Annotated in this window: 46 protein-coding genes (2 of these 46 running past the window's edge); 44 read left to right on the top strand and 2 right to left on the bottom strand. The window is 42.4% G+C overall.

Going from position 1 to position 57,671, the window contains the following annotated elements; translation table 11 throughout:
- Positions 1-570: the 3' portion of a DUF368 domain-containing protein gene (locus C0979_RS08380; RefSeq protein ID WP_101695532.1), read on the top strand. 279 nt of this gene lie to the left of the window's left edge; only the last 570 of its 849 coding nucleotides appear in the window; the start codon falls outside the window, past its left edge; the stop codon is at positions 568-570.
- Between the two features lie 124 nt (positions 571-694).
- On the opposite strand, the gene C0979_RS08375 is transcribed toward C0979_RS08380, so the two are convergent.
- Positions 695-1,825 (bottom strand): uroporphyrinogen decarboxylase family protein, encoded by a 1,131-nt coding sequence (locus tag C0979_RS08375; protein ID WP_101695531.1) that lies wholly within the window; start codon positions 1,823-1,825, stop codon positions 695-697.
- 207 nt (positions 1,826-2,032) lie between these two features.
- On the opposite strand from C0979_RS08375, the gene C0979_RS08365 reads away from it, so the two are divergent.
- Entirely contained in the window at positions 2,033-2,416 is a 384-nt protein-coding gene (locus C0979_RS08365; RefSeq protein WP_101695530.1) for a hypothetical protein, read from the top strand.
- A 79-nt stretch (positions 2,417-2,495) separates the two neighbouring features.
- Here the strand turns inward: C0979_RS08365 and C0979_RS08360 are convergent, their stop codons facing one another.
- Positions 2,496-5,027: a transglycosylase domain-containing protein gene (locus C0979_RS08360; RefSeq protein WP_101695529.1), complete on the bottom strand. Its 2,532-nt coding sequence runs from the start codon at positions 5,025-5,027 to the stop codon at positions 2,496-2,498.
- A 150-nt stretch (positions 5,028-5,177) separates the two neighbouring features.
- Here C0979_RS08360 and C0979_RS08355 point away from each other — a divergent pair, with 150 nt between their 5' ends.
- The 42 genes from C0979_RS08355 to C0979_RS08155 all read left to right on the top strand — a co-directional run.
- Complete coding sequence (locus C0979_RS08355; RefSeq protein WP_101695528.1) at positions 5,178-5,828, top strand: YigZ family protein; 651 nt, start codon at positions 5,178-5,180, stop codon at positions 5,826-5,828.
- A gap of 19 nt (positions 5,829-5,847) precedes the next feature.
- On the top strand, positions 5,848-6,462 hold the full coding sequence (locus C0979_RS08350) for a DUF4230 domain-containing protein (RefSeq protein WP_101695679.1): 615 nt from the start codon (positions 5,848-5,850) through the stop codon (positions 6,460-6,462).
- Positions 6,463-6,515: 53 nt separating this feature from the next.
- Positions 6,516-6,947, top strand: a complete 432-nt coding sequence (locus C0979_RS08345; RefSeq protein WP_101695527.1) for a GNAT family N-acetyltransferase — start codon at positions 6,516-6,518, stop codon at positions 6,945-6,947.
- A 113-nt stretch (positions 6,948-7,060) separates the two neighbouring features.
- Positions 7,061-9,040, top strand: a complete 1,980-nt coding sequence (gene uvrB / locus C0979_RS08340; RefSeq protein WP_101695526.1) for an excinuclease ABC subunit UvrB — start codon at positions 7,061-7,063, stop codon at positions 9,038-9,040.
- Between the two features lie 45 nt (positions 9,041-9,085).
- The gene (uvrA, locus tag C0979_RS08335; protein WP_101695525.1) at positions 9,086-11,929 is read left to right on the top strand and encodes an excinuclease ABC subunit UvrA; all 2,844 of its coding nucleotides are present in this window, start codon (positions 9,086-9,088) and stop codon (positions 11,927-11,929) included.
- 113 nt (positions 11,930-12,042) lie between these two features.
- Positions 12,043-13,032 (top strand): rod shape-determining protein, encoded by a 990-nt coding sequence (mreB, locus tag C0979_RS08330; RefSeq protein WP_101695524.1) that lies wholly within the window; start codon positions 12,043-12,045, stop codon positions 13,030-13,032.
- 31 nt (positions 13,033-13,063) lie between these two features.
- A complete protein-coding gene (gene recD2 / locus C0979_RS08325; protein ID WP_101695523.1) occupies positions 13,064-15,274 on the top strand; it encodes an SF1B family DNA helicase RecD2 in 2,211 nt (736 codons plus the stop codon).
- Positions 15,271-15,717: a double zinc ribbon domain-containing protein gene (locus tag C0979_RS12260; RefSeq protein ID WP_306346036.1), complete on the top strand. Its 447-nt coding sequence runs from the start codon at positions 15,271-15,273 to the stop codon at positions 15,715-15,717. Before recD2 ends, C0979_RS12260 begins: the two co-directional genes overlap by 4 nt.
- A gap of 37 nt (positions 15,718-15,754) precedes the next feature.
- A complete protein-coding gene (locus C0979_RS12255) occupies positions 15,755-16,015 on the top strand; it encodes a ComF family protein (protein ID WP_306346035.1) in 261 nt (86 codons plus the stop codon).
- A 56-nt stretch (positions 16,016-16,071) separates the two neighbouring features.
- Positions 16,072-16,467 carry a hypothetical protein gene (locus C0979_RS08315; protein WP_101695522.1) on the top strand — a complete coding sequence of 132 codons (396 nt, stop codon included), beginning with the start codon at positions 16,072-16,074 and terminating at the stop codon, positions 16,465-16,467.
- A complete protein-coding gene (locus C0979_RS08310; RefSeq protein WP_101695521.1) occupies positions 16,468-17,571 on the top strand; it encodes a hypothetical protein in 1,104 nt (367 codons plus the stop codon).
- Positions 17,572-17,618: 47 nt separating this feature from the next.
- Positions 17,619-18,503, top strand: a complete 885-nt coding sequence (gene cdaA / locus C0979_RS08305) for a diadenylate cyclase CdaA (RefSeq protein WP_101695520.1) — start codon at positions 17,619-17,621, stop codon at positions 18,501-18,503.
- Entirely contained in the window at positions 18,481-19,734 is a 1,254-nt protein-coding gene (locus C0979_RS08300; RefSeq protein WP_101695519.1) for a CdaR family protein, read from the top strand. Before cdaA ends, C0979_RS08300 begins: the two co-directional genes overlap by 23 nt.
- Positions 19,735-19,745: 11 nt before the next feature.
- Positions 19,746-20,009: an HPr family phosphocarrier protein gene (locus C0979_RS08295; RefSeq protein WP_101695518.1), complete on the top strand. Its 264-nt coding sequence runs from the start codon at positions 19,746-19,748 to the stop codon at positions 20,007-20,009.
- Between the two features lie 205 nt (positions 20,010-20,214).
- Positions 20,215-21,744 carry an amino acid adenylation domain-containing protein gene (locus C0979_RS08290; RefSeq protein ID WP_101695517.1) on the top strand — a complete coding sequence of 510 codons (1,530 nt, stop codon included), beginning with the start codon at positions 20,215-20,217 and terminating at the stop codon, positions 21,742-21,744.
- Entirely contained in the window at positions 21,731-22,930 is a 1,200-nt protein-coding gene (locus C0979_RS08285) for an alanine racemase (RefSeq protein ID WP_101695516.1), read from the top strand. Before C0979_RS08290 ends, C0979_RS08285 begins: the two co-directional genes overlap by 14 nt.
- Positions 22,931-22,932: 2 nt before the next feature.
- Entirely contained in the window at positions 22,933-23,163 is a 231-nt protein-coding gene (locus tag C0979_RS08280) for an acyl carrier protein (RefSeq protein ID WP_101695515.1), read from the top strand.
- 2 nt (positions 23,164-23,165) lie between these two features.
- A complete protein-coding gene (locus C0979_RS08275; protein WP_101695514.1) occupies positions 23,166-24,692 on the top strand; it encodes an MBOAT family O-acyltransferase in 1,527 nt (508 codons plus the stop codon).
- Positions 24,679-25,668, top strand: a complete 990-nt coding sequence (locus C0979_RS08270; protein ID WP_101695513.1) for a hypothetical protein — start codon at positions 24,679-24,681, stop codon at positions 25,666-25,668. The genes C0979_RS08275 and C0979_RS08270 overlap by 14 nt, the downstream gene beginning before the upstream one ends.
- Positions 25,669-25,787: 119 nt before the next feature.
- Complete coding sequence (locus tag C0979_RS08265) at positions 25,788-26,690, top strand: nucleotidyltransferase family protein (RefSeq protein ID WP_101695512.1); 903 nt, start codon at positions 25,788-25,790, stop codon at positions 26,688-26,690.
- Between the two features lie 25 nt (positions 26,691-26,715).
- Positions 26,716-28,548, top strand: coding sequence for a GBS Bsp-like repeat-containing protein (locus C0979_RS08260; protein WP_101695511.1), 1,833 nt, complete (start codon positions 26,716-26,718; stop codon positions 28,546-28,548).
- Positions 28,549-28,622: 74 nt separating this feature from the next.
- A complete protein-coding gene (locus C0979_RS08255; RefSeq protein ID WP_101695510.1) occupies positions 28,623-30,230 on the top strand; it encodes a CAP domain-containing protein in 1,608 nt (535 codons plus the stop codon).
- 148 nt (positions 30,231-30,378) lie between these two features.
- Positions 30,379-32,139 carry a phosphotransferase gene (locus C0979_RS08250; protein WP_101695509.1) on the top strand — a complete coding sequence of 587 codons (1,761 nt, stop codon included), beginning with the start codon at positions 30,379-30,381 and terminating at the stop codon, positions 32,137-32,139.
- On the top strand, positions 32,132-32,869 hold the full coding sequence (locus tag C0979_RS08245; RefSeq protein ID WP_101695508.1) for an NTP transferase domain-containing protein: 738 nt from the start codon (positions 32,132-32,134) through the stop codon (positions 32,867-32,869). Before C0979_RS08250 ends, C0979_RS08245 begins: the two co-directional genes overlap by 8 nt.
- On the top strand, positions 32,856-34,394 hold the full coding sequence (locus tag C0979_RS08240) for a BCCT family transporter (RefSeq protein WP_101695507.1): 1,539 nt from the start codon (positions 32,856-32,858) through the stop codon (positions 34,392-34,394). The genes C0979_RS08245 and C0979_RS08240 overlap by 14 nt, the downstream gene beginning before the upstream one ends.
- 17 nt (positions 34,395-34,411) lie before the next feature.
- Complete coding sequence (locus tag C0979_RS08235) at positions 34,412-35,491, top strand: acyltransferase (RefSeq protein ID WP_101695506.1); 1,080 nt, start codon at positions 34,412-34,414, stop codon at positions 35,489-35,491.
- 145 nt (positions 35,492-35,636) lie between these two features.
- Positions 35,637-37,133, top strand: coding sequence for an NlpC/P60 family protein (locus tag C0979_RS08230; RefSeq protein WP_101695505.1), 1,497 nt, complete (start codon positions 35,637-35,639; stop codon positions 37,131-37,133).
- A 46-nt stretch (positions 37,134-37,179) separates the two neighbouring features.
- On the top strand, positions 37,180-39,168 hold the full coding sequence (locus C0979_RS08225) for a L,D-transpeptidase family protein (protein WP_101695504.1): 1,989 nt from the start codon (positions 37,180-37,182) through the stop codon (positions 39,166-39,168).
- Positions 39,169-39,201: 33 nt separating this feature from the next.
- Entirely contained in the window at positions 39,202-41,517 is a 2,316-nt protein-coding gene (locus C0979_RS08220; protein ID WP_101695503.1) for a L,D-transpeptidase family protein, read from the top strand.
- A gap of 176 nt (positions 41,518-41,693) precedes the next feature.
- On the top strand, positions 41,694-44,093 hold the full coding sequence (locus tag C0979_RS08215) for an MBL fold metallo-hydrolase (protein WP_101695502.1): 2,400 nt from the start codon (positions 41,694-41,696) through the stop codon (positions 44,091-44,093).
- A gap of 77 nt (positions 44,094-44,170) precedes the next feature.
- Complete coding sequence (locus C0979_RS08210) at positions 44,171-45,478, top strand: lipopolysaccharide biosynthesis protein (protein ID WP_200816252.1); 1,308 nt, start codon at positions 44,171-44,173, stop codon at positions 45,476-45,478.
- On the top strand, positions 45,462-46,352 hold the full coding sequence (locus C0979_RS08205) for a LicD family protein (protein WP_101695501.1): 891 nt from the start codon (positions 45,462-45,464) through the stop codon (positions 46,350-46,352). The genes C0979_RS08210 and C0979_RS08205 overlap by 17 nt, the downstream gene beginning before the upstream one ends.
- Positions 46,342-47,496 (top strand): glycosyltransferase family 4 protein, encoded by a 1,155-nt coding sequence (locus tag C0979_RS08200; protein ID WP_101695500.1) that lies wholly within the window; start codon positions 46,342-46,344, stop codon positions 47,494-47,496. The genes C0979_RS08205 and C0979_RS08200 overlap by 11 nt, the downstream gene beginning before the upstream one ends.
- Before the next feature lie 2 nt (positions 47,497-47,498).
- On the top strand, positions 47,499-48,191 hold the full coding sequence (locus tag C0979_RS08195; RefSeq protein ID WP_101695499.1) for a glycosyltransferase family 2 protein: 693 nt from the start codon (positions 47,499-47,501) through the stop codon (positions 48,189-48,191).
- Positions 48,192-48,203: 12 nt separating this feature from the next.
- Positions 48,204-48,554 (top strand): DUF2304 domain-containing protein, encoded by a 351-nt coding sequence (locus C0979_RS08190; protein WP_101695498.1) that lies wholly within the window; start codon positions 48,204-48,206, stop codon positions 48,552-48,554.
- Positions 48,555-48,680: 126 nt separating this feature from the next.
- Positions 48,681-50,597, top strand: coding sequence for a DUF2142 domain-containing protein (locus C0979_RS08185; RefSeq protein ID WP_145995110.1), 1,917 nt, complete (start codon positions 48,681-48,683; stop codon positions 50,595-50,597).
- A gap of 24 nt (positions 50,598-50,621) precedes the next feature.
- Entirely contained in the window at positions 50,622-53,615 is a 2,994-nt protein-coding gene (locus C0979_RS08180) for a glycosyltransferase family 2 protein (protein WP_242962674.1), read from the top strand.
- 11 nt (positions 53,616-53,626) lie between these two features.
- Positions 53,627-54,403: an ABC transporter permease gene (locus C0979_RS08175; RefSeq protein WP_101695496.1), complete on the top strand. Its 777-nt coding sequence runs from the start codon at positions 53,627-53,629 to the stop codon at positions 54,401-54,403.
- Between the two features lie 8 nt (positions 54,404-54,411).
- Entirely contained in the window at positions 54,412-55,146 is a 735-nt protein-coding gene (locus C0979_RS08170; RefSeq protein WP_101695495.1) for an ABC transporter ATP-binding protein, read from the top strand.
- Between the two features lie 11 nt (positions 55,147-55,157).
- Positions 55,158-55,760, top strand: coding sequence for a hypothetical protein (locus tag C0979_RS08165; RefSeq protein ID WP_101695494.1), 603 nt, complete (start codon positions 55,158-55,160; stop codon positions 55,758-55,760).
- A gap of 8 nt (positions 55,761-55,768) precedes the next feature.
- Positions 55,769-57,568 carry a glycosyltransferase family 2 protein gene (locus C0979_RS08160; protein ID WP_101695493.1) on the top strand — a complete coding sequence of 600 codons (1,800 nt, stop codon included), beginning with the start codon at positions 55,769-55,771 and terminating at the stop codon, positions 57,566-57,568.
- Positions 57,569-57,627: 59 nt separating this feature from the next.
- Positions 57,628-57,671: the 5' end (the start) of a glycosyltransferase family 2 protein gene (locus tag C0979_RS08155; protein ID WP_101695492.1), read on the top strand. 1,462 nt of this gene lie beyond the right edge of the window; the window shows 44 of its 1,506 coding nt (coding positions 1-44); it begins with the start codon at positions 57,628-57,630; the stop codon falls past the right edge of the window.

Below are 57,671 nucleotides of genomic sequence, written 5' to 3'. Positions count from 1 at the left end.
CTTCCGTTCATATGCACACATGTGAAGGGAAAGAAAGTAAAGCCGGGAATGATTGTTGCGTTCCTCGTATTTTTTGCCATCGTTGTTGCAATGGCACTTATGGGAGAGACAGAAGGCGTAGCAGCGGACGTAAGTTTCAGCCTGATCAATGTCATTAAATTGTTCGGGGTTGGCGTGATTGCGGCAGCAACTATGGTGGTTCCGGGTGTCAGCGGTTCTATGATGCTGATGATTCTTGGATATTACAATACGATTTTAGAGTGTATCAATGATACGGTGGATGCTCTTACAGCGTTTGATATGGGAAGAATTATGGACAATATGCTAGTGTTGATTCCTTTTGGAATTGGCGTGGTAATTGGAATCTTCCTGATCGCCAAGATTATTGAGTTTATCTTTGAACGTGCAGAAACTCATGCATATTGGGCGATTGTCGGACTGATTGTAGCATCACCGATTGCGATCCTTTGGAAGACAGACTGGTCCGGATTTTCCATCGTGGCAATTCTGACAGGAGCGGTTACATTTGCAATTGGATGGATTGTGGCAGGAAAGCTTGGAAAAGAGTAGGTTAAAGATCTAGAAACCTAGAATAAACTGGTTTGATAGGCCATTTCCTGATGAGTGAATTTAATGCTCAGACGGAAATGGCCTTCTTTTTTTGTAAATGTTTGGAGATAGAGTACGACAATTATTAAACGAGTCCTTCCTCGTACAAACCGCGGCAGAGATGCCCTTTTTTTGCACCTCGTCCATACCGTCTAGCGGCGTAAATATATGCTTCCAGATTTTCGCGTGGAGTTCCAATAGGTACCTGACATCCAATGGCTAGGCTAAAGCCCATGGGATTATCACTGCCTTTTTTTAGACAGTCAATTACGGAGGCAATTACGTCGTCGATGGTTCCGTTTTTCAGTACAGAGACCGGAGGAACATTACCGGAAATTTTCATGTAATTTCCAACAGTTTCTTTCAGCTCAGAGAGGTCTTCGCAGTTATCTACACTGAAGGATGGAAAACCAAGGTCGATTAGATCGGGCCAAAGTCTTTTGGAACGACCGCAGATATGAATTCCTGGGATGGAACCGGTAATTTCCTTGATCCCCTGCAGTAGTTTATGGGTGGCAGGCTTAGAAAATTTCTGATAGAGTTTGGGGCTTAACAGATTCGTGCTTGTTGCAGGATCTGCGAGAGAAACCGCAATGGAATCAAATTGTTCTTTATTATAGCGAATCCATTTTAAGGTACAGTCTACAGAAAAATCTAACAGTCGCTTTGCATTTTCGGGATCTTTTACCAAGTCGCGCATAAAATCGTTAGCATCACGAATAGAGATTGCTGTTGTCATAGGACCGGCGCCTCCGGTAATGACCATGCCTTTTCCGCCTTGGCGGTTTAGTATTTCTTTGGCCGTTCTGATTTTTTTCTGCAGAAATGGATTGGTTTCTGGATCGAATACGAGCTGATCTAACTGGGAATAATCTTTTAAAATAAAGTCTGTCAGGTGATCAAAGTCGTTATCTGGATAGACAGCCTTTGATCCTAAAGCTTCGCCGACACCGCGTAAGTTTAGCGAAGTGGAAGCAAACATTCCGCTTCCGCAGAAGTCTTCTTTTGCACGGTTTGCCACATCAAATTGAAGATCCAGAGATTCTCGATATTCTTTTTGGGTATAGCCATAGACGCTGGCATAGCTGTCGTTTCCGGCGAGGGAAAAAGGAATACGGTCAACTTCCATGCCCGCAGCGTAAAGTTTCATCCGTTCCATGTTATTCATGGTGTCTGGATATTTTTCCATTTCTTTTTTCAGTTCTTCGTAAGTCATAGTTTCTCCTTATAGATCGTAGATATTAATAAAATAAGTATATAGCGGGAAAGATAGGAAAGTCTAATTGCTTTTTTGAATAATCGAAAGGATATATAGATAGAACGAATAAATGGAAACGTATTGATTTTTAGGATTTTCTATTGATTTTGTGGAGAATTAGGAATAAAATCGGTTGTAAAAGTGAGACAAAGAAAGGTGATGATTATGCATCAGCAGGAGGTGGAATATTTTGCGTTTTTGCTTTTTTGTGGAAAAAAGGACCGGGAACTTCTGATGGGGCAGCGCAGGATGACGTTTGGGGAGTTCGAGCGACTGGTTTATCTCACGGAGTTTTTGGGATTTGATGCGTATAGTTTCAAACTGTGGAACCAATATGCGCAGGAGTTTGAAAGAGAATTGCAAGAAGTTCAAAGTAGGGAGATGGATGGAGAGGAAAACGGCGTTTTGGTTTCGGAGTTTTTCAGGGAAAGGGAAGAAGATCGACAACAAAAATGGATAGAAGAGTTTTTCGGAAATGTACCAGACAAAAGAGGAAGGCAGCAGTTAGGGGAAATATTGGAAGAACTGCATCCGGGGATTGCCTTATAAAAATACACCCTTCCAGGCAGAAAATTATCTGTTTGGATAGGGTGTATTTTTATTGCTCAGTAAAAACTAATGATATTCGTCAGGCGCCTGGCTGTGGTTCCGGCTGAGGCTCCGGCTCCGGTTCTGGTTGAGGCTCTGTCGGAGGTGTTGGATTTGGATCTGTCGGTGGTGTAGTAGCATCACCGGTGTTCGGATCCGTAAGTGTTGTATCCTCATCGTCTGTATCGCTGTCGGTATCTTCATCCGTCTCTGTCGGATGGTTGTAACTGTAACCAGCGTGACCTGTGCAGGCTTTGTTTGTTGGAGAATCTGTTGCAAATAGTTCTGTTTTTGTCGGACATTTAGAGGTGGCCAGCATACCGGTAAGTGCACATACAGATTCTTGTTTGATCGTAGAAGGAATGGTGAAATCCTTCGGTTCCAGTCCGGCATGGATACGGCTCATAATACTTTGCCATAATCGGAAACGGAAGTTGGTATCGTAACCACATTCCTTGTTATCATCATATCCGCCCCAGACAGCACAGGTATAATATGGTGTGTAACCACAGAACCAGAGGTCAATATTGCTCGTTGTAGTACCTGTTTTTCCGGCAACGGGCATATTTGGAATTCTGCAGGCTGTACCGGTACCGGAGTTTACAACGTCCTCCATTGCGCTTGTCAGTAAATAAGCGGTACTTGCTTTGAGAGCCTGACGGGATTCTCCTGTGCCTTCCAAAAGAACATTTCCGTCGTGATCCAGGATCTTGGTATATAAAGTTGGTGTATTGTAGACTCCGCCGTTTGCAATTGCTGCAAAGGCTGCACACATTTCATAGTTATAGACACCATCTGTCAGACCACCAAGTGCAAGCGTCTGGGTCAGGTCGCTGAAGATCTGTCCATTGATGTTTTTCTCTTTTACCAAAGTGCTAATTCCCAGATTTTCGCAGTATTCCATTCCCACTTCCTGCGTAATCTCATCACTGAGTTTTACGGCGCAGGTGTTGATGGACCAGGTGATTGCTTCGCGGATAGTTCGGTTTCCCGTAAACCGTCCATTCGCGTTACGAAGCTGCTGGCCATTTTTCAAGGTGTAAGGCTCGTCCTTTATAATGGTTGCAAGTCCTTTTCCACAAGAATCAAGAGCAGGAGCATAGGATGCTAAAATCTTGAAACAGGATCCGGGCTGCCTTGGTGAACCTTTGTAAGCTCGGTTCAGACCAAGACTTGTAGACTTAACGCCTCGTCCGCCGACCATGGCTTTGATCTGGCCGGTAGCCTGATCAATAACAGTTACAGAGGCCTGTGGCTGCGGAGTAACGTTGATAACTTCATCGTAGGTATCTCCCTCCTGGGCGATGGTGCTTTTCCATTCTTCCACCATGGCACGCGCTTCTTCTTCGCTGGAGTAGAGAAGACCCTGTTCTTTTCCGTAAGCATTTTTTACATATTGTTTAATATGACCGGAGCTGTAGTTTTCTACTGTTCCATCAGCTCGACGAACGGTAATGGCACAGTCTAAGCCATATTCTTTTAATCCTGGGTAGTTTGCATCATTGTTCATTTCTTCGTCGCAGATCTGCTGCATGGAAAGATTCTGCGTAGAAATAATACTTAAACCGCCGCTGTAAACTGCATTGTATGCCTGGGTTTCTGTGTATCCAAGCTGTGTCTCAAGATCCGTAATTACCTGGTCGGATAATGCATCAACAAAATAACTATATGGAGAGTTATCTGTGGTTGCACTGTTGACAGTCTGAATTCTGGCATAGACATCATCGGCAATAGCCTCGTCATAGGCAGCCTGATCAATATATTTTTGATCCAGCATATTCCGCAGCACCTTTTCACGCCGTTTTTTGTTGGATTCCGGATTGGTAATCGGATTGTATTCGGTCGGATTCTGCGTAATTCCGGCAATGACTGCGCATTCTGAAAGGGTCAGCTCGCTGACATCTTTACCAAAGTAACGTTTTGCGGCAGCCTGACAGCCTAAGGAATTCTGTCCAAGGTTGATGGTATTCAGATAGCTTTCCAGGATTTCATCCTTGCTCATCTGTTTTTCGATTTCAAGTGCGATAAACTGTTCCTGAAGTTTTCGCTCCAGCCGATCGTAAAATGTCTTTTCTTTCGTAAAGTTCGGGAAGACATTATTCTTGATCAGCTGCTGGGTTAATGTACTGGCACCTTCGGAGAAATTACCGGAAGTAATGCCGACAATTGCAGCACGGGCGATACCTTGTAGATCAATACCGTTGTGTTTGTAAAAACGTTCGTCCTCAATGGCTACAAATGCGTGCTGCAGATCCTTTGGGATTTGGTCGATTGGTTTGTATACACGATTGGAACCAGAAGCAACGAAACGTTCAATTTCTGTGGCTCCGTCGTCTGCATAGACAAAGGTTGTAAATTCTTTTGGTTTTACATCTTCCGGGGAAACCTCGGGAGTGTTGTCCAGGATCTTTTTTGCAAAGACGCCGGCACCAACCATTCCAACAACACCAAGTACAAGGACGCAAAGTATCAGCGCTTTGAAGAGTCGGACACCGACACGTTTTCCCTGCATGGATTTTTTGGATGTTATTTTTTTCTGCTTCTGAGAAGCTTTTTTCTTACCATAATTCATGAGTTCTGGCCTCCTTCATACTAGGTTATTATAACAAAGAAACATTGTTTAATAAAGAAGAAAATGAAAACTTCATATTTCAGTATGAAATTCTTAAGAAATAGATTATAATGATCATAAAAAGCAGAGAAAAGGTGAAAGGACGATCGTATGTCAGAGGAATATAAGGCAGTATATGAAGGCGGAGAGGGAGAACTGATAGAAAAAAAGTCCCGTTTTATTGCAACGGTGATTCCAGCGGAGAGTGAAGAGGAAGCGTTGGCCTTTATTGAGGCGATGAAGAAGAAATATTGGAACGCAACCCATAACTGTTCCGCTTATGTGATTGGCGAGAAGGGACAATTGAAGCGCTGCAGTGATGATGGGGAACCAAGCGGAACGGCAGGCCGCCCGATGCTGGAAGTATTGGAAGGCGAAGGAATTCGTAATGTGGCAGTGGTGGTAACCCGGTATTTTGGAGGGACTCTTCTGGGCACTGGCGGATTGGTGCGTGCATATTCAGCGTCTGTTAAGGCAGGACTTGCTTCTTCTGTGATTATAACCAAAATTCCAGGGGTTAAACTGAAGATAGAAACGGATTATACCGGACTTGGAAAGATTCAATATCTGTTGGGTGAAATGGGAATCCGAACGTTGGACTCCCAATATACAGATCATGTAGAACTGGACGTATTGGTTCCGGAGACGATGCTTGAGCGTATGAAGGCAGAGCTGATCGAAGGGACAAATGGGCAGGCGAAGCTGGAAGAAGGGGCAAATTGTTGGTTTGCAGACGTAAATGGAGAGATGGTAATTTTATAGAATGGATGTGGGAAAGACAATGTCAGAAGAAAAGAAGAGAAAGAAATTCAGATTTTTTAGAAAGCATTTTACATTAATTATAAAGATAGTCATCATTCTTTCCGTCCTTGGAGTGGTGGCACTCGGATTCGGAAAAGTGATTGATTCAGGAAGCAAGACGACGAAAATAGGTTTTGAAGATATCGGAGAACTGGCAACACAGTCCGCATACTGTACAGAGGTCAATGTTACAGAGGATGCAAGGACGATATTTGGAGCAAAGATTCCGTTTACCCAGAGCAAATATGTATATAGTTATGATATCGTTATCAAAGCAGGATACAATTTCAATGAGATCGAATGGGAATTAAAAGGCAAGAACATAGAAGTGAAACTTCCGGAAGCAAAGGTGCTAAGTACAGAGTTGGATTTGGATTCTTTCAAAGTATACCATGAAAAAGAGAGTATTTTTAGTCCGATTAAGCTGGATGAGAATAATGATGCTATTAAGAAAATGAAAGAGAATGCAAAAACGGATGCCATTGCAAACGGACTATTGGAGAATGCCCGGAGCAATGCAGAAGAAATGCTGAAAGGTTTTTTTGGAAGCCAGTATGATCTGGACGAATATAAGATTGTTTTTAAAGATAAATAGCAATAAGCAGATTTTTGAATTTTTGATATTGGAACAAGGATAAAGGAGACGTTATGATTCGCAGATTAGAAAATAAAGATTTGGAACAGACGGCCAAAATCTGGTTGGATACCAACAGAGAAGCGCATGACTTCATTCCGGGAAGCTATTGGGAGAAGCATTATCTCATGGTAAAGGAAATGCTTTTGCAGGCGGAAGTCTACGTTTATGAGACGGAACAGGAGATCAGAGGATTTGTGGGATTGGATGATACCTACATTGCCGGGATTTTTGTAAGAAGCAAGGACCAGTCTTTGGGGATTGGAACACAGCTGCTTGATTTTGTCAAAAAGAGAAAAGAAGAATTAAGTCTTCGCGTGTACCAGAAAAATGAGAATGCAATCCGTTTTTATCAGAGGGAAGCGTTTCAGGCACAGGAAGAAGGCATAGACGAAGATACGAAAGAAAAAGAATATCTGATGATATGGAAAAAACAAAACGGATAGGATTCAAGAAAAAGAAGTACAGAACAAACATTCGGTTGGTTCTGTACTTTTATTTTATATTCTGATATAATAGCCAGAGAGAATGAAGACAATAGATTCATAGGAGGAATTTCATGGATCATTTTGAATTAGTATCAGAATATGCCCCAACCGGCGATCAGCCTCAAGCCATCGAACAGCTTGTAAAAGGCTTTCAGGAAGGCAATCAATGCCAGACTCTTCTTGGTGTCACCGGCTCGGGAAAGACATTTACGATGGCGAACGTCATCGCACAATTAAATAAACCAACATTGATTATAGCCCACAACAAAACTCTGGCAGCCCAGCTATATGGAGAGTTCAAAGAATTCTTCCCGAATAATGCGGTAGAATATTTCGTCTCCTATTACGACTACTACCAGCCGGAGGCTTACGTTCCATCCTCTGACACGTACATCGCGAAGGATTCGTCTATTAATGATGAGATTGACAAGCTGCGCCTATCAGCAACCGCGTCTCTTATTGAGCGGCGTGATGTTATTATCATCGCCAGTGTATCTTGCATTTATGGGTTGGGTGAGCCGGAAAACTTTGAGAAGATGATGGTTTCTCTTCGTCCGGGGATGTCAAAAGACAGAGATGAAGTTCTGCGCCAGCTCATAGATATTCAGTACGACAGGAATGAGATGGATTTCAAGCGAGGTACCTTCCGGGTGCGGGGAGATGTTGTGGAAGTTATACCGGCCAATGAGGCGGATATGGCAGTTCGGATTGAATTTTTCGGAGATGAGATCGACCGCATTACGAAGGTAGATGTGCTGACGGGGGAGATTAAAAGCGAACTAAGCCACGTGGCAATTTTTCCGGCATCACATTACGTGGTTTCAAAAGAAGATTTGGAACGCGCAGTTAAAGGGATTGAAGAGGAACTTGAAGAACAGGTGAAATACTTCAAAAGTGAAGGAAAATTACTGGAGGCGCAGCGGATTTCTGAACGAACCAACTTCGATATTGAAATGATGAGAGAGACGGGTTTCTGTTCAGGAATTGAGAACTATTCCAGACATTTGACGGGGTCAGAAGCAGGACAGCCGCCGTTGACTCTTTTGGATTATTTTCCAGATGATTTTATTATGATGATTGATGAGTCTCATAAGACGGTGCCGCAGGTGGGAGGAATGTATCATGGAGATCAGTCGCGGAAGCGGACACTGGTAGACTATGGATTCCGACTTCCGTCAGCCCTTGATAACCGTCCGCTAAGCTTTGATGAATTTGAAAGTAAGATTGATCAGGTATTATTTGTATCAGCCACACCAGGACCATACGAAGCGGATCATGAGCTTCTTCGGGCGGAGCAGGTAATCCGTCCGACAGGACTTTTGGATCCGGAAGTGGAAGTGCGTCCGGTGGAAGGCCAGATTGACGACCTGATTGGTGAAGTGAATAAAGAGATTGCGAAGAAAAACAAGATTTTGATTACCACACTGACGAAGAGGATGGCAGAAGATTTGACGGATTACATGCGCGAATTAGGAATTCGTGTTCGTTATCTTCATTCGGATATTGATACGTTGGAACGGACAGAGATTGTCCGTGATATGCGTCTGGATGTATTTGACGTATTGGTAGGAATCAATCTTCTGCGAGAGGGGCTCGATATTCCGGAAATTACTTTAGTAGCGATTCTGGATGCAGATAAGGAAGGATTCCTGCGTTCCGAGACATCTCTTATTCAGACGATCGGACGGGCTGCGCGTAATGCGGAAGGTCATGTGATCATGTATGCAGATGTAATGACGGATTCTATGAAGCAGGCCATTGAAGAGACCGAGCGAAGACGGAAGGTGCAGATGAAGTATAACGAAGAACATGGAATTACGCCGCAGACGATTAAGAAGAGCGTGAGGGATCTGATTGCAGTTTCGAAGAAGGTGGCAGCAGAAGAGCTTAGAATGGAGAAAGATCCGGAATCCATGAGTGTTCAGGAACTGGAGAAATTAATCAAAGAACTGACGAAGCAAATGAAAAAGGCGGCAGCAGAGTTAAACTTTGAGGCGGCGGCAGAGCTTCGTGATAAATTGGTAGAATTAAAGCGGATGCTGAATGAATAGCAGGCAATCCTATAAAGTAAAAGTGATAGGTACGAAAGGACAAGTATGGCAGATAAGAATAAAAGCAGACATTATATTAAGATTCGAGGGGCGAATGAGAATAATTTAAAAAATATAGATCTTGATATTCCGCGGGATGAACTGGTGGTGTTGACAGGGCTTAGCGGATCCGGAAAATCATCGCTGGCATTCGATACCATTTATGCGGAAGGACAACGCCGTTACATGGAATCTCTGTCTTCTTATGCAAGACAGTTTTTGGGGCAGATGGAAAAGCCGGATGTGGAAAGTATTGAAGGCTTATCGCCGGCAATTTCCATCGATCAGAAGTCAACGAACCGAAATCCACGTTCCACGGTGGGAACGGTGACGGAGATCTATGACTATTTTCGTCTTTTGTATGCACGAATTGGAATTCCGCATTGTCCGAAGTGTGGGAAAGAGATTAAAAAGCAGACAGTAGATCAGATGGTGGATCAGATTATGGAACTGCCGGAGAGAACGAAGATTCAGCTTTTGGCTCCGGTGGTACGGGGGAGAAAGGGAACCCATGCAAAACTTTTGGAACAGGCGAAGAAAAGCGGCTATGTCAGGGTACGTGTAGATGGCAGCCTGTATGAACTTTCGGAAGAGATCGTGTTGGATAAAAATATTAAACACAATATTGAGATTATTGTGGATCGTCTGGTTGTGAAAGAAGGAATTGAAAAGCGTCTGACAGATTCCATTGAAAATGTCCTGCATTTGGCGGAAGGTCTGATGATCGTGGATGTGATTGATGGAGAGCCGATCAATTTCAGTCAAAGTTTTTCCTGCCCGGATTGTGGAATCAGTATTGAAGAAATCGAGCCGAGAAGCTTTTCTTTTAACAATCCATTTGGTGCGTGTCCGGAATGTTTTGGACTTGGTTATAAGATGGAATTTGATGAAGACTTGATGATTCCAGATAAAAATCTAAGTATCAGCGAAGGAGCGATTGCGGTGATGGGATGGCAGTCTTGCACAGATAAGAAAAGCTTCACATATGCGATCTTAGATGCATTAAGTAAAGAATATAAATTTTCTCTGGATACTCCATTTCACAAATACCCCAAGAAAATTCATGATGTTTTGCTTCATGGAACGAATGGGAAAGAAGTGAAGGTTCATTATCAGGGTCAGAGGGGCGAAGGAATTTATGATGTGGCATTTGAGGGGTTAATTCGTAATGTGGAACGCCGATATCGGGAGACCGGATCGGAGACTATGAAGGCGGAGTATGAAGAATTTATGCGGATTACGCCGTGCCATGAATGTGGAGGCCAAAGATTGAAGTCGGCAGCCTTGGCTGTGACGGTAGGTGGAAAAAATATTGCGGAGCTAACGGCAATGTCAATTGAAAAATTACAGAAATTTTTAGATCAGCTGCAGCTGAATCAGCAACAGCAGATGATCGGAGGACAGATTTTAAAAGAGATCAATGCCAGAATTCGTTTTTTGATTGACGTGGGTTTGAACTATCTGACACTTGGACGGGCAACAGGGAGTTTGTCCGGAGGAGAGGCTCAGCGAATCCGTCTTGCGACACAGATTGGATCCGGATTGGTAGGAGTGGCCTACATTTTAGATGAGCCAAGTATTGGACTTCATCAGCGGGATAATGATAAGCTCCTTGGTACTCTGAAGCATTTAAGAGATCTTGGAAATACAGTGATTGTAGTGGAGCATGATGAAGATACCATGCGGGAAGCGGATCACATTGTAGATATTGGACCGGGGGCTGGAGAGCATGGAGGCGAAGTAGTAGCAGAAGGTACAGCAAAGGAAATTATGGCGAATAAAAATTCGGTAACCGGCGCATACCTAAGTGGAAGAATTAAGATTCCTGTGCCCGAGTACCGAGCAGAGCCTACCGGATGGCTAAAAGTTATCGGAGCCAGCGAAAATAACCTCAAAAATATCGATGTGGAATTCCCATTGGGAGTGATGACCTGTGTTACGGGAGTCTCCGGTTCAGGAAAAAGTTCTTTGGTAAATGAGATCCTTTACAAGCGTCTTGCGAAGGAATTGAATCGTGCGAGAACGATTCCGGGAAAGCATAGAGAGATTCAGGGAATCGAGATGCTGGACAAAGTAATCAATATTGACCAGTCACCGATTGGAAGGACGCCGCGGTCTAATCCGGCGACTTATACCGGAGTATTTGATTTGATCCGGGATTTGTTTGCTGCAACGCCGGATGCGAAGGCCAAAGGCTATAAGAAAGGCCGGTTCAGTTTCAATGTGAAAGGCGGACGGTGTGAGGCGTGCAGCGGAGATGGAATTTTGAAGATTGAGATGCATTTTTTGCCGGATGTCTATGTTCCGTGTGAAGTTTGTAAAGGAAAACGTTATAATCGCGAGACATTGGAAGTAAAATATAAAGGAAAGAGTATTTACGACGTACTAAACATGACGGTGGAAGAGGCACTTCATTTCTTTGAAAATGTGCCGAGTATCCGTAGGAAGATGGAAACACTGTACGATGTGGGACTTTCCTATATTCGTTTGGGACAGCCTTCTACAACCTTGTCCGGAGGAGAGGCTCAGAGAATTAAACTGGCAACAGAATTGAGTAAGCGAAGTACCGGAAGAACGATTTATATTTTGGATGAGCCTACAACGGGACTTCATTTTGCGGATGTCCATAAGTTGACAGAGATTTTAAGACGTCTGTCTTCGGATGGAAATACGGTCATTGTAATTGAACATAATCTGGATGTGATCAAGACGGCAGATTATATCATTGATATTGGTCCGGAAGGTGGAGATAAAGGCGGTACTGTAATCGCAAAGGGAACACCGGAAGAAGTGGCGGCAAGTCCGGTTTCTTATACAGGGAAATATATCAGGTCAATGCTGGAGCGATAAATAGGTCTTTCCATTTTCGGGAAATTTGATTATAATGGTACGTACACGCAAGAAGAAAACAACAAATGAACGAAGGATGATCATATAGACAGTATCATGAAAGGGGAACTAGAATGTCAGTAGATATTGGAATCGATCTGGGTACGGCAAGCGTCCTGGTGTACGTGAAAGGAAAAGGGGTTATTCTGAAAGAACCGTCGGTAGTTGCATTTGACCGGGACAGTAACACTATCAAGGCAATCGGCGAAGAAGCCAGGTTGATGCTGGGGCGCACGCCGGGAAACATTATTGCGGTTAGACCACTGCGTCAGGGTGTCATCTCAGATTATACTGTAACAGAAAAAATGATTAAATATTTTGTTCAGAAGTCTCTTGGAAAGCGGATGTTTAAAAAGCCAAGAATTAGTATTTGTGTTCCGAGTGGAGTGACCGAAGTGGAAAAGAAGGCGGTTCAGGAAGCAACTTATGCGGCAGGAGCGCGGGAGGTTCATCTGATTGAAGAGCCAGTGGCGGCTGCAATCGGAGCAGGAATTGATATTTCAAAGGCTTGTGGCAATATGATTGTTGATATCGGCGGAGGAACCGCGGATATTGCGGTGATTTCTCTTGGAGGAACGGTTGTAAATACCTCTATCAAAATAGCAGGCGACGATTTTGATGAGGCAATTGTCCGGTTTATGCGTAAAAAACATAATCTGCTGATCGGAGAGCGGACGGCAGAGGATATTAAGATTAAGATCGGGACCACTTACCCATTGATAGAGGAAGAAGTAATGGAAGTGCGCGGTCGTAATCTAGTTACAGGTCTTCCAAAGACGGTGACAGTGACTTCTTCGGAGACGGAAGAGGCCCTTCGGGAGACGACGGGACAGATTGTGGAGGCGGTGATTAGCGTATTGGAGCGTACACCGCCGGAATTATCAGCGGATATTCTGGATCGAGGAATTGTTCTGACAGGGGGCGGAGCCATGCTTCGGGGACTGGAAGAATTGATTGAGGAGCGAACCGGGATCAATACCATGACGGCGGAAGAACCGATGAAGGTCGTTGCAATTGGAACGGGACAATTCGTGGAGTTCATGGGTGGACGCAAGGAACGGTAAAACGATAAGATAAAGAGTAAATTAGAGTGGAATGGAAAGTATAAAGGGATATGTAGAACACATTGTATACCGGAATGAAGAGAATGGGTATACCGTATTTAATTTGAATAATGACGATGGAGAAATCACCTGTGTCGGTAATTTTCATTATATTGAAGAAGGAGAACTTCTACATTTGGAAGGGAGTTACACTACACATAAACTGTATGGAACACAGTTTAAGGTGGAAGAGTCCACTGTGTGCGAGCCAGAGGATTTGGTGTCTATCGAACGGTACTTAGGATCCGGAGCGGTCAAGGGAGTAGGCGCTGCGCTGGCAGGGCGGATTGTCAAGAAGTTTCGTGAAGATACGTTTCGGATCATTGAAGAAGAGCCGGAAAGATTGGCGGAAATTAAAGGGATCAGTGAACGGAAAGCGCGGGAAATTGCAGTACAGGTGGAAGAGAAGAAGGATATGCGTCAGGCGATGCTATACTTGCAGAAGTACGGGATTTCTACAACCTTAGCAGCCAGAATTTATCAGCATTATGGGAGAACTGTATATCGTGTGATTGAAGAAAATCCCTATCAGATTGCGGATCATGTGCCGGGAGTTGGATTTAAGACAGCAGATGAGATTGCGTCAAAAGTTGGGATTCACACAGATTCCGATTTCCGAATTCGAAGCGGAATCTTTTATACGCTGCTTCAAAGCGTAGGAGAGGGGCACGTTTATCTTAGGCAGGAAGCGCTTCTTTACCGAACCGGACAGCTGCTTCAGGTGGAGATTCAGAATATTGAAAAGTATCTGATGGATCTGGCAATGGAGAAGAAGGTTGTGCTGAAAGAAGCAGAAGATGGAATGAGAGTATATTCTGCTCATTATTATTACATGGAGATGAATACGGCGAAAATGCTTCATGATCTGAATGTAGATTGTGAAGTGGATGAGGCTTTGCTGGAACGCAGGCTTCACTCCATTGAGGACAATACGGGAATGGTGTTGGACGACATGCAGAGAACGGCGGTTCTGGAAGCTGTGCGCCGTGGACTTATGGTGCTGACTGGAGGACCGGGAACGGGAAAAACAACGACGATCAATGCTATGATTCATTTGTTTGAAAGCGAAGGGCTGAATATTGCGCTGGCGGCGCCTACAGGGCGGGCGGCTAAGCGAATGACGGAGGCTACCGGATATGAGGCTTCGACCATTCATCGGCTGTTGGAGGTAGATGGAAATCCGGAGGGAGACAGTCCTACTGGATTTCAGCGAAATGAGGAAAATCCTTTGGAAGATGATGTGATCATTATCGATGAGGTGTCTATGGTGGATCTTCCGTTAATATATGCACTTTTAAAGGCAATTGTTCCGGGAACCCGCCTGATTTTAGTGGGAGATAGGAACCAGCTTCCAAGTGTGGGACCGGGAAGTGTTCTGAAAGATATGATTGCATCTGAGTGTTTTACAGTTGTAATGCTGACTCGGATTTTTCGTCAGGCAGGGGAAAGTGATATTGTGATGAATGCACATAAGATTAACCGGGGAGAGGCGATAGAGCTTAATAATAAAAGCAGGGACTTCTTTTTCCTGAAAAGACAGGATCCCAATGTCATTATCAGTGTGCTGATCACATTGATTCAGAAAAAGCTTCCTAAGTATGTTCATGCAAAGCCATATGATATTCAGGTGCTGACACCTATGAGAAAAGGGCTTTTGGGAGTAGAACGTCTGAATAAGATTCTTCAGGAGTATTTGAATCCTCCGGAAAAGGGAAAGAAAGAGAAGGAATACGGAGACCGTCTGTTCCGGGAAGGCGATAAGGTAATGCAGATAAAAAACAACTATCAGCTGGAATGGGAAGTTTCCACCCGTTATGGGATGACGATAGACAAAGGGGTTGGAGTCTTTAACGGTGATATGGGAATTGTGAAAGAAATCAATTCCTATGAGGAGACGGTGACTGTAGAATACGACGAGCAGAGGATGGTGAAGTATCCGTATAATTTGCTGGAAGAATTGGAACTGGCTTATGCGATTACCATACATAAATCACAGGGGAGTGAATATCCTGCAGTTGTGATTCCGCTTCTGCAGGGACCGAGGCAGCTGTATCACAGAAATCTTCTGTATACAGCGGTTACCAGGGCGAAGCATTGCGTGACGCTGGTCGGAAGCGATACGGTTTTTCAGGAAATGATCCGTAATGCGAATGAGCAGGACCGCAATACCAGCCTTCATGAACGAATCCGGGAATTACAATGATAGATTGGAAGAACGTGAAGGGGACTGTTTTAAAAATAGTGGAAGCAGTCGGGAAGTGGTTGTGGCCGGAAGTATGTCCATTTTGCGGGAAGGTAAATCGATCGGGGATTTGCACTTCTTGCCGCAAAGAGGTGGATCAATTGCGCATTGTGCATCCACGGTGCATGAAGTGTGGCAAGCCGGTCAGTCAGCCAGAACAGGAATATTGCTACGATTGTATGCATGCACATCATTGGTACGACAGAGGCGTGAGCGTTTGGGTTCACAGACCTCCTGTCAGTACATCTATTTATCAGTTCAAGTATCATAATCAAAGAAGATACGGTGCTCTGCTTGCGAAAGAAATGGTGTCTGTCTATGAACAGACCATCCGAAAGTGGGCGCCGGATCTGATCATGCCAATTCCAGTACATAGAAAAAGAATGAAAAAAAAGAGGTTATAATCAGGCACAGATTCTTGCGGAGGAAATAGGAAAAATCTTGGGGATTCTGGTAGACACAGAAAATCTGGCCAGATGGAAGGATACGGATCCGCAGAAGATGTTGGGGACTCAGGCGCGAAAAAGGAATCTGATGGGAGCATTTGCCGTCAGAAAAAGCTTCCTCCCGGTACCTTGTGTTTTACTGGTGGACGATATCTATACAACGGGGAATACAATAGATGCCGCAGCTCGAATTTTGAAGAAATGCGGGGTGGAAAAAGTTTACTTTTTAACTATAAGTATTGGACAAGGATACTGATCTTTGTTATACTAAAAATGATGTTTAAATCACTGTAGAACATTTTGAGGTGGATTATGTTAGATGAAAAAAAAGTAAAACTCATGACCCGTCTTGCTTTTTATGAACAGACACAGGGAAAGGAAGATTTTAAGGTCAGTGCTTATTATCGAAAGGATTATGCAAGTTTGCATACGATTTGTTCGATTATATGGGTAACCGTCGGATATATCTGTGCAGTGGGACTTATTTTTCTGGCAGGAATGGACAATTTTCTGAGCAGTATGAGTTTTGGAATGATGTTTTTGATGCTGGGAATTTTGGTGCTTGTATATCTGTTTCTATTGATTCTGTACGGAGTGATTGCAAGTCATATTTTCAATAAAAAACATCGAGAGTCCAGGCAGAGAGTGAAGAAATATAATCATGATCTGACTAGACTTTTGAAGCTATATGAAAGGGAGAAGAGATAGATGGATAATGTATATGTACTTCGGGAACGGCTGCAGGCGATTTATGGACGGCATTCCAAAATATTTGATAAAGGACTTCAGTTTTTGTTGGCGCTGGTAGCATTTCTTTTGATTAATCAGAACGTGGGATTTATGAAGGCTGCATCTTCGCCGGTGATTACGGTGGCTTTGGCAGTGATTTGTACTTTTCTGCCTCTGATGGCGACGGTTGTAATGGCAACTGCGCTGCTTCTTGCTCATATGTTTTCACTGTCGTTAGGAGTGTTTGCAGTAACAGCAGTTGTATTTTTGGTGATGTATTGCTTTTTCTTTCGATTGGCTCCAAAGATGGCGTTTTTAGTATTGCTGACGCCAATTGCCTTCGCGCTGAAGATCCCGTATCTTCTTCCGATTGTCTGCGGGCTGGCATTTGCGCCGTCAAGCCTGGTGGCAACTTCTTGCGGAACGATCGTATATTATATGATGGAATATGTAAAAAAGACGTCTACTGCATTGGAAGGCAGCGGGGCAAAAGGACTGATGACACAGATTACCAAATATGCAAAGCAGGTGTTCCAAAGTAAGGAAATGTGGATTGTAATCATTGCTTTCGCGATTTCCTGTTTTGTGGTATACAGCCTTCGCAGACAGGCGGTAGATCACGCTTGGAAGATTGCGATTATTGCAGGTGCAGTTGTAAATGTGATCGTAATTGCAGTGGGTGATATTGCACTTGGAGTACATACTTCATACGGCGCACTGATTGGTGGAAGCCTGGTGGCGATCGTTGTTGGATTGATTTTAGAATTGTTTTTCTTTACGGTGGACTATGCAAGAAGTGAAAGCCTTCAGTTTGAAGATGATGAATATTATTACTATGTAAAAGCGATACCGAAAGTGTCTGTAAGCACACCGGAAAAAACGGTAAAACGGATCAATGAACGTCAGGAGACAGAGATCATTGATACCGAAGCAGTGAGAAAGAATGCAGAAAGAAAGCGGGAAAAACCGGTGTCCAAACGTACACCGAAGAAGGGACCGGGTGTGAAGGTTCAGGATATGAGAGAAGTAGATAAGATGCTTCTGACACAGAGTCTTAGAAAAGATCTGAATCTGGACGATTAAAGTAGCGCTTGGGAGATTTCCGAATTATCAAAGAAGGAGGTGACAGAATGGAGCAATGGCTGGGACGGTTTGTAGAAAAGTATGCCGGAGATCTTTATTTTCCGGATGTACAGATTACCGATATCGTAGAGGTGATGATTCTTACATTTCTGATCTATCAGGTGATGGTTTGGATTAAGAATACAAAAGCCTGGATGTTAATGAAGGGAATTATCGTGCTGGCAGTGTTCATTCTGTTAGCGGCCATCTTTAAAATGCATACGATTTTATATATTGCGAAAAATGCAGCGACAGTTATGGCGACAGCAGCTATCGTTGTGTTTCAGCCGGAACTTCGAAGAGCGTTGGAAAAATTGGGAGAGAAGAAATTTCTCACCTCGGTTGTTCCTTTTGAATCCAATCGTGAAAAGAGTCGTTTCAGTGAGGAGACGAGAGAGAGCATCATCGAAGCTGCGTATGCAATGGGAAAGGTAAAGACGGGAGCGTTGATCGTTGTAGAGCAGGCGATTCGTCTTACAGAATATGAAAGCACAGGAATTAAAATGGATTGCCTGATGTCCAGTCAGGTTCTGATCAATATTTTTGAGCATAATACGCCGCTTCATGACGGTGCAATTATCGTGCGCGGAGACCGTATTGTATCGGCAACCTGTTATCTTCCGTTGACAGATAACATGGGAATCAGCAAGGAGCTGGGAACCAGACATCGGGCAGCGGTTGGAATGAGCGAGGTCAGCGATGCGTTGATCGTTGTAGTCTCTGAAGAGACGGGAGCAGTATCTGTGGCTCAGGGAGGACAGATTTTTCGGAATATTTCTGAAGAAGAACTGCGGCAGAAGCTGATCGAGATTCAGGACAAAAAGACAGAATACAACCGAATAGCAGCATGGTGGAAAGGAAGGCGCAAAGATGAGAGAAAAACTAACGCGTAATCTGGGTCTGAAAGTGGTAGCCTTCCTGATTGCTTCTTTTACGTGGCTTTTGGTGGTTAATACAGATGATCCGGAAACGGATAAAACGTATACGAATATTCCGGTAAAAGTGGTGAATACAGAAGTTATTACGAATAATAACAGCACCTATCAGATTCTGGACGGTACGTCGGAAGTGGATGTGACGGTGACAGCAAAACGATCGGAATTGAGTAAGATTGATGCGGAAGATATTGTGGCAACTGCAGATTTTAAAGAACTGACGTTGGGAACCCAGATTCCAATTTCAGTATCTATTAAGGGGGAGAATGGAAGGGATGCAAAAGCGATAGCATCGCCGAGAAATCTCCAGGTTAAGATTGATGCTGAGACCAAGAATAATTTCCCGATTACGGCAACCAGTGTTGGAACACCGAGGGATGGATATATTATTGGTGACCTAAGTGCAAATCCGGAGAAAATTACGATTTCAGGTCCGAAGACTGTGATTGACAGTATCAACAAAGTTATGGCAGAAGTGAATGTATCCGGTCTTTCTGAGAATGCAACTTTGGAAGCAGGACTGGTATTGTATGATGTGAATAATAACGTAATTGATCAGGCACAGTTGTCCAACAATTTGGGCGAAGATGGTCTGACTGTCGATGTAGAATTATATCAGATTAAAAGCATACCAATCAATTTAGACACTTCTGGAATTATGGCTGCGGAAGGCTATAAGATTGGAGAGATTAAAGCCGAACCAAAAGAGGTTCAGGTAACGGGAGATGAGAAGAAGATCAAGGATTTGACGGCAATTGATATTCCGGCAAGCGCCCTGTCGGCCACGGATCTAACAGAGCGGACAGAAAGAGTGATTGATATTTCAGATTATCTTCCGGAGGGAGTCCAGCTTGTGGATGATACAACGGACAGTATCGTAGTCTCCATTACGATTGAGCAGCCAGGGGCAAGAACCTTTGAAGTGCCGACGAACGCCATCATGGTGAAAAACCTGGCGGATGATCTCGATATGAGTTATAAAGACGCTGTCGATGTTGTGATTCAGATCAGAGGTTCAAGTGAAGTCCTGGATGTATATTCTATTGCGAAGAAAGTCAGTATTGATTTAAAAGATTATAAAGATCCAGGAACTTATACAGTGCCTGTAGATGTCGAACTTCCAGAAGGATGCACAAGAGTGGATGAGGCAAGCATCAGCATTGTACTGGAAAGTAAGAAAAAAGAATAGGCGGAAAGATTATGATTAAAAAGAAAGTTACAATTACGAATCCGACAGGTCTTCATTTAAGACCGGCAGGAATCTTCTGCAATATGGCAAGTAGATACCAGTGTAAGGTGACATTTGAGTATGACAATATCAGTGCAAATGCGAAAAGTGTCTTGAGTGTTCTCGGAGCTTGTATCAAAAAAGGTGATGAGATCGAGCTGACTTGCGAAGGAGAAGACGAGGAAGAGGCCATGCGGGCAATGGTAGAGGCTATTGAAGGCGGACTTGGAGAGTAATAGGTACAAAAAGAAAAAAGACTAAAAGACAAAAGATAAGCAGAGGAATTGCTGGATTACATAATGATCAGCGGTTCCTCTGTAATTTTTTTAAAAAATTAAGATTTTTTAAAGATTTTTAAGATTTAATTACATGAATAGACAGATTTATGCGCATGCGATACACTAAAGTATACATGTGGGTAGAATTCATAAGGGGGGAGAAATGGTTCGAAATATTTTAGACTATTTGGAAAGTTCAGAAAAGCTTGTTCCGGATCAGATTGCTTTTGCTGATGAAAAGGTTTCCTGTACTTATCGGGAATTGAAGCAGACTGCGAAAGCGATAGGAACTTATTTGGCTGATCGGGTGTCTCCGGGAAGTCCGGTTCCTGTATTTATGGAAAAGGGGGTATCGGCAATCTGTGCATTTATGGGGGCGGTGTATGCGGGATGCTTTTATGTGATGTTAGATCCCAAGCTTCCGGCAGAACGCCTTCGGAAGATTCTTTATACATTAGATGCAGACGTTGTTATTACGGAAGAAAATTACAAGAAACAATATCAGGCGCCGGCGTTTGGAGCAAAGCAGATCGATATAGGAGAAGCGGCACAGTCGGCCGTTAATGAGGAGAAGCTTGCAGAGATCCGGCAAAGGAGTCAGGATACCGATCCTCTCTATACGATGTTTACTTCAGGTTCCACAGGGGTTCCCAAGGGAGTCGTGGTCAGTCATCGCTCAGTCATTGATTTCATAGAAGAATTTACAGAATTATTTGGAATTGAGCCTAAAGACGTAATTGGCAATCAGGCTCCGTTTGATTTTGATGTGTCGGTGAAGGATATTTATTCTACGTTGAGAACAGGAGCGACGATGCAGATTATTCCAAAGAAATTGTTTTCTTTTCCGGTGAAATTGCTGGATTATCTGGAAGAACGGCAGGTTACAACACTAATTTGGGCGGTATCAGCGTTGTGTATTATCACAACGTTGAAGGGATTTGAGTATAAAGTACCCCGTCAGATCAGGAAAGTGATTTTTAGTGGAGAAGTGATGCCGGTTCGTCATTTGAACGAATGGCGAAGCTATCTTCCGGATGCACTGTATGTCAATGTCTATGGTCCGACGGAAATCACCTGCAATTGTACGTATTATATTGTTGATCGGGAATTTGAACTGGGAGAACAGATTCCGATTGGACAGGCATTCCCGAATGAGAAGGTGTTTTTGTTAGATGAACAGGATCGTCTGGTGGAAGAAACTGGGAAGAAAGGAGAACTTTGTGTGGCTGGAACAGCGCTGTCGCTGGGGTATTATCGAAATCCGGAGCAGACGAAGAAGGCTTTTGTACAGAATCCATTGAACGACAGATATATGGAAACCATTTATCGGACGGGAGACTTGGCCTATTACGGGGAAGACGGACAACTCTATTTTGCAACCAGAAAAGACTTTCAGATTAAGCATATGGGGCATCGGATTGAGTTGGGGGAAATCGAGGCTGCAATGGAGAGAGTAGAGAGTTTAAAACGGAGCGTATGTCTCTATGAAGAAAGAAAGCAGAAGATCGTGGCTTTTTATGCTGGAGAAGCAGAGAAACGACAGCTGCATCGGATTTTGGGAGAAGTTCTTCCGAGTTTTATGATCCCGAATGTATTTGTAAAAGTTTTGGAATTCCCAGTAACAAAAAATGGAAAGATTGACCGAAAACGTTTGATGGAATTGTATGAGGAGGGACAGTATGAACGAAGGTAAGGAGGAGAGAAGCACAGACTGGCTGGAAGGCTGGAATGAGTCTATTGCTACGCCGGCATATGTGTTTGATCTGGATGAACTAAAGGATCGTCTGCAGATGATCCGGAGGTGCCTGGGAAATAGGATCCGGCTGTGTTATGCAATGAAGGCCAATCCCTTTCTTGTCGCGCCGCTCCAGAATTTCGTGGATAAATATGAGGTGTGTTCGCCGGGAGAATTTCGTATCTGTGAACGGCATCAGGTTCCGATGGAACAGATCGTCCTGTCAGGAGTGTACAAAGAAGATCGGGAGATTTGCCATGCTGTGGAAACGTATGGAGGGAAAGGAACGTTCACGATAGAATCGAAACAGCAGTTGGAGATTTTAGAGAGCTGTGCCGCAGATGCGGGAAAGAATATCCGGGCGCTGCTTCGGGTTTCAAGTGGAAATCAATTTGGAATGGACGAAGAATCCATTGCAAAAGTATTGGAGCATAGATGGGAGTATCCCCATGTTAACATTTCTGGTTTTCAGTATTATTCCGGAACGCAGAAAAAGAAGTTGAAAAAGATGGAGCAGGAACTGGAATATCTGGATCAAATGATGGGAGAGATGGAAACACGGTATGGATACCGGGCAGAGGAATTGGAATATGGTCCGGGATTTTATGTACCGTATTTTCAGTCGGATGAAGAAGTGGATGATGAGGCGCTTTTGGATGCGTTTAGCAGAATGTTAGATGGGCTTCGCTTTCAGGGGACTGTTACGCTGGAAGTGGGGCGGTATCTGGCAGCCTATTGTGGTTATTATCTGACTCGAATTGTAGATCAGAAAATCAATAAAGGACAGAGGTATGGAATTGTGGATGGGGGAATCCATCATTTATCGTATTTTGGGCAGATGATGGCAATGAAGATTCCGCACTTTATGCATCTATCACAAAAAGAGAAAGAAGAAAAGGAACTGTGGAATATCTGTGGCTCTCTGTGTACAGTGAATGATGTCCTGGTAAAGAATCTTCCGCTTTCCAATGCGGCAATTGGAGATTTGTTGGTGTTTGAGCGGGTCGGAGCGTATTCCGTGACGGAAGGAATTTACTTGTTTTTAAGCAGAGATCTTCCACGAATTTTCTTTTATTCAAGAGAATGTGGGATGCAGCTTATGAGAGACCGAAAAAGAACAGATGAATGGAATCAGGAGGAATAATTATGGAACAATTATTAGAAATTTTAAGTGAGATTCAGCCGGATGTGGATTATAAAACTTGTACGACCTTGATTGACGATGAATGGCTGGATTCTTTTGCAATTTTATCAATTGTTAGTGAACTGGAAGAGGCATTTGATATTGGGATTACGCCGGCAGATATTGTGCCGGAGAATTTCAATTCTGCACAGGCACTGTACCAGATGGTGAAGCGCCTTCAGGAGGAAGGATAAGCATGTCGTTAATTTCCATGGAATTTCTGCTGTTTGTGCTAGTGGCAGCGGTGGGATATTATCTGATTCCAAAGAAATATCAGTGGCTGTGGCTGTTGGTGTTCAGTTATATTTATTATGCATCATCGGGAGTGAAGCTTCTCCTCTTTTTGGTGTATACGACAGGTACAACCTATGCGGCGGGGAGACTTCTGGAAAAAGTAGAGCAGAAGGAGCTTCCGAAGAAGGAGGCTAAGGCGGCGAAGAGAAGGATTCTGACGCTTGGTCTTTTGCTGAATTTTGGAATGCTGGCGGTTTTAAAGTATACCAATTTTGCAGTGGCAAATGTAAATGCCATATTTCATACCAGTTTTTCTTTTCAGAAGTGGATGCTTCCTCTTGGAATTTCATTCTATACATTTCAGTCAATGGGCTATTTATTGGATGTTTACTGGGGAAAATGTAAGGCTGAGAAAAATCCGCTTCGGTTTGCCTTGTTCGTATCCTTCTTTCCGCAGATTCTGCAAGGGCCCATTGGAAGGTTTGACCGACTGGCTGTGCAGCTGTATCAGGAACATCGATTTGATCTGCAGAGAATGCAATATGCGCTGCAGCTGATCCTGTGGGGATTCTTTAAGAAATTGGTATTGGCTGATCGGGCGGCAGTTGTGGTTAATCAGGTGTTTTTGAACTATACTCAGTATTCCGGGGTTCTCAATCTTGTGGCGGTGCTGATGTATTCGGTTCAATTGTATATGGATTTTTCCGGTGGAATGGACGTGGTTATGGGCGTGGCGTCTTTGTTTGGAATAGAGCTGGATCAGAATTTCAAACGACCGTATTTTGCAGTCTCCATTACAGATTTCTGGCATCGGTGGCACATTACGCTTGGAACATGGATGAAGGATTATGTGTTCTATCCGGTGTCTCTTTCCAAGTGGATGGGGCGTATCGGAAAATGGTCTAAAAAAGTGTTTGGTAAGAAGACCGGGCGTGTGATTCCCATTTGTATTGCAAATCTGATTGTGTTTTTGCTTGTGGGAGTCTGGCATGGTGCTGCATGGAAATTTATTGCATACGGCTTGTATCACGGATTGATTATCTCTGTAAGCAGCCTTCTGGCGCCGGTTTATCGTAAGGGTTTGGAAATTTTTTCGATTAATCAGAAATCGGGAGGTTGGAAAGTGGTACAGATTCTGCGGACGTTTGTTTTGATCAATATCAGCTGGTATTTCGATATGGCAGTTAGCTTGTCAGCTGCATTTACCATGATGAAGACGACCGTTACCGGATTTTCTCTTTCTGCTTTTCAGGATGGATCACTGCTTACACTGGGATTGGATTGGCTGGATTATCTGATTTTGCTTGTGGGATGCCTGGTGGTGTTTTTCATTAGTTTCCGTCAGGAACGTGGAGTTAAGATTCGGGAAAGTCTGGCGGAAAAGCCGCTTTTGTTTCGATGGGCAGTCTACGGAATGCTGTTGTTTGGAATTCCGATGTTTGGGTATGTGATGACGACAACCGGAGGGTTTATTTATGCACAGTTTTAAATGGAAAGCAGTAAGGGCGGCAGGGTTTGTAGTCATTTGCTGTCTGCTGACAGGACTGTTGAATTTTGCGCTTCAGCAATATAACATTGCGCGGGTCAATGTTCATCGGATTGGGACGACTCAGTATGATGATATATTTATCGGAACCTCTCATGGATTGAGTGCGATTAATCCTGAGATTATTGATCAGATTACAGGAAGAAAGAGTACCAATATCTGTATGCCGGATGAACATTTGATAGATTCTTACTTTTTGGTAAAGGAAGCCTGCCGGAAGAAAAAGCCAAAGCGAATTATTTATGAGCTGGATCCGTCCTATTGGTCTACCGTGCAGAATCATGGATCCAATTCTGTCTATATATATAAAGAGTTTCCGATGTCGCTGGTAAAGCTTGAATATTTTTGGGCTAAAGTGAAAGAGATGGACATCCGAGTGACGTTGGCGCCATGGTTCTATTATCGGAATCAGGCGGGAAATATCGAAGAGACAGTTCGGATGAAATTAAGCAGCGCTTATCAAAATTATGAAGTAGGCCCGCTGAACAATGGGCTGCAGGATTATACAGAAGAAGGATATATGTATCAGATTACGGATCCAAATGGGGACAAAGGCTCACAGAATATTGTCCTTTGGAATCAGCAGCAGATCCAGGATGTGGAAAAAGAATATTTTAGAAAACTGACAGAGCTTTGCCGGGAAGAGGAAATAGAGCTTGTGGTTATTACCACTCCGGTTCCGCAGGAAACGTTGGATCTGTACAGAGATGTGTTTGAAGAGGCACATAGGTATTACACAGAACTTATGGAGGCATATGACGTTCCTTATTATGATTTTAATTACCTGCCCCTTGATGATTTTGATAGAGGGATTCGAAACTATCTTGATTACGAGGGACATATGTATGGAGAATCCGGAAATCAGTTTAGCAGGGTACTGGGAACCTATTTGAAGGAGATGTACGAAAAGAAACGCTGATCAAGCAAATGACTGGTTATTTTATTCATAATTTGTTATAATCTAAGCAATGGAAATTCAGAAATATAAAGTAGAAAGGAAATCCATAGCTTCATACACTGTGGAATAAGGGACAAATTATGAGTAAAGCGGCATTAGTAGTTATGGCGGCAGGGATTGGCAGCAGGTTTGGCGGCGGGATTAAGCAGTTGGAGCCGGTTGGGCCAAATGGCGAGATTATTATGGACTATTCGGTGAAGGATGCATTGGCAGCAGGCTTTGATAAAGTAGTATTTGTGATCAGAAAAGATATCGAGAAGGATTTTAAGGAGATTATCGGAAGGCGGATAGAGCAGCAGGTAGAAGTGGCGTATGTATTTCAGGAACTTTCCGATATTCCACGACAGTATCAGGAGAAGTTAGAGGGAAGAACCAAGCCTTGGGGAACCGGTCAAGCAATTCTGTGCTGTAAAGAGGTAGTAAAGGAGCCGTTTCTGGTGATTAATGCAGATGATTATTATGGGAAAACGGCATACCAGACGGCTTATGATTATCTGACTAAGGAGCCTGAGAAAAAAGACAGGCTTCCACTTTGCATGGTTGGTTTTGTACTGAAGAATACACTAAGTGCCTATGGCGGGGTTACCAGAGGTGTATGTAAGGTGGATGAGAATGGGATGCTTACCGATATTGTAGAAACCCATAATATTGTACAGACGGAAGACGGAGCGCAGATTGAGTCGGAGGACGGTGCAATGCCGATTGATGTAGAATCCGAAGTGTCTATGAATATGTGGGGGCTGATGCCGGAAGTATTTGACGATTTGGAGAAGGATTTCAATATCTTTCTTGAAGACTTACCGGAAGGAGATGTAAAGGCAGAATATCTGCTTCCGACTATTATCGGAGAATGGCTGAAAGAGGATCAGGTGACAGTACGGGTGCTGCAGTCGAAAGATAAATGGTTTGGAGTAACTTATAAAGAAGATAAGGAAGAGGTTGTAAATTCGATTAAGGCTTTGATCGAGGCAGGAGAATATTAGGATATATAGAAGAAGATCAGATACAATGGATAAAAAAGGAAGGACTTATTTAAAACAAACAGGAAAAATTATTGGGACGGCAATGACTATCTTGTTGGCTGTGATTGCTACGCTGCTTTGTTTTAGCATTCGCTGGATGTTTGATACGTGGAGTAACCTTACAATGGATGAGCTGGTCTATCACATAACAGCACCGCTGGAAGGTACGAATGAAGGAATGATATTAGAATACTTGAATGTATGTGTAGTACCGACCATATTGGTATTGCTGTTTCTTGTGATCCTTTTGGCTGCGTGGCGAAAGAAGCGGCGTTATTATGCATTGATGAGTATCGGAATTATCGGTTCATTGATACTGTCTGGAACCGTTGTTCGCGGCGCGTGGAATGAGCTGGATGTGGGAAATTACGTGAAGTCGCAGGGATCCTATTCCACCTTTATTGATGATTATTACGTGGACCCAGAAGAAGTAGAGATTTCATTTCCGGATCAGAAGCGAAATTTGATTTATATTTTTCTGGAATCTATGGAGACGACTTACGCAGACAAAAAAAATGGAGGGGCATTTGAGAAGAATGTGATTCCAGAACTTACGAAGCTGGCACAGCAAAGTGAAGATTTTTCGGGGGAAATCGATCATCTCAATGGAGGATATGCGATGCCGGGAGCGACCTGGACGATGGGAGCGATGTTTGCGCAGACGTCGGGGCTTCCTTTGAATATATCCATTAGTTCCAATTACATGGATACACAGGATCATTTTTTTGCAAGCACGACTACACTGGGAGATATTTTAAAAAAAGAAGGATATTCTCAAACACTGTTGATCGGCTCGGAAGCAAAGTTTGGCGGAAGGGAATTGTATTTTACAGAACATGGCAACTATGACATGGTGGATTATACATATGCAAGCCAAACGGGAATGATTCCGGCAGGATATCGGGTGTTCTGGGGCTATGAGGATCAAAAGCTTTTTGGGTTTGCGAAAGAAAAACTTCTGGAATTAGCAGGTCAGGATACGCCGTTTAATTTAACGATGTTAACGGTAGATACGCATTTTGAAGATGGGTATCCTTGTGAGCGTTGTCCGGATACGTATGAGGATCAATATTCCAATGTAATGGCATGTTCCAGCCGACAGGTAGAGGAGTTTATAGAGTGGATCAGGCAGCAGGACTTTTACGAGAATACAACGATTGTATTGGCAGGAGATCATCCTACGATGGACAGTGATTTCTGCGAAAATATTGAAAGTGATTATGAAAGAAAAGTGTATACCGCATATCTGAATTCGCCAGTAAAGGTGGAGACGGCTTCAAAGAGGGAGTACACCACTTTTGATATGTTTCCGACTACCGTTGCGTCACTGGGAGCAGTGATTGAAGGAGACCAGCTTGGATTGGGGACGAATCTGTTCTCTTCCAAGCAGACGCTGATTGAACGATTTGGTATTCCAACTATGAAGAATGAGATTGGAAGAAAGTCGAAGCTGATGGAAGAACTGGCAGATATTGATGAGAATAAAGAGGAAATATTGGCAAGAGACGGAAAGCTTCCGGCGGCGGATATTGCGGTAGACAGTTATCAATTTCAGTCGGGAGCGCTTCCGGTTACGGTGTCAAATATCAGGAATGTAAAGGGAGAGATTCAGTCACTGCAGCTGGCGGTATGGACAGCAGAAGATCAAAGCGATCTTCAGTGGATTCTGATGGAGCAGGGAGAAGATGGGAACTACCATGTGAATATTAATATCCCCGGCTTTAATTATCAAACAGGGGAGTACCAAATTCATGCATATGCAGTGGATTCTGATGGAGAAGAGACAGCGCTTGGAAACGCTGTCGGAATGGTAGAGTGATAAATGCCTTTAAAAATCATAGAGGGTATGGTATAATTTCTAATAACAATAAATTTAGAACGTGGGAGGTTAATATGAAGATACAATTGAGAAAACGAATCCTGGCTGCCGGATTAACGGTAATGATGAGTGGTTCTGTAATTGCAATGGATGCGATGCTGGTATTTGCAGAAGAACAGACAAATGCAGTTTTGGCAGAAGAGGCAAATTTAGATGGAGTGATAGAACAGTCTGCTGTAAGTGAGGAGAGAGCGAATCCGTCTGAAGAAATACCTCAGATTTTAAATGGCTGGGTGAAGAAGGAAGAAGGCTGGTACTATTACAAGAATGGTGTGATGCTGACTGGCTGGCAGGTTGTTAATGGTACATGGTATTATATGGAAGAGAATGGACTGATGGCTTCTGATACCTGGATTGGTGACTATTATGTAGATGCCAGTGGGGCATGGATTACACACTACAGACCGGCACAGTGGATAAACACAGGAGGACGCTGGTGGTATCGCAATGTAGATGGAAGTTATCCAGTACGTACATGGAAGTTGATCGAAGAAAAATGGTATTACTTTGATGCGGCAGGCTATATGGTAACGGGCTGGCAGAATATCGGAGGCGCTTGGTACTATCTGGACGGAAGCGGAGCGATGGCAACGGGCTGGCAGGTAATTGGCGGTGCTTGGTATTACCTGACGGAAAGCGGAGCGATGGCAATGGGCTGGCAGAATATTGACGGAGCCTGGTATTATTTAAACGGAAGCGGAGCGATGGTAACCGGCTGGATGAAAGATGGAGCTGCCTGGTACTATCTGGAGCCAAACGGAATGATGGTAACCGGGAAAAAGACGATTGGCGGACAGATTTACAGCTTCAAGGATAATGGAATGATGGTAGCCGGCTGGGCTGAGGAGGAAGATGGCTGGCATTATTATGATACGTCAGGAGCTATGAAAAAAGGCTGGATCCAAGTTGGAAGTGTTAAATATTATTGTGATCCTGAGACCGGACGCATGTATGAATCACAGTGGATTGAAGATAAATACTATGTTCGAGCAGACGGAGCTATGCAGGTGGGCTGGTTTATTGCTGGAGAACACTGGTATTACAGTGACAGTAAGGGCGTGAAACAGACATCCAAGTGGATCGGAGAGTATTATGTACAGGCAGATGGAACCATGGCAGTGAACAAATGGATTGGCGGACATTACGTGGGATCAGACGGCAAATGGGTTCCGTTAAGCGGCAACGAAAAAGTCTATGAAGTAGAGTTGGTAAATGGAAAGAAAGCAACGGTAGTTGGTTACTTTGATACGCAGATGGCGGATGATATCTTTAAGCAGTTGAACGAATACCGGGTGCAGAAAGGCTTGGAAGTTCTCCAGCCTGCAAACTTCGCGCTTCAGGCAGCTGTAGATACCAGAGGGTATGAGATTGCCTATAATTTTGAGCACACCAGACCAAATGGAACGGACTGTCTCAGCGTATACGACCGGGCAGTGGCAGAGAACATTGCGGCAGGATCCTCTTATATGACGGCAAAAGACTTTATGGCAGGTTGGAAAGCATCTGTAGGACATAACTTGAATATGCTTTCTCCAAATGCAAATTCCGTAGGAATTTCTGTATTTAAACTGAAAGTGGGAAATACATACCAGACCTATTGTGTTCAGTTGTTTGCATTGTAAAATTGAAAGAATAGAAAAAGGATCTCTTCGTGAGATCCTTTTTTTATGCCAAAGTATGATTTGCCAGCAAAAATGTAAAAAAGTATTGCAATACCAGGAAGACAGGTATATACTTTAGATGTTCATAAAAATTAAAGGAGATAAGTACATGAACAAACAAGCATATGATATTGTGAACAAATTAGAGGAAAATCGAGAATATAATCAGAGAGAACTTGCGGAACTTACCGGATATGCAGTGGGATCGGTAAATGCATCTTTGAAGCAGGCAAAAGAAGAAGGATATATAGATGAGAACAAATGTCTGACAGATAAAGCAAAAAAGGAATTGGAGACCAAAAAGCCAAAGAATGCGGTAATATTAGCGGCCGGATACGGAATGCGTATGGTTCCAATTAATGTAGAAGTACCGAAGGGACTTCTGGAAGTAAAAGGAGAACCACTGATTGAACGCATGATCTGTCAGCTTCATCAGGCTGGGATCAGGGAAATCTATGTGGTTGTCGGATTTATGAAGGAGCAGTATGAATACTTGATTGATAAATATGGTGTAGAGCTGGTGTTTAACAAGGATTATGCAGCGAAGAATAATTTGCACTCTTTAAATTGTGTGGCGAACAGATTGGGAAATACTTACATTGTTCCGTGCGACATCTGGTGCAAAGAGAATCCGTTTTCGGGGCATGAATGGTATTCCTGGTATATGGTGACAGAGCAGAAGGATGAGAGAAGTTCTGTGCGGGTGAATCGAAAAAAAGAACTGGTGTCCGTGAAAGGAGAAGAAGAAGGAAATTGCATGATTGGAATTGCTTACCTTCTCCAAAATGAAGCTAAGAGAGTACAGGAAGCATTAAAAGTGATGGCAGGGCAGAAGGAATATGATCATGCATTTTGGGAACAGGCGCTTTGGGATGGCAAGAGAATGATGACAGAACCTAGAGAAGTAAAGAGCGAAATGGTCTGTGAAATCAATACGTATGAAGAACTTCGTGAATTGGACAGTGATTCTAATCAGCTGCAATCAGGCGTCATCCAGTTGATTCGTCAGGTGCTTGCCTGCGAAGAAAAAGAGATTACCGAAATTCGGGCATTGAAGAAAGGAATGACGAACCGGTCATTTCAGTTTTCCTGCCGAGGGAAAAAGTATATTATGAGAATTCCGGGGGAAGGCACCGATAAGATGATCAACAGGAAGCAGGAATACGATGTGTATACGCAGCTTGCTGGCCGGGATATTACAGATCCTGTGATCTATATGTCACCGGAAAATGGTTATAAGATCACTGAGTACATGGATGGAGTGAGAAACTGTAATAGTGAAGAACCGGAAGATGTAAAGCGGTGTATGCAGTATTTAAAGAAATTCCATGAGTTAAATCTAAAGGTTGCTCATGCCTTTGATCTGTATGATCAAATCGAATATTATGAGAGTCTGTGGGGAGAAGAGACATCTGCTTACAGAGACTATCAAGATACCAAGAAGAGAGTCTATGAATTGCGGCAGTATATTGATGCACAGCCAAAACAGGTGGCATTAACACATATTGATGCAGTGTGTGATAACTTCCTGATCCGAGGGGATGAAACCTATTTGATTGACTGGGAGTATGCGGGCATGCAGGATGTCCATGTGGATATTGCGATGTTTGCAATCTATGCCATGTATGACAGAGAACAGATTGATCAATTGATTGATTTTTATTTTGATGGCGATACAGACAGAAGCGTCCGGATAAAAATCTACTGTTATATCGCAACATGTGGTCTCCTTTGGAGCAATTGGTGTGAATACAAACGGATCTGCGGTGTGGAATTTGGAGAATATTCTCTCAAACAATATCGCTATGCAAAAGAATATTACCGGATTGTAAAGAAAGAACTGGAAAAGGATGCAAAAAGATATGAATAGAGTAGAAAGAGCAATTATTATGGCGGCAGGATTTGGCAAGCGTATGCAGCCGATTACCCTGCACACGCCAAAGCCGTTGGTAAAAGTGAATGGCGTTAGAATGATCGATACCGTAATTCGGGGACTTCAGGAAAATGGGATTACAGAGATCTATGTTGTGGTAGGTCATTTGAAAGAAAAATTTTCCATTTTGGAACAGGAGTATCCAGGCTTGAAGCTGATTGAAAATCCGTATTATGACACCTGCAATAATATTTCATCTTTGTATGTGGCAAGAGAACATCTTGAAAATGCAATGATTTTAGACGGGGATCAGTTGGTTTATAACCCGGAAATTCTTGCGGTTGAATTTGAACGATCTGGATACAATTGCATCTGGACAGAAGAGAAGACAGACGAATGGCTTCTGACGGAAACGCAAGGTGTTGTGACTTCTTGCAGCAGAACCGGCGGAGAAAAAGGCTGGCAGTTATACAGCGTATCAAGGTGGTCCAAAGAAGACGGGCAGAAACTGAAGCAGCATCTGGAAAGAGAGTTTGAAGAGAAGAAGAATACGCAGATATATTGGGACGATGTGGCGTTGTTCTGTTATCCGCAGGAGTATCAGCTGGGGATTCGTCAAATGCACAGAGGCGATATTGTTGAAATTGATAGTCTGGAAGAATTAGCTGAGCTGGATGAAAGTTACCGAAAGTATGTAGAAGGAGGAAGAGAAAATGAAGGCAAATAATCAGTCGGAGAAAGAATATAAGAAAATAGATTGGATGATCACGCTGCTGCCGTTGGGAATTATTGTTGCGCTGTGTGTTCTCTTTTTCTGCATGCCGGAACAGTCCAATGCGGTATTAAGTCAGATCCGGTTTGTATTAGGAGACACATTTGGTACGTATTACTTGATTATTGGACTGGGAGTATTCTTGATTTCCTTCTATGTGGCGGGATCTAAGTACGGCAATATTGTCCTTGGAGGGCAGGATGAGAAACCGAAATTTTCATTCTTTGCATGGGGATCCATGATGTTTACGGCAGGTCTGGCGGCAGACATTTTGTTCTACTCCTTTTCCGAATGGATTCTGTATGCAACGGATCCGCATATTGCAGAGCTTGGAAGTATCCAGGACTGGGCAAGCGTGTATCCGATCTTTCACTGGAGTCTGATTCCGTGGGGATTCTATCTGGTACTTGCGGTTGCATTTGGATTTATGCTTCACGTGCGAAAGAGAGAGAGACAGAAGTATTCAGAAGCATGCCGCCCGATTCTTGGAAAACATACCGATGGCTGGGGAGGAAGAATCATTGACCTTTTGGCCGTATTTGCACTAATCGCAGGAACTGCTACCACATTCAGTCTGGCAACACCGCTTATGGCAAGTGTGATCAATGAGTTGTTCCATGTAGAATTAAGTCGGACAGCGGTGACGATCGTGATTCTGATTGTTACCTGTATCATTTATACGTATTCTCTTTTGCACGGATTTAAGGGAATCAGCTTTTTGGCGAAATCCTGTATTTATTTGTTCTTTGGACTTTTGGCATTTGTACTTTTGTTTGGCGGTGAGGCGAGATATATTGTGGAGACCGGATTTTCAGCGTTGGGAAGAATGGTACAGAATTTCTTTGAACTGGCAACCTTTACGGATCCGGAACGGACTACATCGTTCCCTCAGAACTGGACCATCTTCTATTGGGCATACTGGATGGTATGGTGTGTAGCGGCTCCATTCTTTATCGGAAGCATTTCCAGGGGAAGAACCGTGCGTCAGACGATTGTGGGCGGTTATGTATTTGGCGTTGGTTCCACGATTATCAGTTTCATTATCCTGGGAAATTACTCCCTGGGTGCTCAAGTGATGGGAAAGGCCGATTTTCTTGCGATTTATGAGAAATCGGGGGATCTCTATGAGGTCATTATCTCAATTATTCGGACGCTTCCGTGCGCTCCGCTGGTGCTGGTACTTCTTCTGCTTACGATGATTGCCTTTTATGCGACATCGTTTGATTCCATTGCACTGATTGCCTCCTGTTACAGCTATCACAGACTGAAAGAAGATGAGACGCCGCACAAGGTGGTAGAATTAATGTGGTGCGTACTGTTGATTTTACTTCCGATTGCACTGGTATTTTCCGACAGTTCCATGAGTAATCTCCAGTCCGTGAGCATTATAGCAGCATTTCCGGTTGGAGCGGTGATTGTGCTGATTGTAGCAAGTTTCCTAAAAGATGCGAAGAAGTATATGGAAGAGATAAAAAAATAGATGAAGAGGAGAAAACATTGAAAAAAAGCAGAAATTATGGAATCGATTTATTAAGAATCTTTTCGATGTTTTTAATTGTTATATTACATACGTTAGGGCATGGAGGAATTCTTGGAAGTGTAGAAATACATAGTGGAAAATATTGGGGATTATGGTTGACAGAAATATCGGCATATTGTGCAGTAGATTGTTTTGCTCTGATCAGTGGATATGTAATGTGGAAATCCTCTTTTAAGTTAGAAAAAATTAGTGAATTGTGGATGCAGGTTTTGTTTTATTCGGTAGTATTAACAGGATTTGTATTTTATATTAATCCGGCTGTAAGGAGTACAGATAATGTATTGACAGCGATATTTCCGATTACAAGAGGGCAGTGGTGGTATTTATCCTCTTACTTCGGTATGTATTTATTGGGGCCTGTTATGAATTCGGCAATTTGCAATCTGTCGCGGAGTAGTCTGAAAAAGGTGTTGTTAGGAGCATTTGTAATGATGAGCGTTCTGCCAACCGTACTTACGCCTTATGATCCGTATACGTTAGGGGCAGGGTTGAGTACGATTTGGCTGTGTATCCTATACCTTTTTGGAGCCTATATCGGGAAATACCAAATTGGTTTGAAGCTAAGCTGTGTAAAGTTGGGAGCATTTTCCATATCTATGATTTTATTTACGTTTGGCTTTAAGATGATAGTAGAGATGAAGCTGGGAGGAAATTTTGCAAATATAGGAGATGGCAATATGCTTGTTAACTATACTTCTCCTACGATATTATTAACAGCGATTTCATTGGTGATTTTGAGCAGTAAACTGAAATTGGGCGATCATGCGGTTAGGTTCATAAAATTGGTTTCTCCGTTGACGTTGGGGGTTTATATGATACATGATCATCCACTGATGCGAAATGAATTTATGGCAGGATCTTCAGTACGGTTTTTGGAATCGAATGCATTTGTCATGGAGTTTAAAGTCTTGGTATTTGCAGGGGCTGTATTTGTTCTATGTTTGGTTATAGAATTTGGCAGAAGTAAGTTGTTTCGTATATTGAGAGTTCGGGGATTATGCAGACGTGCAGTGAATTGTATAGAAAGAAAGTTTTAAAAAGTTAACAGGAGCTAAAAAGGGTATGATTCATTCATATCCTTTTTCGTTGTATTGAAACTTGGGGAGGAATTGTGGTATGATAATGAAGATTATACTTACTAGTTAGATTTTCAAAAAGAATAGATAAGAAAAGGAAAGAACAATGAAGAGAAATTTAGTGATTGCCTTGATACTGTCACTGGGAATTTCTGGCTTATCGGGATTTGCGGTTCGAGCAGAAGAAAATGAAGTACCAGTAATGCAGCAGGAGGCGGAAAGTCCATTTACGGAGGTACAGCCTGAGAGCTTAGAGGTATCTGAGCAGGAAATTCAAGAAAGTGGAAGAGAAGGAGAAAAGACGGGACATTGGGTGCTGAATGCATCGGGATGGTGGTATGCGTATGAGAATGGAACCTGGCCGTCCGATGGAATGGTAACCATTGATGGAACGGATTATGCCTTTGATTCAGCCGGGTACATGGTTACAGGCTGGTATTTGAGTGCAGAAGGCTGGTATTATATGACTGGAAGCGGAGCGAAGGCAGTCGGATGGCAGAATATTGGCGGAGTTTGGTATTATTTGGATGGAGAGAATACAGAGCATCCTGGGCTGATGGTGGGAACAGGCTGGCATTCGATCCAGGGTCAATGGTATTACGTGACAGAAAGTGGAGCGATGGCAGCGGATTGGCTGCTTAGCTCGGAAGGCTGGTATTATCTTGGCAGAGACGGAGCTATGAAGACCGGGTGGCAGCTTGTCGGCGGAGTTTGGTATTATCTGAATGGAACAGAGGAAGAGCATCCGGGAGTAATGGCGTCTGACTGCAAAAAAGTGATCGGGAAGGATACGTATTTTTTTGCTGTGTCCGGAGCGATGCATACGGGCTGGGTTCTTAGACCAGAAGGCTGGTATTACCTTGGCGGAGACGGAGTTATGAAGACCGGGTGGCAGCTTGTCGGCGGGGCTTGGTATTATTTGGATGGAGAAAATTCGGAATATCCAGGTTTGATGACAGGGGCAGGATGGCATTTGATTCAAGGACAAAAGTACTATATGACTGGAAGCGGAGCGATGGCAACGGATTGGCTGCTTGGCTCGGAAGGCTGGTATTATCTTGGCGGAGATGGAGCTATGAAAACTGGCTGGCAGTGGATTGATAACCATTGGTATTATTTTTATACCGAAAATGATCCTCTCGGTGGAACAACAGGAGTTATGGCAGTTAACACAATGGTAGATGGCTGGACGATTACATCCAACGGAATTGCAGTCAATGGCTTGGAGGGGAAATTTGAAGAAATAAAGAAGTATGTTTATGTACCGTATCGTTACGGTGGGACAACTCCAAGTGGATGGGACTGCAGTGGATTTACACAATGGGCATTGCATTATATCGGAGGTATTACGATTCCAAGGACTACTTATCTTCAGGCAGCCGGCGGAGTGAATATTGATAAGAATAATAGAAACTTATGGAAGCCGGGAGATATATTGGTATATCAGTCAGGGTCAGGTTTCTCTCATGTGGCGTTGTATTTAGGAGATGGAATGTTGATGCATGCGTTAAATACAAAGTATGGAACCCTGATCCAGGGAGTGGACTATTATGAACAGTGGGATCGAGGGAATCATCTTGCACTGGTAAGAAGATACCTATAGTTTTTATGAGGATTTGATGAAAATGAAATAAGAAAAGGAGGGTATTATGAGGAAAAGAAAGATGATACAGAAAATGTGTGTCCTTGCACTAACCTTTGCAATGCTGACTGCATCGATCTCTTATGCAGAGGGGGAAACGTTCGATGAGAGAATAGAGCAGGAAGATGTTGAAGAGGTGCCGGGACAGGAGGAACAAGGAGAAATTCAGAAGCCGGAGCTGCCGGGAGACACCGGGACACCGGGATGGCTTTTGCAGGGGAAGGATTGGTATTACTATGATGTGTCTGGCGAAAAAGCTGTTGGCTGGAGAGTGATTAACGGAGCTTGGTACTATTTTGATGGAAGTAATACGCAGAAGCCGGGGGTTATGCTGGCAGATACGAAACGTCAGATTGAAGGGCAGACGTATTTCTTTGCAGCATCTGGAGCGATGCAGTCTGGATGGATTCTAAGACCGGAAGGCTGGTATTATACAAATGGAAGCGGAGCAATGCTGACGGGATGGCAGAGTATTGGCGGAGCCTGGTATTATATGGACGGAACGAATGAAACATATCCAGGACGTATGGCAGAGAATGAGAAGAAAATCATTGGCGATGCGACTTATTTCTTTGCTGTTGGCGGACTGATGCGTACCGGATGGGTTCAGGAGCCGGAAGGCTGGTATTATGCGGCAGAAAGTGGAAACCAGATTGCGGGCTGGGCACAGGTAGGTGGAGCTTGGTATTATCTGGATCCTGAGAATGAAGATTATCCGGGATTAATGCTTGCTGATGAGAAAAAGGTAATTGGAAATGCTACCTACTTCTTTGATGGAAGTGGAGCTATGCGGATGGATTGGATCTCTCAGCCAGAGGGCTGGTATTATGCAGATTCAATAAGCGCTGTAGGATGGAAATGGATTCGTGGAGCCTGGTACTATTTGGACGGTTTTGATACAGAATATCCGGGGAAAATGTTGGCAAACGAGCAGAAGGTTATTGGTGGAAGTACCTATTTCTTTGGAGACTCCGGAAAAATGTTAACAGGGTGGATCTTAAAACCAGAAGGTTGGTATTATGCATCCGCTGACGGAACGATGTTGACAGGCTGGGTGAAGGTAGGAAACTTTTGGTATTATCTGAATGGCTCAGATGAAGAGTACCCAGGAAGAATGGTACAGAATTGTAAATTAAAAATAGGAGATCAGGAGTATACCTTCATGGAAAATGGAGCTATGCGGGCAGGCTGGGTGAAGGATGAAGAGGAACATTGGTATTACTATCATCCGGAATCGGGACAGATGATGTCTGGCTGGCAGCGTGTTGGCGGAGCTTGGTATTATCTGGATCCGATGAACAATAATCAGATGATGGAAGGCGGCTGGCATGTCATTGGCGGAGCATGGTATTATATGCATGATAATGGCGTGATGGCAACAAGATGGCTGAATCTTGGCGGAGAATGGTATTTCCTGGCAGGCGATGGAGCGATGCGTACCGGATGGCAGTGGGTTGACAATAACTGGTATTATTTCTATACAGAAAATGATCCACATGGCGGCACTCATGGTATGATGGCGAGAAATACAACGATTGATGGATATCGTTTGCAAGGAAATGGCGTAATGCTTACAGCTGAACAGTCCGGTATGGCATTAAGAGCGCAGGCATACAGCAGTAACACGAATTATCTTCTTATGGTTGACAGAGCAGCATGCCGTGTGGGTGTGTTTACAGGGCATGCTGGAGCTTGGAATTTGAACTATTTCTGGAGTTGTTCTCCTGGAGCGCCGTCTACACCAACGGTTGGCGGTGTGTTCAAGGTACAGTCCAAGGGATATTACTTTGATTCGGGATCATCCAGATGTTACTGGTATACACAGTTCTATGGTAATTATTTGTTCCACAGTGTTCTTTATAATAAATATACAGGAGGACTGGCAGATGGAAGACTTGGAATGCATTTGTCTCACGGATGTGTCAGACTGGAGATCGGGAATGCGAAGTGGATCTATGATACCGTGCCGAGTGGTACGACGGTCGTAGTTTACTAAAGAATATATATACTAAAGGAAAGGGAGAAGCACATGAGGAAAAAGACATTAGTGCAGAAAATCTGTGCACTTGCATTGACTTTTGCGATGGTGACAGGGCCGGTTTCTTATGCGAGGGCAGAAGAGCCGTCCCCGCAGAATGTGAAGGAGACAGTGGTACCGGAAGCATCTGAAATGGATGGTGTGATACCGGAAGGCACAGAAGGATTAGGCGCTGCGGCGCCGACAGATGGTGGGGAACAGCCTGAGCAGGCGGGAACCCCAGCAGGTGGAGAACTGGCAGTGCAGCCAGAAAAAACGGAAGAAACACAGAAACCAGAAGAATTGGAAAAGCCGATGGCGCCGGGGCAGACGGGAACGCCGGGTTGGCTTTTACAGGGAAGTGACTGGTATTATTATGATGCATCTGGTGAAAAGGCAGCTGGCTGGAGAGTGATTGGCGGAGCATGGTACTACTTTGATGGTGAGAATGCTGAGAAGCCGGGAATTATGTTGGCAGATGGGAAATATCCGATTGGAGATCACAACTATTTCTTTGATGTATCAGGAAAGATGAAGTCTGGCTGGATTCTAAGACCTGAGGGCTGGTATTATACTGCTGGAAGCGGAGCTATGCTGACGGGCTGGCAGGTAATCGGAGGAAATTGGTACTATTTGGATGGTACCGATCCGGAATATCTGGGGCGTATGGCAGAGAATTGCAAAAAGGTGATTGGCGATTCCACTTATTTCTTTGCCCTTGGCGGAGCTATGCGGACTGGATGGATCAAACAGGAAGAAGGCTGGTATTATACAGATGCATCAGGCTCTGTTGGCTGGAAAAATATTGGCGGAGCATGGTACTATCTGGATAATGCAAATGCAGAATATCCAGGTTTGATGGCTGCTGATGGTAAAAAGGTAATTGGTAATCAGACGTACTTTTTTGGAGAAACCGGACGAATGCTGACTGGATGGGTATTAAGACCGGAAGGCTGGTATTATGCGAATGGCAGTGGAGCGCAGGTAAATGGTTGGATACAGGTAGGAGCAAACTGGTATTATTTGGATCCGGCGCATGAGGAATATCCTGGGTTGATGATTTCGGATTCTAAAAAAGTTCTGGGAAATGCAACTTATTTTTTTGATATCAGCGGAGTGATGAAGACTGGATGGATCAAACAGGAAGAAGGCTGGTATTATACAGATGCAACAGGCTCTGTTGGTTGGAAAAATATTGGCGGAGTATGGTACTATTTAGATGATGCCAATACGAAATACCCAGGATTGATGGTTGCGGATGATAAAAAGAATATTGGTGGTCACACCTACTTTTTCAGAGAATCGGGAGCAATGCTTGTAGGGTGGATAACAAGACCGGAAGGAAGGTATTATGCAGCATCTACAGGAGCTCTTTTGACTGGTTGGTTAAAGGATGGAGGCCTTTGGTATTATCTGGATGGATCGAATGCGGAACATCCTGGGCTGATGCTCCAAAATTGCGAAAAAGAAATCAATGGTCAAATGTATACGTTTACTGCAAATGGTTCCATGAGAGCAGGCTGGGTACAGGATGAAGAAGGTCATTGGTATTACTATCATCCGGATTCAGGACAGATTATGTCTGGCTGGCAGGCAATTGGTGGCGCATGGTATTATTTTGATCCAAAGAATCAGAATCAGATGCTGGCTGATGGCTGGCATGTAATTGGTGGAAATTGGTATTACATGCATGTGAATGGAGCAATGGCTACTAATTGGTTGAATCTTAATAACGAATGGTACTTTTTGGCTGGTGATGGAGCAATGCGTACCGGCTGGCAAGCAATTGGTGGAACCTGGTATTATTTCTATCAAGATGGAGATGGTTATGGAAAGCCTCATGGTATGATGGCAAAGAATACGTTTGTTGGCGGTTGGTATGTGCAGGGAAATGGCGCAATGCTGACAGCAGAACAATATAATATGTTCTTGAGAGCACAGACACAGAGCAGTACGACAGGATACCTGTTATTGGTGGATTGCTGGGCATGTAATGTAGGTGTGTTTACGGGAAGCACAGGAGATTGGAATTTACTCTATTTTTGGAAATGTTCACCGGGTGCACCGGGTACGCCAACGCCAAAAGGAGTATATCAGGTGTATACGAAAGGTCAATATTTTGATTCGGGATCTGCCAGATGTTATTGGTATACGGCATTCTATAGAGATTATTATTTCCACAGTGTTCTGTACAGCAAATATACAGGTGGATTGTCTGATGGACGATTAGGAATGCAATTGTCTCATGGATGTGTCAGACTGAATATCAATTGCGCAAAATGGCTTTATGATTATATTCCAATTGGTACGACAGTTTTAACTTATTAGGGGATAGTTGGATAGAAAAGGAAGGAATAGTTTTTGAGCTATTCCTTCCTTTTTTTTGGAAAATCATATATAATTAGACCGTATTGAGTAAAAAAGTGCTTAGAAGAGACGAATGAAAATAGAGGAAGAGGCCTGTAGAAGGCAAGGAGTCAGGAGTACAGAGGAGGAAAAATAAGATGAAGAGATATAGTGGAATAATATTAGCCGGAATGGTGATGACGGGAATATTAGCTCTTCCAGGCGAAGTTGCCGCGTCAGATCAGGAGACAAAGATACATTTTATATCACTGGCAAGTACGACAGATGCGGTCTTGCTTGAGAGTAATGGGCATTATGGACTGGTGGATTCCGGAGAAGACTGGGAGTACCCGGATGGAACGGATGCAAGATATCCTCTTCGGGAAGGAATTACCAGTGGAATCGGATATGAACAGCAGGTAATTCACTATTTAAAAAGTCAGGGAGTAGAGAAATTAGATTTTTATATTGCTACGCATTCTCACAGTGATCACATTGGTAGTGGGGATGAGATTTTGGATACATTTCCAACGGATCGGCTTTATATTAACCGTTATGATGACGCTTATATTTTGGAGGAAAATGGATCTCATTTATGGGATAACCAGTATGTATATGACGACATTATTGATGCGGCGAATCGAAACGGAGTCCAGATTATTACAGACCTGGATCAGGAAGAAAATGCGCAGTATCGTTCCTTTTTGTTGGGAGAAATGACGATTGATCTGATGAATCTGGAACGGCGTAAAGATGAAGGCGGAAATGTGCTTCCAGTTGCGGGTGAAAATGAGAATTGTATTGTTACTAAAGTTACTGCACGAGGGAAAACAGCTCTTTTAACGGCGGATCTGGATCCGACAGAGGGAGACACCAAAAAGATTGCAGACAAGTTGATTGAAGAATTGGGAGAGTTGGAAGAAAATCAGAATGAAAATCAAGGAATTGAGATTGAGTTAGAAGATAGTTATCCAAAAGAAAATTATGCAGAAAAAAGCAGTGTGGACCTGGATTTGCCAGAAACACGTGTGGTGCCGGACACAGACGGGGAACCGATATTTGATGAATCCAAGAAGAATATGGAAAAAACCATTAGCCTGGATTTGATGAAGATGAATCATCATTCTTTGGATTATAATAATACAACCTATTTTCTGACTTCTCTGAATCCCAAAGATGTGGTGGTAACGGGGTACAAATCATGGTTCAATGCCAGAGAAAGAGACTGTCTGCCGAAGGCAGAGGTGTATGCAACCGCAACGGATTCTGCGGCAGTAGTTGCAGAATTTATGGAATCCGGAATCGAGACAGATTATGTGAAATTATCTTCGGAATGGATGGAAATAGACGGAACGTGGTACTATTTTGATGAGAATGGGCGAACCTTTACTGATCAAGGAGCACATGAAATAGATGGTGTTCCGTATTGCTTTGACTATCGAGGAGCGCTTGAAACCCAGGAACGTTGGGCATGGGTTAACGGAAATTGGAAATGGTGGCTGCCAACCGGCGAGTATTATAGAGAAGCCTGGCTAAATCAAGGAGAAAAAAATTACTATTTGGATGAACAGGGAAATGCAGTGAAAGGCTGGCGGCAGATTGACGGGAACTGGTACTATTTTGATGAAAACTGTGCGCTGATGAAAGATACCTGGATTGGGAATGATTATGTGGATGAATCCGGTATCTGGATACAGGAAGCAGGAAAAGGTCAATGGATTTCATCTGGAAGCCGCTGGTGGTTTTGCCACCCGGATGGAAGCTATACCAAGTCTGATTGGGAAGTGATTGCTGGGAAGACGTATTATTTTGATGAGGCAGGCTGGATGGTAATCGGCTGGCAGTGGATTGACGGAAAGTGTTATTATTTTGAACCTGGCGGAACGATGGCGACAGATACCTGGATTGGCAATGATTATGTCGATGAATCAGGAGTGTGGGTGCCGGGTGCAATGAAAGATCAGTGGATCTTATCTGGAAATCGTTGGTGGTATCGTCATGCAGATGGAAGTTGCACGAAGTCTGATTGGGAAAGAATAGATGGGAACTGGTATTATTTTGATGAGGCAGGCTGGATAGTGACAGGCTGGCAGCAAATAGGATCAGAGTGGTACTATTTCAATGACAGTGGAGCAATGGTGACAAATTCATGGGTTGGCAATTATTATCTGAGTTCTACTGGAGTTATGGCGACAGACACCTGGATTGGCGTGTATTATGTGGACGAGTCTGGCGTATGGATTCCGGGGAAACCGAGAAATCAGTGGGTTTTATCCGGGAACCGCTGGTGGTATTGCCACGAGGATGGAAGTTACACGAAATCTGATTGGGAAAAGATTGACGGTAAAAAGTATTATTTTGATGAGGCAGGCTGGATGGTAACCGGCTGGCAGCTGATAGAGAAACATTGGTACTATTTTTATGATCAAGGAGAAATGGCGGCAAATACTTGGGTTGGCAATTATTACATGAAGTCTGATGGTAAGATGGCTGTGTCAGAATGGGTTCAGGATGGAAGATTTTATGTAGACGAAAATGGACTTTGGGTGCAGAAGTAGAGCCCGATTGACATTATCACTCATTTATTTTAAAATAGATAAGATAAAGTAAAAATCTTACACATTAAGAGGTTATGATGAAAAAGGTAAATGAGCGACCCAGTGAGCGGTCAATATATATATGGAATATCACAGGAAGTATTGCGAATGCATTACTTTCTGTTGTTGCGCTTATGATTGTGACGCGCATTTTGGATGACAGACAGGCAGATATTTTTAGTATAGCCTGGACAATCAGCCAGTTGATGGCAACGGTTGGGACATTCCAGATACGAATGTATCAGGCTACGGATGTTACAGGAGTATTTCGGTTTCGGCAATATTTGATTTATAGAATGATTACAATTGGAATAATGATGATCAGCAGTTACGCCTATGTAATGATTCGCGGATACAGTGGCGAGAAGGCAGTTGTGGTACTGTTGATGTGTATATTCCGGGCTGTGGATTCGTTAGCTGATGTTTATGAAGGATGGTTTCAGCAGAAAGAACGTTTGGATCTTTCGGGAAAAGCACTTACTTATCGAATTGTTGTGGCAGTTTTGGGGTTTGGAGTCGTATTGTTTACAACCAGAAACTTGATTTTGTCCGGAGCAGTTTTGGTTGTTGTATATGTGGTTTGTTTCTTTGTCTATGATATCAGATATCATTACGGTGTAGAGGCCTTTCGGGAGACTGCCAAAAAGGACAAGGCAGGTTTATCCTGGGTTGTGAAAATGACGATAGAAGGGTTCCCGCTGTTCATCAATGCATTTTTAATGATGTCTATTATGAATGCTCCCAAAATGGTGCTGGATGTTGCGATTGAGCAAGGAAGCCTTGCGCAGGGCTTGCAGACGGTATTTAACATTATATTTATGCCGGCGTCTTTTTTGAACTTGGCTTATATTGTATTCCGCCCGTTACTTACAAAGATGGCAATTGTGTGGAATATAGGAAAAGCGAAGGAATTTTTGAAAATATTGATGAAAATTATGATCAGCCTATTTGGAATTGGAATTTTGCTTCTGATCGGAAGTGCGTTGCTTGGAATTCCTATTCTTTCCATTGTATATGCAGTGGATTTGAAAGATTATAAAATGGAATTATTGATTATTATTGTGGGTGGATGTATGTATACATTTGCGGCGGTTTTAGATAATGCATTGGTTGTGATTCGAAAGCAATACATTTTGATTTTGGCATATGTATTTACATATATTTATATCAAATTTGCAGCAGAAATGATGACAGGGCGCTGGGGCATTTTAGGAGCGTCGTTATCGTATGCAAGTGCAATGGCGGTATTTTTGATTATTACAGCAGTGATGTTTGCATTTCATTTTTATAAAGCAAGTAAAAAGTTGAAGGTGTTAGGAGAAGAAGAAAGTGGCAAAGCGTTATAAAGAGGCAAGAGGGTATGACGATGCGGTTCTGGAGAAACTACATCGTGTTCAATTGGAAATTTTATCGGATTTCATTGGCGTATGCAAAAAATATAATTTAACATATTTTGTAGTATATGGTACAGCAATTGGGGCAGTACGTCACAGCGGATTTATTCCGTGGGATGACGATATTGATGTAGGAATGCTGCGGGAAGATTACAATAAGTTTTTTGAAGTTTTTCAGGACGAGCTGGGAGAAAAATATAATCTTCTGACACCAGAGATCGATGGAAGATATGCATGTACAGTTACCCATATTCAGAGAAAGGGGACGAAATTTGTATCTGAGGCATCCCAGGATTTGAAATGTGAACAGTGTATTTTTATGGATATTTTTCCATTTGATTATGTGGCGGCAGATCAGAAGGCAGCTGTCAGACAGGGAAGGAAAGCAAATATTTTAGGAAAGCTTTTGTTCCTTTCTGGAAGTGCTTATCCGCTGATTCCTTTTGGCGGATTCAAAGGGGAAATTGCTGCTTTAGGGTGTAAGCTCATCTATATTCTGTTAAAGCTTATTCGGATCACGCCGCAAAAGCTCTACAAGAGATTTGTAGAAGTGTCTACAGCTTACAATAACAGCGACGGTAGAAGTGAATACGTAACCTCTTTTGAATATGCAGGGTGTTTAAAGGATCGAATAAAGAAGAATGGATTATTTCCAATGAAAGAAGTACAATTTGAAAACTTGAGAGTGAATATTCCTGCAAACAACCATGAATTTTTGAGTAAAGTTTATGGTGATTACATGCAGATACCACCGGAAAATGAAAGGGTAAATCATATGCCGTTAATAATTCAGTTTGAAGGAGAGGATCCAATTTATGAAGGATAAGAAGAGATATTGTATCTTTGCAGCACAGTATTTTCCACATTTGGGAGGTGTTGAAAGATATACATTTAATTTATCAAAAAAGCTGATTGAAGATGGAAATGAAGTAGTGATTGTGACTTCAAATGTATATCGATTAGCAGAATATGAAAGGGTAGATGGCATTCCGGTGTACCGTGTGCCATGTTGGAATTTGCTGGATGGCAGATATCCGGTCTTAAAAATGAATAAAACATTTCGGAAAATCCACCGGATGTTGAAAAATCACAGATTTGATATGGTGATTGTGAATACAAGATTTTATCCTCATTCTCTGTATGGAATGATGCTGGCAAAACAAAAGAAGATCAAATGTATTACATTGGATCATGGAACGAGTCATCTTTCAGTGCATAATAAGTTTTGGGACACAATAGGTGCGGTGTTTGAACATTGTCTTACGAAGGTTGACGGTATCTTCTGTAAAGATTATTATGGTGTATCACAAGCTTGCAATGAATGGCTGTCACACTTTCATATCAAAGCCAAGGGGGTTTTATATAATTCTATTGATTTGGAGGAAGTGCAGGAATTGCAGAAAAAAAATACAATCTCTTATCGAGAAGAGTATCATGTCCCAGAGGATTCTACAGTAATTACTTTTACAGGAAGACTTTTAAAGGAAAAAGGTCTGCCGGAACTTTTGAATGTGATGGATAAGATCAACCAGAAGCGAAGCGATGTCTATCTTTTTATTGCTGGAGATGGTGATATGGAAGAGGAGATCAATCAAAGAAAGAATTCACATATTATTCCAGTGGGAAGAATTGATTTTGAACACATTGTTGCTTTGTTGTCTGAGTCAGATATTTTTTGTCTGCCTTCTTTTTCAGAGGGATTTTCCACATCGATTCTTGAGGCGGCAGCGTGTGGGTGCTATATTTTGACTACGGCGCGAGGTGGAGCAAGAGAACTGTTGATTAATGATGAATATGGATGCGTGATACCAAATAATAACGAAGAGATTCTTTTGGAAGCATTAGAACATGTTATCGAAGATAAAGCAAAACGGGAAAGAGGAATCGAGTTAACCTATAATAGGATAAAGGATCATTTCACTTGGGGCATTGTTGCAAACCAAGTGGAAAAAATATGCGAGGAGAATTAAAAGTGAAAAAACTAATTATTATACCAGCGTTTAATGAAGAGGAGAATATAGAAAAAACAGTTACTTCTATTGAGAAAGATGCAAAAGAGTTTGATTATGTAATCATTAATGATTGTTCTACGGACAGAACAAAACAGATCTGTGAACAGAAAGGGTATAATATTGTAAATCTGCCTATTAACCTTGGAATTGGTGGAGCAGTACAGACTGGATATAAGTATGCATATGTTAATGGATATGATGTTGCAGTTCAGGTTGATGGAGATGGACAGCATGATCCGGAGTTCTTGAATGAAATGGCAGAATATATTGAAAAAAACAAAGTGGATATGGTGATAGGATCCCGGTTTATTGAAAAGAAAGGGTTTCAATCATCAGCAGCCAGAAGAATGGGAATTAAGTTTTTTTCAACTTTAATCAAAGTGTTGACAGGAGCGGTTATTACAGATCCAACATCTGGACTTAGAATGGTGGGAAGAAATGTAATAGAGATATTCGCAAAAGATTACCCTAGAGATTATCCGGAGCCGGAAAGTGTTGTGGCGGTATTGAGGAAGAAGTTGATTGTGAAAGAAATACCGGTTATTATGCATGAAAGGGAAGGCGGCGTGTCTTCCATTTCTCCGAAGAAGTCAATTTACTATATGATTAAAGTAACGTTGGCCATGTTGATAGAAAGAATTAGAAAATATTAGGAGGAAGAGTTGATGAACATAAGAATTCAGATAATAGTTGGGATTATCGTTCTGCTGGCATTAGGCGTAATTATTAATATGATTCGGCAGAAGAAATTAGAACTTCGATATGCTCTTTCATGGTTGGGAGTTGGTGTGGCGATTCTGATTTTAGATTGTTTTCCGCAGTTGATTACATGGCTGTCTAGAAAAGTGGGAATTGCAAGCCCGGTTAATATGTTGTTTTTCTTTGGATTTTGTTTTTCTTTGATGATTATTTTTGTTTTAACAGTAGCAATTTCCAGAATGTCTATTCGGATTAAGGAGTTGACGCAGGAGTTGGCATTGTTCGAAAAACGTATTAGAGAAGAGAAAGAATGTTAAAAAGAGTAAATATTTTGCAGGGAAGAAGGTAGTGAAGTGGGTGGAAAATCTAAACGAAAGTTTGACATAAAGTTTTTTCAGTTTCTTAAAAATAATAAAATTGTAATAGCAGGAAGTCTATTATGGTTGTTGTTTTCGATGTCCATGCTGGTGGCCTATAAAAATGAATGGCAGGTTGCAATGGTTCAGCCGCAAGTTGTTTATACAGAAGGAAAGACAAGCGAATTAACAGGGACAGAAGGCGTTCTGCTAGAGGATGGAAAAAATGTATCTCAGAAAATACGTGTGAAAAGTACTGAGATGCAGGGGATTTCTCTGTATTTAGATACGACTGCCGTGGAGCATGAAGAACTGTTAAAGGTTGAATTGCAAAAAGGAGAAAATGGAGATAAAATTCACGCGTGGACGTATGATTTGAATCAGGAAAACAGGAGCGGATTTTTTGACTTTGGACTGGAAAAGCCAATGAAGGTTGAAGAAGGGGAAGAATTAATCATTAATTTTTCTGTCGAATCTGAAGGCGAAGTGCAAAGCCGATTTATCAAAGTTGAAAAGGATTCTGATACGGAAACAGCCCTTGCAGTGGATGGAACCCAAGAGGACGAAATTGTTCCATATCGGGTTACAAATGGGAACTATGCGAATCTAAAATTTTTCGCTTTTGCCTTTTATATTGGCGGAAGTCTTGCGATTTTGGGTATTTGCGTACTTCTGGTTAAAAAGAAACCGTTGGAGTGGATGTTTGTTGGATGTGCACTCGTATTGGGAATCTTGTACTTGTTTGTAATTCCTCCGTTTGTTGTTCCCGATGAACCTGCGCACTTTGTGACGGTTTATGAAGAGAGCAGTCAGATTTTAGGAGAGCCTACCAGTGATGCTGAAGATAACATATTGGTAGAAAAAGAGGCCTGGGGAAATAGGACGACGGTTAGCAGAGAAGCATATATGCATTTTATGCAGGGAACATTGGGAAAGATTGATAGTTCAGATGAAATGGTAAGTACTAGAACATCTTTATCTAAGCTTCATCCGGGATATATACCACAGGTACTGGGAGTTACCTTGGCGCGTATGCTGGATATGAACGGAGCGCAGCTTGTGCTGCTGGGAAGAGTATTCGCTTTGCTTTGGTACTGTTTTATCATGTTTTGGGCATTGCGGTTTATTCCAATTGGAAAGGTGACTCTATTTATTATTGGTATATTCCCAATGACGATGCAGCAGGTTGTCTCTTACAATTATGATTCTGTATTATTTGGCATTTGCTTTTTCCTGTTTGCATATCTGTTTAGATTGATTTATAAAGACGAAAAAATTAAATGGACCAATATTTTAATCATTGCATGTATTGTAGTGGCGATTGCATCCATTAAATTTGTGTATTTACCAATTTTAATATTGGCGTTATTTATCCCTTGTGCAAAATTTGGAGGAAAAAAGAAAAAGACTATGGTAGCATGCGGTACGATTTTGCTTGGCGGGGTCGTAAGTATGGCGGTGAAGTTGTCTGCCGTTCAGGGTGCCTTGTCAAGTGGAAGTGCGCCTGGGGGAACAAAAGTATCTTTGGATTATTGTCTTAATAATTTGGGGGCTGTGATTCAGATTTTTTATCGGACTTTAGAAAGAAGAGTGTCTGAATATTTCTCTCAGATGATTGCATCTCCATTGGGATGGCTTGAAATTGGAGTGCCAAGTATCATTATAATCGCGTTAACTGTAATACTTTTGTTGAGTCTGATTCAGAGAAAAGAAGAGAATTATACAGTATCTGCAGGGATGCGCTGGACTTCGATTATTACTTTTGCTGGAGTTTCCGCAGTGATTATCATGGTGCTGTTTTTGGATCATACAAGCGTGCATGATACCTTAATTCAAGGTGTGCAGGGAAGGTATTTCTTGCCGATCCTGCCGATGATTATTGTCATGCTGCAAAATAATAATATTACGATCAAGAAAAGAATTGATCACTATTTGATACTATTTTCGGTTTATTTGAATTGTATGACACTTTACTTTGTAACGTTGGTCGGAATCGGACGATAATAATAAGAGTTTCGAGGTGTGAATATGGGAAAAGAAATGAATCATTCAGAAAAGGGAAAAATGTTTTTAAAGCATTGCAGAAAACATCCCAAGGACGTACTGCGCTTAAGTAAAGCGGCGGTTTTATATGGAACCACCGGTGTAAAGGCGCGTGCAGGCGAATTGGCAAGGAAAGAATGGGAAAAGCAGGAGAAATGGGCGAATAGAGATAAGATCGATATTCAGGGAGATAAGATTCTCTTCTCCGTTGTGATGCCGGTATATAATGTAGATATAAAGTGGCTGGATAAAGCGTTGCAGTCCGTAATGGATCAGACATACCCTTATTGGGAAGTGTGTATTGCAGATGATGCATCTACAGATGGATCCGTTCGGGAGTATCTAAGTACAATTAAGGATTCCAGAATCAAAGTTCACTTCTCCGAGGAGAATCAAGGGATCTCCGGAGCGTCTAATCAGGCTGCGAAGATGGCAGAAGGGGACTATATTATCCTGATGGATAATGACGATGAAATTGCCAAGAATGCATTGATGACATTATATAAAAAGCTGAAAAAGACAAAGGCGGATGTCATTTACAGTGATATGGATATGATTGACGCGGAGGGGGTTCATTCTTCACCGTTATATAAACCAGACTGGTCGCCGGAACTGATGCTCTCTCAGATGTATCTGGGACACTTGATTGCATTTAAAAGAGGATTATTTGAACAATGTGGTGGATTTAACAGTGAGTATGACGGCGCGCAGGATTATGATTTGCTCCTTCGGATGTCTGAATTGACGAATCATATAGTCCATGTGCCGGAAGTGTTATATTCGTGGAGAATGCTGCCGACTTCGACCGCAGCAAATGCAGATGCCAAGCCGTATGCACAGATAGCTGGAAAGCGTGCGATACAGGCGCATCTGGATCGAGTGCTTGGAGATGGCAAGGCAGAAGTATATGAGACAGAAAATCTGTTTGTCTATGACGTGAGATATTCCTTAGACCAGATGCCGTTGGCTTCTATTATTATTCCAACGAAGGATCATGTGGATGACCTGGCAGTTGCACTGGACAGTGTGTTTGAAAAAACGACCTATCCAAATTATGAGATTATTATTTTAGACAATAATTCTGAACAAGAGGAGACCAGACAGTTTTTCAAAGAAATTCAGCAGGAGAAGATCAATGTCAAAGTGGTGGAAGCCTACTATGAATTCAATTGGTCGAAGCTGAATAACCACGGAATGCGCGAAGCAAATGGAGACGTATTTGTATTTTTAAATAATGATGTGAAGGTAATAGAGCCAAGCTGGCTGGATCGTCTTGTGGAACAGGCCATGCAGCCAAATGCTGGAGTTGTCGGAGGACAGCTTTTATATGAAGATGGAACGATTCAGCATGCAGGTGTAGTGATTGGAATGGGAGGCTGGGCAGATCATGTCTTTAAGGGCATGCAGCCAATTCATCAGGGAACGCCTTTTGTTTCTCCAATGGTAACACGTAATGTCACTGCATGTACGGGCGCATGTATGGCAATTTCCAAGGAAGTGATAGACAAGATCGGCGGCTTTGAAGAAAGATTTATTATCTGTGGAAGTGATGTGGAGATTTGTATCCGGGCTATTCAAGAAGGATATCGCAATGTGTATATTCCGCAGGTACAGCTGTATCACTATGAGTCTAAGAGCCGTGATTCTTATATTCCAGAGATTGATTTTGAATTGTCAGATATTATGTATATGGGATACCGCAAAGGTGGAGATCCGTATTATAATAAAAATTTGGATATCAATAGCTGCGTTCCAGTTGTAAAAAAAGTGCAGGAGATTCCGAAGGCAGACGCAAAGCGCATCAGCATAGAGACGATTCGAGAGCTGCATTTTAGAGAGGAAACCAGAGAAAAATATCGATTGAATCTTGTTTTGCCGTCTTTGAATACAGAACATGTCTTTGGTGGAATTGCGACGGCATTGAAATGCTTTGAAGCAATTGGGGAATGTTTAGATTGCGATACCAGAGTGATCTTGATTGATGCTCAGATGGATGAAGAAGCAATTGCCAAATATGGAAAGCAGTATCAGATCGTCGATGCGAAGGAGAATAGCAGTGCGAAACATCAGATTGTTTCCATGGTGGACAGAAAGTACCAGACACTGCCGGTCTCTGAAAAAGATCAGTTTATGTTTACCTCCTGGTGGTCGGCATATGTGATTCAAAATGAATATTATGAGTGGGTACAAAGAGGACATAAGAATCCCAATCCATTCTTATATTTGATTCAAGACTATGAGCCTGGATTCTATGCATGGTCATCAGGATATCTTTTGGCGGAGTCTACTTACAAGTGTGAATTCCCACAGATTGCTATATTTAATTCTCACGAGTTGGAAGAATACGTTATGGCAAAGGGGTATCATTTCCTTAAAACTTACTGTTTCGATCCAGTGTTAAACCGTGTATTGGGTGAAGAGGTACAAAAGTTGGATCAGACAGTATTTAAGCGGAAACAGATTCTGGTATATGGAAGACCTTCTGTGGAGAGAAATGCTTTCAAAGTATTGGTTGAGTCGCTGAAAAAATGGGTATCTATGCAGGAAGATGCAAGTAGCTGGACCATATTATCTGCGGGTGAGATGCATCCGCCGGTTTATCTTGGAGAAGGAATGTATTTGGAGTCCGTTGGAAAACTGACCATTGAAGAATACGCCAAAGTATTAAGAGAAAGTTATGCCGGTGTGTCATTAATGGTTTCACCGCATCCAAGTTATCCGCCGCTTGAAATGTCCGTTTTTGATGTGAAGGTGGTTACGAATGGATACCGGAATAAAGATATTTCTTCGTTTAATGAAAACATTGTTTCTGTTGACAATGTAAGTCCGATGAAGATTGCGCAAGAATTAAAGGAGATATGTAACAATTATCATACGCTTGTGCCGCATAAATCGGTAAATAAAGAATATGTAAATGGAATTGATCCGTTTCCGTTTATTGAAGAATTGAAGAAAGACATTTTAAACGATATAATATAAGGAGGCCTATAGTGTCAACGTATATAAAAAATTTCTTGAAATTCAGACCATTATTAAATGAGTTGGTGGCAAGGGATATTAAAATTAAATATAGAAGATCCGTATTAGGAGTTCTTTGGACTTTACTGAATCCACTGTTGATGATGGTTGTTTTGTCGGTTGTATTTTCAAATCTGTTTAAGTTCGATGTTGAGAACTTTCCGATTTACTTATTGAGCGGACAGGTTATGTTTACCTTTTATTCTGATTCAACAACGAGTGCTATGTCCTCTATTTTGGGCAGTGCATCTCTGATCAAAAAGGTATATGTTCCTAAGTATTTGTTTGTGTTGTCCAGAGTGTGCTCAAGCGTCATCAACTTACTAGCCTCTTTTTCAGCATTGATTTTAGTGATGCTTGCAATGAGAACGGAATTACATTATACAATTTTCCTGGCATTTATACCGATTTTGCTGCTGGTAATATTTTCACTTGGAGTAGGTCTTTTATTGTCTGCCATCACAGTGAAGTTCCGGGATATTATGCATTTGTATTCTGTGTTTGTAACAGCACTTATGTACTTGACTCCAGTTATTTATCCAATGTCTATTTTACCGGATTGGATGGTGGCTGTAGTAAGTGCGAATCCATTAACCAATTATCTGACAATGTTCAGAGATGTTATGTTGAATAATACTGTTTTCGGGATGGGAAGCCTGGTTATAGGTATTATTGAAGCCGTAGGTGCGCTGGCAATAGGATTATATGTATTCTATAAGAGTCAGGATAGCTTTATTCTTAATTTATAGGAGATATTATGGAAAGACGGGAAGTTATAAAAGTAGATCATGTATCGATGAAATTTAATCTTTCTTCCGAAAAGTTTGATAGTTTTAAAGAATATGTGATCAAAAGTATAAAAGGACAGGTATCAGTAGAAGCTTTTTGGGCATTAAAAGATGTATCATTTCAAGTGTATAAAGGGGATTCCGTGGGCTTGATTGGATTAAACGGCAGTGGAAAGAGTACCATGTTAAAAACCATTGCGGGCGTTTTAAAGCCTACCAAAGGGACTGTGACTGTCAGTGGAAGCGTGGCTCCGCTCATAGAGTTAGGGGCAGGGTTTGATATGGATCTGACGGCGAGAGAAAATGTCTTTTTGAATGGAGCTCTCCTTGGATATACCAGAGAAGAAATGACACGTCATTATGACGATATCGTAAAATTTTCGGAACTAGAGAACTTTATGAATGTTCCGGTTAAAAACTTTTCTTCCGGTATGGTATCAAGACTGGCTTTTGCGATTGCGACGATTGGAGTCCCGGATATTCTGATTGTAGATGAAGTCCTTTCGGTAGGCGATTTCCGATTTCAGGAGAAGTGTGAGAAACGTATTCAGGCAATGATGAAGGAAGGAACTACAATATTATTCGTATCCCACAGTATTGATCAGGTACAAAAAATCTGTAATAAGATTGTTTGGCTGGATCATGGAGTTGTGAAACGTTTCGGGGATGCTGAAGAGATTTGTAATGAATATAGAGGATCATAAGGAGTGGCGTCGTGAACAGAAAAGTAAAATATGGTATAGGAATTATAGTGGTAGTGATCTTTTGTCTCATCTATTCAAACGTGGATAAAATGTCTGATATGTATGAGAATGAACTGGATAATAGTCAGTATATTACAGTTCAGGCAGATGAGGATCATGCTATTAAGCAGGAGTTTCATGCGGCAGAAGAAAAATTGAGTGGTATTGCGTTAAAGGTTATGCTTCAGAATGCTCCAACAAAGGGAGAATTGGTATATTCACTGAAGAATGATCAGGGAAAAGAGTTGACACAAGGATCTCTCGATGTGAATGAAATTAAAAGTGGACGTGTTTGTAAAATCCGCTTTGAAAAAGAAGTACAGGTAGCAGAGGGAGAAAAGCTGTCATTAAATCTTACGACTTCCAAAGTAGAGGAAGGAAAGGCAATCTGTCTGTATTATGAACCAATGCAGAAGAACGGAACGGATTTAGTGATTAGTGATGAACCGGTAGAGGGAAGCCTGATTTTAAGAACGTTTACACACCGATTCGACGTGGAAACATGTGTTGTGGTACTGGGCTTTGTCATTTACATTGGTGTATTTATGAAAGTGTTGTATAAATTGTTTTCATAGGAGTAGGTATGTTTAATAAGATCAGAAAAAAATTACATCGTATGAAAGAATATTATCGCGAAAATGGTATGGGGAGATTTCTCCGCCATACCATTGCGAAATTATTTGGAATGGAAGAAGCTAGTTATAAACGATGGAGAAAAAAGAATCAATTAAGTGCAGCAGAGTTAGAACGGCAAAAGAAGGATGAATTACTTCTTAAGCCGTTATTTAGTATAGTGATTCCGTTGTATTGTACGCCGATTGATTATTTAAAAGAGTTGGTTGAATCAATAAAAGGGCAGACTTATGAGAACTGGGAACTTTGTCTTGCTGATGGAAGCGGGAAGGGAAAGATGGACGAAGCTTCTTTGAAAATGATTGTAGAGCAGGACGAACGAATTAAACTAATTTCTTCTGAGACACCGCTTCAGATATCTGAAAATACGAATCAAGCTTTGGAAATGGTTTCTGGAGATTATATTGTTTTTGCAGACCATGATGATTTATTGGCACCCAATGCGCTATATGAGTGTGCAAAAACAATAAATGAAAACCCGGAAATAGAGATTTTGTATTCGGATGAAGATAAGGTGACAATGGATGGAAAAACATTTTTCCAGCCGCATTTCAAATCAGATTTTAACATCGATTTGCTTCGCAGTATGAATTATATTTGCCATTTATTTGTCGTAAAAAGAACCATTCAAGAACAGGTGGGAATGCTGCGTTCAGAATATAATGGCGCGCAGGACTATGATTTTGTTTTAAGATGTATAGAAGTAAGCCGTCATATTACACACATTCCAAAGATTTTATACCATTGGCGTGCACACAAAGATTCCACAGCGGAAAATCCAGAGAGTAAGCTGTATGCATACGAAGCCGGAAAACGTGCGGTGCAGGCACATCTCGAGCGCTGTCATATATCTGCAACGGCAGAAATGGGAGAATATCTGGGGATGTATCGGGTGAAATATCATCTGACAGAAGAGCCGCGAGTGTCTGTTTTGATTCCTAATAAAGACCATGTGGAAGATCTGAAGCGATGTGTCAAATCTCTGTATGAGATCTCAACCTACAAAAATATTGAAGTGATTATCATTGAAAACGGCAGTGAAGAAGCCACGTTCAAAGCATATCAGGAACTTCAGGAGAAATATTCTTCCATAAAGGTTGTAACCTGGGATGCGGCAAAAGAATTTAACTATTCTGCACTGAACAATTATGGAGCAAAGTTTGCAGAAGGCGAATATCTTCTCTTTTTGAATAATGATACGGAAATCATTCAGCCAGACAGTATTCGGGAGATGGTCAGCTATGCAGTTCGCGAGGATGTTGGAGCTGTTGGTGCAAGATTGTACTATGAGGATGGAACGATTCAGCATGCAGGAGTTATCGTTGGGCTTGGCGGCATTGCAGGTCATGCATTCTGCGGCGCAGGACACAATGATAATGGATATTTTTCCAGAATCTTATGTGCACAGGATTACAGCGCGGTTACGGCTGCGTGTATGATGATGCCGAAAAAACTTTTTGATGATCTGGGGGGATTTGACGAAGGACTAAAGGTGGCGTTTAATGATATTGATCTTTGCATGAGAATCCGAAAAGCTGAACAATTAATCGTGTATACTCCATTTGCAGAGCTGTACCATTATGAATCAAAATCCAGAGGATTGGAAGATACAAAGGAAAAAGTAGAAAGATTTAATGGGGAAGTCAGATACTTTGCAGAGAAGTGGAAAGTGGAGTTGGAGAAAGGTGATCCATACTATAATCCAAATCTTACTTTGGAGAAGCATGATTTTTCATTAAAGATTGTATAAGAATCAAAAGGGATCAGAGAGAATTAAAGTGTTAGAATGCGAAAGATGAGGGCGATGAGATGGCAAAGGTAAGTGTGTGGTTAACATCCTATAATCATGGTGA

Source organism: Dorea phocaeensis, from assembly GCF_900240315.1.
GTDB classification, from domain to species: domain Bacteria; phylum Bacillota; class Clostridia; order Lachnospirales; family Lachnospiraceae; genus Dorea_B; species Dorea_B phocaeensis.
Note: the sequence above shows the minus strand (reverse complement) of the source record. Positions and strands in the feature narration are given on the sequence as shown.

Excerpts from the sequence above, each read along its gene's own strand:
- C0979_RS08375 (WP_101695531.1), bottom strand. The coding sequence starts at position 1,825 with ATGACTTACGAAGAACTGAAAAAAGAAATGGAAAAATATCCAGACACC.
- C0979_RS08365 (WP_101695530.1), top strand. The coding sequence starts at position 2,033 with ATGCATCAGCAGGAGGTGGAATATTTTGCGTTTTTGCTTTTTTGTGGA.
- C0979_RS08360 (WP_101695529.1), bottom strand. The coding sequence starts at position 5,027 with ATGAATTATGGTAAGAAAAAAGCTTCTCAGAAGCAGAAAAAAATAACA.
- C0979_RS08355 (WP_101695528.1), top strand. The coding sequence starts at position 5,178 with ATGTCAGAGGAATATAAGGCAGTATATGAAGGCGGAGAGGGAGAACTG.
- C0979_RS08350 (WP_101695679.1), top strand. The coding sequence starts at position 5,848 with ATGTCAGAAGAAAAGAAGAGAAAGAAATTCAGATTTTTTAGAAAGCAT.
- C0979_RS08345 (WP_101695527.1), top strand. The coding sequence starts at position 6,516 with ATGATTCGCAGATTAGAAAATAAAGATTTGGAACAGACGGCCAAAATC.
- uvrB (WP_101695526.1), top strand. The coding sequence starts at position 7,061 with ATGGATCATTTTGAATTAGTATCAGAATATGCCCCAACCGGCGATCAG.
- uvrA (WP_101695525.1), top strand. The coding sequence starts at position 9,086 with ATGGCAGATAAGAATAAAAGCAGACATTATATTAAGATTCGAGGGGCG.
- mreB (WP_101695524.1), top strand. The coding sequence starts at position 12,043 with ATGTCAGTAGATATTGGAATCGATCTGGGTACGGCAAGCGTCCTGGTG.
- recD2 (WP_101695523.1), top strand. The coding sequence starts at position 13,064 with ATGGAAAGTATAAAGGGATATGTAGAACACATTGTATACCGGAATGAA.
- C0979_RS12260 (WP_306346036.1), top strand. The coding sequence starts at position 15,271 with ATGATAGATTGGAAGAACGTGAAGGGGACTGTTTTAAAAATAGTGGAA.
- C0979_RS08315 (WP_101695522.1), top strand. The coding sequence starts at position 16,072 with ATGTTAGATGAAAAAAAAGTAAAACTCATGACCCGTCTTGCTTTTTAT.
- C0979_RS08310 (WP_101695521.1), top strand. The coding sequence starts at position 16,468 with ATGGATAATGTATATGTACTTCGGGAACGGCTGCAGGCGATTTATGGA.
- cdaA (WP_101695520.1), top strand. The coding sequence starts at position 17,619 with ATGGAGCAATGGCTGGGACGGTTTGTAGAAAAGTATGCCGGAGATCTT.
- C0979_RS08300 (WP_101695519.1), top strand. The coding sequence starts at position 18,481 with ATGAGAGAAAAACTAACGCGTAATCTGGGTCTGAAAGTGGTAGCCTTC.
- C0979_RS08295 (WP_101695518.1), top strand. The coding sequence starts at position 19,746 with ATGATTAAAAAGAAAGTTACAATTACGAATCCGACAGGTCTTCATTTA.
- C0979_RS08290 (WP_101695517.1), top strand. The coding sequence starts at position 20,215 with ATGGTTCGAAATATTTTAGACTATTTGGAAAGTTCAGAAAAGCTTGTT.
- C0979_RS08285 (WP_101695516.1), top strand. The coding sequence starts at position 21,731 with ATGAACGAAGGTAAGGAGGAGAGAAGCACAGACTGGCTGGAAGGCTGG.
- C0979_RS08280 (WP_101695515.1), top strand. The coding sequence starts at position 22,933 with ATGGAACAATTATTAGAAATTTTAAGTGAGATTCAGCCGGATGTGGAT.
- C0979_RS08275 (WP_101695514.1), top strand. The coding sequence starts at position 23,166 with ATGTCGTTAATTTCCATGGAATTTCTGCTGTTTGTGCTAGTGGCAGCG.
- C0979_RS08270 (WP_101695513.1), top strand. The coding sequence starts at position 24,679 with ATGCACAGTTTTAAATGGAAAGCAGTAAGGGCGGCAGGGTTTGTAGTC.
- C0979_RS08265 (WP_101695512.1), top strand. The coding sequence starts at position 25,788 with ATGAGTAAAGCGGCATTAGTAGTTATGGCGGCAGGGATTGGCAGCAGG.
- C0979_RS08260 (WP_101695511.1), top strand. The coding sequence starts at position 26,716 with ATGGATAAAAAAGGAAGGACTTATTTAAAACAAACAGGAAAAATTATT.
- C0979_RS08255 (WP_101695510.1), top strand. The coding sequence starts at position 28,623 with ATGAAGATACAATTGAGAAAACGAATCCTGGCTGCCGGATTAACGGTA.
- C0979_RS08250 (WP_101695509.1), top strand. The coding sequence starts at position 30,379 with ATGAACAAACAAGCATATGATATTGTGAACAAATTAGAGGAAAATCGA.
- C0979_RS08245 (WP_101695508.1), top strand. The coding sequence starts at position 32,132 with ATGAATAGAGTAGAAAGAGCAATTATTATGGCGGCAGGATTTGGCAAG.
- C0979_RS08240 (WP_101695507.1), top strand. The coding sequence starts at position 32,856 with ATGAAGGCAAATAATCAGTCGGAGAAAGAATATAAGAAAATAGATTGG.
- C0979_RS08230 (WP_101695505.1), top strand. The coding sequence starts at position 35,637 with ATGAAGAGAAATTTAGTGATTGCCTTGATACTGTCACTGGGAATTTCT.
- C0979_RS08225 (WP_101695504.1), top strand. The coding sequence starts at position 37,180 with ATGAGGAAAAGAAAGATGATACAGAAAATGTGTGTCCTTGCACTAACC.
- C0979_RS08220 (WP_101695503.1), top strand. The coding sequence starts at position 39,202 with ATGAGGAAAAAGACATTAGTGCAGAAAATCTGTGCACTTGCATTGACT.
- C0979_RS08215 (WP_101695502.1), top strand. The coding sequence starts at position 41,694 with ATGAAGAGATATAGTGGAATAATATTAGCCGGAATGGTGATGACGGGA.
- C0979_RS08210 (WP_200816252.1), top strand. The coding sequence starts at position 44,171 with ATGAAAAAGGTAAATGAGCGACCCAGTGAGCGGTCAATATATATATGG.
- C0979_RS08200 (WP_101695500.1), top strand. The coding sequence starts at position 46,342 with ATGAAGGATAAGAAGAGATATTGTATCTTTGCAGCACAGTATTTTCCA.
- C0979_RS08190 (WP_101695498.1), top strand. The coding sequence starts at position 48,204 with ATGAACATAAGAATTCAGATAATAGTTGGGATTATCGTTCTGCTGGCA.
- C0979_RS08180 (WP_242962674.1), top strand. The coding sequence starts at position 50,622 with ATGGGAAAAGAAATGAATCATTCAGAAAAGGGAAAAATGTTTTTAAAG.
- C0979_RS08170 (WP_101695495.1), top strand. The coding sequence starts at position 54,412 with ATGGAAAGACGGGAAGTTATAAAAGTAGATCATGTATCGATGAAATTT.
- C0979_RS08160 (WP_101695493.1), top strand. The coding sequence starts at position 55,769 with ATGTTTAATAAGATCAGAAAAAAATTACATCGTATGAAAGAATATTAT.